The 54376-nt window shown below is 73.7% G+C and carries 49 protein-coding genes; 24 read left to right on the top strand and 25 right to left on the bottom strand.

Annotation, left to right across the window (positions count from 1 at the left end; all coding sequences use genetic code 11):
- Nucleotides 1-22: 22 nt before the first annotated feature.
- From AL2_RS29750 to AL2_RS29730, 5 genes are all read right to left on the bottom strand, one after another.
- Entirely contained in the window at nt 23-676 is a 654-nt protein-coding gene (locus AL2_RS29750) for a TetR family transcriptional regulator (protein ID WP_067639450.1), read from the bottom strand.
- A 74-nt stretch (nt 677-750) separates the two neighbouring features.
- A complete protein-coding gene (locus AL2_RS29745; protein ID WP_245667029.1) occupies nt 751-3645 on the bottom strand; it encodes a M36 family metallopeptidase in 2895 nt (964 codons plus the stop codon).
- Between the two features lie 287 nt (nt 3646-3932).
- Nucleotides 3933-5162 (bottom strand): acyl-CoA dehydrogenase family protein, encoded by a 1230-nt coding sequence (locus AL2_RS29740; protein ID WP_067639456.1) that lies wholly within the window; start codon nt 5160-5162, stop codon nt 3933-3935.
- Nucleotides 5163-5253: 91 nt separating this feature from the next.
- Nucleotides 5254-6237 (bottom strand): glucosyl-3-phosphoglycerate synthase, encoded by a 984-nt coding sequence (locus AL2_RS29735; protein WP_067639448.1) that lies wholly within the window; start codon nt 6235-6237, stop codon nt 5254-5256.
- A 139-nt stretch (nt 6238-6376) separates the two neighbouring features.
- Entirely contained in the window at nt 6377-7813 is a 1437-nt protein-coding gene (locus tag AL2_RS29730) for a helix-turn-helix domain-containing protein (protein WP_067639446.1), read from the bottom strand.
- Between the two features lie 149 nt (nt 7814-7962).
- On the opposite strand from AL2_RS29730, the gene aceA reads away from it, so the two are divergent.
- From aceA to AL2_RS29705, 5 genes are all read left to right on the top strand, one after another.
- Nucleotides 7963-9246 carry an isocitrate lyase gene (aceA, locus tag AL2_RS29725; protein WP_067639444.1) on the top strand — a complete coding sequence of 428 codons (1284 nt, stop codon included), beginning with the start codon at nt 7963-7965 and terminating at the stop codon, nt 9244-9246.
- A 221-nt stretch (nt 9247-9467) separates the two neighbouring features.
- The gene (locus AL2_RS29720) at nt 9468-10997 is read left to right on the top strand and encodes a M1 family metallopeptidase (RefSeq protein ID WP_067639442.1); all 1530 of its coding nucleotides are present in this window, start codon (nt 9468-9470) and stop codon (nt 10995-10997) included.
- 103 nt (nt 10998-11100) lie between these two features.
- Nucleotides 11101-11889, top strand: a complete 789-nt coding sequence (locus AL2_RS29715) for an ABC transporter permease (RefSeq protein WP_067639440.1) — start codon at nt 11101-11103, stop codon at nt 11887-11889.
- Nucleotides 11882-12724 (top strand): ABC transporter permease, encoded by an 843-nt coding sequence (locus tag AL2_RS29710; protein ID WP_067639438.1) that lies wholly within the window; start codon nt 11882-11884, stop codon nt 12722-12724. The genes AL2_RS29715 and AL2_RS29710 overlap by 8 nt, the downstream gene beginning before the upstream one ends.
- 10 nt (nt 12725-12734) lie before the next feature.
- Nucleotides 12735-13715 (top strand): ABC transporter ATP-binding protein, encoded by a 981-nt coding sequence (locus tag AL2_RS29705; protein ID WP_067639436.1) that lies wholly within the window; start codon nt 12735-12737, stop codon nt 13713-13715.
- Nucleotides 13716-13752: 37 nt separating this feature from the next.
- Here AL2_RS29705 and AL2_RS29700 read toward each other — a convergent pair whose 3' ends face one another.
- Nucleotides 13753-14250 carry a hypothetical protein gene (locus tag AL2_RS29700; protein WP_067639434.1) on the bottom strand — a complete coding sequence of 166 codons (498 nt, stop codon included), beginning with the start codon at nt 14248-14250 and terminating at the stop codon, nt 13753-13755.
- 239 nt (nt 14251-14489) lie between these two features.
- Here AL2_RS29700 and AL2_RS29695 point away from each other — a divergent pair, with 239 nt between their 5' ends.
- The 3 genes from AL2_RS29695 (at nt 14490) to AL2_RS29685 (ending at nt 17881) form a co-directional block, all read left to right on the top strand.
- Nucleotides 14490-16529, top strand: coding sequence for a DUF6077 domain-containing protein (locus AL2_RS29695; RefSeq protein WP_067639432.1), 2040 nt, complete (start codon nt 14490-14492; stop codon nt 16527-16529).
- A gap of 111 nt (nt 16530-16640) precedes the next feature.
- Nucleotides 16641-17360 (top strand): hypothetical protein, encoded by a 720-nt coding sequence (locus AL2_RS29690; protein WP_067639430.1) that lies wholly within the window; start codon nt 16641-16643, stop codon nt 17358-17360.
- 5 nt (nt 17361-17365) lie between these two features.
- Nucleotides 17366-17881 (top strand): hypothetical protein, encoded by a 516-nt coding sequence (locus AL2_RS29685; RefSeq protein WP_067639427.1) that lies wholly within the window; start codon nt 17366-17368, stop codon nt 17879-17881.
- 54 nt (nt 17882-17935) lie between these two features.
- Here AL2_RS29685 and AL2_RS29680 read toward each other — a convergent pair whose 3' ends face one another.
- A complete protein-coding gene (locus AL2_RS29680; protein ID WP_067639425.1) occupies nt 17936-19354 on the bottom strand; it encodes an alpha/beta fold hydrolase in 1419 nt (472 codons plus the stop codon).
- Nucleotides 19355-19532: 178 nt separating this feature from the next.
- Here AL2_RS29680 and AL2_RS29675 point away from each other — a divergent pair, with 178 nt between their 5' ends.
- The 3 genes from AL2_RS29675 (at nt 19533) to AL2_RS29665 (ending at nt 22770) form a co-directional block, all read left to right on the top strand.
- Complete coding sequence (locus tag AL2_RS29675; protein WP_245667028.1) at nt 19533-20942, top strand: aldehyde dehydrogenase family protein; 1410 nt, start codon at nt 19533-19535, stop codon at nt 20940-20942.
- A gap of 189 nt (nt 20943-21131) precedes the next feature.
- Nucleotides 21132-21881, top strand: coding sequence for a hypothetical protein (locus tag AL2_RS29670; RefSeq protein ID WP_067639423.1), 750 nt, complete (start codon nt 21132-21134; stop codon nt 21879-21881).
- Nucleotides 21882-21918: 37 nt separating this feature from the next.
- Nucleotides 21919-22770 carry a helix-turn-helix domain-containing protein gene (locus AL2_RS29665; RefSeq protein ID WP_067639421.1) on the top strand — a complete coding sequence of 284 codons (852 nt, stop codon included), beginning with the start codon at nt 21919-21921 and terminating at the stop codon, nt 22768-22770.
- Nucleotides 22771-22782: 12 nt separating this feature from the next.
- Here the strand turns inward: AL2_RS29665 and AL2_RS29660 are convergent, their stop codons facing one another.
- Genes AL2_RS29660 through AL2_RS29650 form a run of 3 tightly spaced genes read right to left on the bottom strand, consistent with a single transcriptional unit; the run spans nt 22783 to nt 25139 of the window.
- Complete coding sequence (locus tag AL2_RS29660; RefSeq protein ID WP_067639419.1) at nt 22783-23112, bottom strand: DMT family transporter; 330 nt, start codon at nt 23110-23112, stop codon at nt 22783-22785.
- Nucleotides 23112-23981 carry an LLM class flavin-dependent oxidoreductase gene (locus tag AL2_RS29655; protein WP_218003724.1) on the bottom strand — a complete coding sequence of 290 codons (870 nt, stop codon included), beginning with the start codon at nt 23979-23981 and terminating at the stop codon, nt 23112-23114. Before AL2_RS29655 ends, AL2_RS29660 begins: the two co-directional genes overlap by 1 nt.
- Before the next feature lie 24 nt (nt 23982-24005).
- The gene (locus AL2_RS29650; RefSeq protein ID WP_067639417.1) at nt 24006-25139 is read right to left on the bottom strand and encodes a helix-turn-helix domain-containing protein; all 1134 of its coding nucleotides are present in this window, start codon (nt 25137-25139) and stop codon (nt 24006-24008) included.
- A 128-nt stretch (nt 25140-25267) separates the two neighbouring features.
- On the opposite strand from AL2_RS29650, the gene AL2_RS29645 reads away from it, so the two are divergent.
- Nucleotides 25268-26062: a class II aldolase/adducin family protein gene (locus tag AL2_RS29645; protein WP_067639415.1), complete on the top strand. Its 795-nt coding sequence runs from the start codon at nt 25268-25270 to the stop codon at nt 26060-26062.
- Here AL2_RS29645 and AL2_RS29640 read toward each other — a convergent pair.
- Nucleotides 26031-26591 carry a MarR family winged helix-turn-helix transcriptional regulator gene (locus AL2_RS29640; RefSeq protein WP_067639414.1) on the bottom strand — a complete coding sequence of 187 codons (561 nt, stop codon included), beginning with the start codon at nt 26589-26591 and terminating at the stop codon, nt 26031-26033. The two genes, AL2_RS29645 and AL2_RS29640, sit on opposite strands and share 32 nt — an antisense overlap.
- A gap of 57 nt (nt 26592-26648) precedes the next feature.
- Here AL2_RS29640 and AL2_RS29635 point away from each other — a divergent pair, with 57 nt between their 5' ends.
- Nucleotides 26649-27050, top strand: coding sequence for a VOC family protein (locus tag AL2_RS29635; RefSeq protein WP_067639412.1), 402 nt, complete (start codon nt 26649-26651; stop codon nt 27048-27050).
- Here AL2_RS29635 and AL2_RS29630 read toward each other — a convergent pair.
- Nucleotides 27044-28462, bottom strand: a complete 1419-nt coding sequence (locus AL2_RS29630) for an ATP-binding protein (protein WP_067639410.1) — start codon at nt 28460-28462, stop codon at nt 27044-27046. The genes AL2_RS29635 and AL2_RS29630 overlap by 7 nt on opposite strands.
- Nucleotides 28459-30105 (bottom strand): NAD(P)/FAD-dependent oxidoreductase, encoded by a 1647-nt coding sequence (locus AL2_RS29625; protein ID WP_245667027.1) that lies wholly within the window; start codon nt 30103-30105, stop codon nt 28459-28461. The genes AL2_RS29630 and AL2_RS29625 overlap by 4 nt, the downstream gene beginning before the upstream one ends.
- 119 nt (nt 30106-30224) lie before the next feature.
- Here AL2_RS29625 and AL2_RS29620 point away from each other — a divergent pair, with 119 nt between their 5' ends.
- Entirely contained in the window at nt 30225-31280 is a 1056-nt protein-coding gene (locus tag AL2_RS29620) for a Gfo/Idh/MocA family oxidoreductase (protein WP_067639406.1), read from the top strand.
- A gap of 105 nt (nt 31281-31385) precedes the next feature.
- Here AL2_RS29620 and AL2_RS29615 read toward each other — a convergent pair whose 3' ends face one another.
- The 7 genes from AL2_RS29615 to AL2_RS29585 all read right to left on the bottom strand — a co-directional run bounded on the left by AL2_RS29615 (nt 31386) and on the right by AL2_RS29585 (nt 40517).
- Nucleotides 31386-32339 (bottom strand): coiled-coil domain-containing protein, encoded by a 954-nt coding sequence (locus AL2_RS29615; protein ID WP_157438440.1) that lies wholly within the window; start codon nt 32337-32339, stop codon nt 31386-31388.
- A 272-nt stretch (nt 32340-32611) separates the two neighbouring features.
- On the bottom strand, nt 32612-33052 hold the full coding sequence (locus AL2_RS29610; RefSeq protein ID WP_067639402.1) for an HNH endonuclease: 441 nt from the start codon (nt 33050-33052) through the stop codon (nt 32612-32614).
- 391 nt (nt 33053-33443) lie between these two features.
- Entirely contained in the window at nt 33444-34367 is a 924-nt protein-coding gene (locus tag AL2_RS29605; protein ID WP_067639400.1) for a hypothetical protein, read from the bottom strand.
- Between the two features lie 106 nt (nt 34368-34473).
- Nucleotides 34474-35448: a GNAT family N-acetyltransferase gene (locus tag AL2_RS29600; protein ID WP_067639398.1), complete on the bottom strand. Its 975-nt coding sequence runs from the start codon at nt 35446-35448 to the stop codon at nt 34474-34476.
- Nucleotides 35449-35503: 55 nt separating this feature from the next.
- Nucleotides 35504-36487 carry a methylmalonyl Co-A mutase-associated GTPase MeaB gene (gene meaB / locus AL2_RS29595; RefSeq protein WP_067639396.1) on the bottom strand — a complete coding sequence of 328 codons (984 nt, stop codon included), beginning with the start codon at nt 36485-36487 and terminating at the stop codon, nt 35504-35506.
- On the bottom strand, nt 36484-38697 hold the full coding sequence (gene scpA / locus AL2_RS29590) for a methylmalonyl-CoA mutase (RefSeq protein ID WP_067639394.1): 2214 nt from the start codon (nt 38695-38697) through the stop codon (nt 36484-36486). Before scpA ends, meaB begins: the two co-directional genes overlap by 4 nt.
- On the bottom strand, nt 38694-40517 hold the full coding sequence (locus AL2_RS29585; RefSeq protein WP_067639392.1) for a methylmalonyl-CoA mutase family protein: 1824 nt from the start codon (nt 40515-40517) through the stop codon (nt 38694-38696). The genes scpA and AL2_RS29585 overlap by 4 nt, the downstream gene beginning before the upstream one ends.
- A 113-nt stretch (nt 40518-40630) precedes the next feature.
- On the opposite strand from AL2_RS29585, the gene AL2_RS29580 reads away from it, so the two are divergent.
- From AL2_RS29580 to AL2_RS29570, 3 genes are all read left to right on the top strand, one after another.
- Entirely contained in the window at nt 40631-41809 is a 1179-nt protein-coding gene (locus AL2_RS29580; protein WP_067639390.1) for an acyl-CoA dehydrogenase family protein, read from the top strand.
- Nucleotides 41810-41925: 116 nt separating this feature from the next.
- The gene (locus AL2_RS29575) at nt 41926-42135 is read left to right on the top strand and encodes an HGxxPAAW family protein (RefSeq protein ID WP_067639388.1); all 210 of its coding nucleotides are present in this window, start codon (nt 41926-41928) and stop codon (nt 42133-42135) included.
- Nucleotides 42136-42144: 9 nt separating this feature from the next.
- A complete protein-coding gene (locus AL2_RS29570) occupies nt 42145-42333 on the top strand; it encodes a hypothetical protein (RefSeq protein ID WP_067639386.1) in 189 nt (62 codons plus the stop codon).
- A gap of 40 nt (nt 42334-42373) precedes the next feature.
- Here the strand turns inward: AL2_RS29570 and AL2_RS39890 are convergent, their stop codons facing one another.
- Entirely contained in the window at nt 42374-42502 is a 129-nt protein-coding gene (locus tag AL2_RS39890; RefSeq protein WP_281181628.1) for a hypothetical protein, read from the bottom strand.
- Between the two features lie 216 nt (nt 42503-42718).
- On the opposite strand from AL2_RS39890, the gene AL2_RS29565 reads away from it, so the two are divergent.
- The 7 genes from AL2_RS29565 (at nt 42719) to AL2_RS29535 (ending at nt 50115) form a co-directional block, all read left to right on the top strand.
- Nucleotides 42719-43801: a carboxylate-amine ligase gene (locus tag AL2_RS29565; protein WP_067639385.1), complete on the top strand. Its 1083-nt coding sequence runs from the start codon at nt 42719-42721 to the stop codon at nt 43799-43801.
- A gap of 206 nt (nt 43802-44007) precedes the next feature.
- On the top strand, nt 44008-44955 hold the full coding sequence (locus AL2_RS29560) for a sensor histidine kinase (protein WP_067639383.1): 948 nt from the start codon (nt 44008-44010) through the stop codon (nt 44953-44955).
- A 101-nt stretch (nt 44956-45056) separates the two neighbouring features.
- Nucleotides 45057-45506 (top strand): hypothetical protein, encoded by a 450-nt coding sequence (locus tag AL2_RS29555; RefSeq protein ID WP_067639381.1) that lies wholly within the window; start codon nt 45057-45059, stop codon nt 45504-45506.
- Between the two features lie 79 nt (nt 45507-45585).
- Complete coding sequence (locus AL2_RS29550; RefSeq protein WP_067639379.1) at nt 45586-46221, top strand: GNAT family N-acetyltransferase; 636 nt, start codon at nt 45586-45588, stop codon at nt 46219-46221.
- A 319-nt stretch (nt 46222-46540) separates the two neighbouring features.
- The gene (locus AL2_RS29545) at nt 46541-47317 is read left to right on the top strand and encodes an SAM-dependent methyltransferase (RefSeq protein WP_245667030.1); all 777 of its coding nucleotides are present in this window, start codon (nt 46541-46543) and stop codon (nt 47315-47317) included.
- 198 nt (nt 47318-47515) lie between these two features.
- Nucleotides 47516-48835, top strand: coding sequence for an acyltransferase family protein (locus tag AL2_RS29540; protein ID WP_067639375.1), 1320 nt, complete (start codon nt 47516-47518; stop codon nt 48833-48835).
- 101 nt (nt 48836-48936) lie between these two features.
- The gene (locus tag AL2_RS29535; protein ID WP_067639373.1) at nt 48937-50115 is read left to right on the top strand and encodes a PucR family transcriptional regulator; all 1179 of its coding nucleotides are present in this window, start codon (nt 48937-48939) and stop codon (nt 50113-50115) included.
- A 6-nt stretch (nt 50116-50121) separates the two neighbouring features.
- Here the strand turns inward: AL2_RS29535 and ligA are convergent, their stop codons facing one another.
- From ligA to AL2_RS37755, 4 genes are read right to left on the bottom strand one after another with little or no spacing between them, the layout of a single operon-like run.
- Nucleotides 50122-52194, bottom strand: a complete 2073-nt coding sequence (gene ligA, locus AL2_RS29530; RefSeq protein ID WP_067639371.1) for an NAD-dependent DNA ligase LigA — start codon at nt 52192-52194, stop codon at nt 50122-50124.
- A 39-nt stretch (nt 52195-52233) separates the two neighbouring features.
- Nucleotides 52234-53133, bottom strand: a complete 900-nt coding sequence (locus tag AL2_RS29525) for an alpha/beta hydrolase (protein ID WP_067639369.1) — start codon at nt 53131-53133, stop codon at nt 52234-52236.
- Nucleotides 53134-53143: 10 nt separating this feature from the next.
- A complete protein-coding gene (locus AL2_RS29520; protein ID WP_067639367.1) occupies nt 53144-54031 on the bottom strand; it encodes a DMT family transporter in 888 nt (295 codons plus the stop codon).
- On the bottom strand, nt 54031-54198 hold the full coding sequence (locus tag AL2_RS37755; protein WP_157438439.1) for a hypothetical protein: 168 nt from the start codon (nt 54196-54198) through the stop codon (nt 54031-54033). The genes AL2_RS29520 and AL2_RS37755 overlap by 1 nt, the downstream gene beginning before the upstream one ends.
- Between the last annotated feature and the right edge of the window lie 178 nt (nt 54199-54376).

The raw sequence follows: 54376 nt of genomic DNA, 5'->3' as shown, positions 1-54376 counted from the left end.
CGCCGGCGGCCCGGCCGCCTCCTCAGCGGGCGGCCGGGCCGCCGGGCGGCCGCGGGGCGCGCACGCCGGACGCGGCGGCCGGCAGCCCGCCGAGGACGAGGTCGGTGAGCCCGTCCACCACGGCCTCGCGCGGCACCTCCCCGGCGTGGTCGAGCCACCAGTCGCCGGCGGTCTGCACCATGCCGACGATCGCGTGGCCCCACACGTAGGCGCGGGTCCGGTCCGTCATCTCGCCCTCGGCGATCATCACCTCGGCCAGTTCCCGGCTCACGTCCCGGATCATCGTGCTCATCGCGCTGTGCGTGGCCGTGTCCTCGGCGCTCGCCCGGTGCATCAGGAACCGGTACAGGTTGAGGTTCTTGGAGATCGTCGACAGGTAGGTGTCGATGGTCGAGCGGGTGCGGTCGCGGACCGGCTCGTCGCGGGAGAACTCGTCCCGGATGCCCTCGATCAGCTTGCGCGTGTGCCGCTCGGCGAGCGCCTGGTAGAGGCCGCTCTTGTCGCCGAAGTGGCGGTAGAGGATCGGCTTGCTGATCTCGGCCTCCGCGGCGATGGCGGCCATGGACGCCTCCGGGCCCTCCCGCTGGATGACCCGGTCGGCGGCCTCCAGCAGGGCACGGCGGCGGCCGGGGTCGCGGCGCGATCCGGACCCGGGCCTGCCCGCCGTGTTCGTCATGACAGAACGGTATCGGGGGTGTTACCCCGCGACAACACCGCCCTGCCTCGGCGGTGCCGCCGCGGGGCTCGCGGCTACCGGGCGAACGCCTGGAGCTCGGCCGCCCGGACGACGCCCGCCAGCGGGCTCGCGGTGCCGCAGTCGGTGCTCGAACGCGGGTCGGCGTCCTGCTCGCCCGCGTACGCCGGCGCACCGGTGCACTGGCTGGAGACCACCTGCAGCCGCAGGTGCGTCGCCGTGGTGTCCCGCAGGTCGAACGACCGCAGGATGATGTCGGGCGCCGTCGGACGCGGCCGGTCGGCCGGGAACGCGTCGTCCGGGCTGGTGTAGACGGTCCGGTACGCGGCGTCCTGCGCGCAGTCGGCGCGGGTGGCGTCGCAGGCCAGCAGCCGGAAGGCGCGCAGCGCCGTGAACCGGTTCTGCGCCGAGCCGGCGCCCTCCGGGTCGCCGGCCGCCGACGGCCGCAGCATCGCGCTCACCTGCACCCGCCCGACCTTGACCGGGCGGTCGCCGGCGAGGTCGACGGTGACCTGGCGCCCCGCGACCGGGGCCTGCACCGACTGCCAGTCGGTCGCCTCGGTCTCGTCCAGCAGCGCCGGCTGGGACGCGCCGTCGCCCGCGGCGGTCGCGCCGTTGGCGGTCGCCGCCTCGTTGCGGGACATCGCGACCGGCAGCGTCCGCCGGTGCGAGCCGATCGTCGCGGTGAACCGCTTGTGGCCGAAGCCCTCGCCGACCGCGACGAAGGAGTAGCGGCCGGGGGTGATGTCGAAGGTCGCGCCGAGCGGGGTCGCCGGGTCGGTGTCGGCGACCGGGACGGCCCGCGCCTCGTAGTCGCCGACGTACAGCCGGACCTTGCCGTGACTCGCGTCGCCGGCCGGCTTCAGCGTCACGTGGGCGTCGCGCGACATCGGCGAGGCGAAGCTCGGCCGCGCGTCCGCGTCGCGGGGTCCGTCGCTGGCCGCGTCCTCCCCCAGGCCGTGCTGGGCGAAGGCCTTCCACATCATGGCGTGGTCCCTGCCGCCGAAGCGGAGGGTGTCGGCGGCGAGCAGGGCGTCGCGGTGGTCGACGTAGCTGACCGCCCCGGTCGCCATGAGCAGCAGCGCGTCGAACGACAGCTGCGCCCAGCGCCGGTTGCCCGGGCACCGGTCGACCGGCACCGTGCCCTCCGCGCACTTGCGCTGCAGGGAGGCGCTGCCGGACCCGTACCGCTGGACGAACGCCTGGCGCACGTCGAACTGGGTGGCGGTCCAGATCTCGCCGTCGGCGTGGACCTGCGTGCCGACCAGGTCGTAGCCGAGGTCGCTGTAGTTGAGCGGGCTCCGGCTCATGTCGTAGTTGCGGATCCCGGACCGCGGCTCACCGGTGACGTAGGCGCCGGTGACGTACGGCGTCCGGCCGGGCGTGCGGAACCCGTACTCGTTGAGGTACTCCATCGCGAACAGGTCGGAGGTGCTCTCGTTCATGGCCCCGGCCTGCGGCCCGCTCCACCCGGCGTCCGGCCCGGCGATCATGCGGCCGGAGATGGCGTGGGAGTACTCGTGCCCGATGACGCTCATGTCGAAGTCGCCGTCGACGCACGGCGGGTAGAACGCGCCCGCGATCGGCTGCCACAGGTACATGTTGCTGATGGCGGGCGTGCCGTCGGGCGGGGTGATCTGGTTCGCGTTGTCGCGGATGCTCGCGATCCTCGCCCCGGCCTGCGCGTTGCCCTGCTCGGGGTCGCCGCCGAGACCGCCGCGGCCGCCGTTGGCGACCTGCATGTTCCAGGCCGACTCGGTGAAGCCGAGCCGGTAGGACCAGTCGTGCATGCGGTTGTGCTGGACGAACAGGTTGGAGATGGCGGACTCGACGTCCGCCTCCTGCGGGCTGTCCATCGTCGCCGGGTCGCACTTGCTCTCGAACCACTGGTCGGCCCAGGGGTAGTCGTAGTTCCGGTCCGGCTTCGGCGCGCTGGTGCGGGTGCCGACGGAGAACGGGTCGCCGTTCACGCGGTTCTCGTAGGTGCGGGCCGAATTCCCCAGGCTGGTCATGGTCGAGGCGCCGGTCGCCGGGTCGGCGTCCCAGGGCCGTCCGCTGGACGGATCGCCTCCGGCGACGTACTGGCAGCCCCGCGCGGGGGCGAAGCACCAGGTCTGCCGGGTGTCGCGGGACGAGTGGTCGCCGGACGGCGTCGCGGGGAACACCGACCAGCGCGGGTTGTCGCTGTCGTGGTCGACGAGGTTCTCGCGTACCAGCACCGACCCGGTGCGGGCGTCGACGTAGGAGGTGACGGCCTTGGGCTCGGACCCGGAACCGTCGATGAGCGTGACCTGGTACGCGCTGCGGACGCCCTCGGCGGTGGGAACGGCCACGAGCCGCGCCTTGCGCGTCGCCTTGCCGGAGACGGTGATTCCCGCGTCCCGCCCGGCCGCGGCCACCGCCTCCTCCCCGGACAGCGTCGCGGGCGCCGGCGCGGCGTCGTCGCGTGCGAGGGTCGAGGTGACCGAGACGACCTCGCCGTCGCGGACGCCGACCGCGACGAGCCCGTCGTAGCCGGCGGGCAGGTCGCCGAAACGCTGGCGCAGCAGCACGGCCGCGCCCTTGCCGATGGGGTTGACCGCGACCTTCTCCAGGGCGCCGACGGCGGCGGCGTCCAGGCCGAACAGGCCGCGGTGCCCGGTGAGGTAGGCGCGCGCGGCCTTCTCCGGGTCGGCGGGCAGGCCGTCCGCCAGGGGCTTCGCGGCGGTCACCGAGGCGGGCGTGCCGAGCCTGTTCCACCGCACGTCCACCCCGCGCGCGGCGCCCCGCTGGCCCGTCGTGGGGGCGAGCAGGCCGGTGCGGGCGTCCTTGTCGGGCAGGTCGGGACGGTCGCCGGGGGGCTGGGATCGCGGTGGCGGGGGTGCGGCCCGCCCGGGAGCCGCGAGGCCGGCTGTGAGGAGCGTTCCGGTGGCCGCCAGCGCGGTCACGGTGATCCAGCGTGTCCTGGGCACCTTTGCCTCCTGGAGGCGGGCCGACGGCCCGCTCTCGGGTCGGCCGGATGATCAACCGGCCGATCTAGAGACAAGCAGCGCCCCAGAAGCGCAACTATGGCGAGATATTACATTTCGGACACCCGAATGCCGGGCGGTCTTCGCCCTTGACAGCACCCCCCGTCCATGGACCAGGTGTCCGGCGGCCCGGCGCCGGCCCCGCACCGGCGCACCGGGCCGCCGGAGCACGATGGCCATCGTCGGCCACGGCCCGCCCCGCGCGGGCGGCGGCCGTGGCGGGCGCGGCGTCAGCGGACGGGCAGTCCGGTGATCGTGCGGCCGATGACGAGGCGCTGGATCTCCGAGGTGCCCTCGAAGATCGTGAAGATCTTGGAGTCGCGGTGCATGCGCTCGACCGGGTACTCGCGGGTGTAGCCGTTGCCGCCGAGGATCTGGATGGCCTCCTCGGTGACGTACACCGACATCTCGCTGGCCATGAGCTTGGCCATCGACCCCTCGGCGTTCTGGAAGTCCTTGCCCGTGCGGGCCATCCAGGCGGCGCGCCACACCATGAGGCGCGCGGCGTCCAGGCGGGTCTTCATGTCGGCGAGCTTGAAGGCGATGGCCTGGAAGTCGCCGATCTTCTTGCCGAACTGCTCGCGCTCCTGCGCGTACTGCAGGGCGTAGTCGTAGGCGGCGCGGCCCACGCCGAGCGCCATCGCACCGACGGACGGGCGGGTCGTCTCGAACGTCTTCAGCGCGGCCTGGCCCTTGGACCTCTTGCCCTCGCGGGTGCGCGCGATGCGCTCGTCGAACTTCTCCTTGCCGCCGACGATCAGGTGGGACGGGATGCGCACGCCGTCGAGGACGACCTCGGCGGTGTGGGAGGCGCGGATCCCGTGCTTCTTGAACTTCTGGCCCTGCTTCAGGCCGGGCGTGTTCGGCGGGACGATGAAGCTGGCCTGGCCGCGGCTGCCGAGGTCGGGGTGCACCGACGCCACGATCACGTGGATGTCGGCGATGCCGCCGTTGGTCGCCCAGGTCTTGGTGCCGTTCAGCACCCACTCGTCCTTGGCCTCGTCGAAGACGGCGCGGGTGCGGATCGAGCCGACGTCGCTGCCGGCGTCGGGCTCGGACGCGCAGAACGCGCCCAGCTTGATGTCGTCGGGGGTGCCGAACATCTGCGGCACCCACTCGGTGGTCTGCTCGGGGGTGCCGACGGCGGCGATGGACGCGGCGGCGAGGCCGGTGCCCACGATGGACAGCGCGATGCCCGCGTCGCCCCAGAACAGCTCCTCGAACGCCACCGGGATGCCGAGGCCGGTCGGCTCCAGCCACTGGGTGGCGAAGAAGTCGAGCGAGTAGATGCCGACCTTGGACGCCTCCTGGATCAGCGGCCAGGGCGTCTCCTCACGCTCGTCCCACTCCTCCGCCGCGGGGCGGATCACATCCCTGGCGAACTCGTGCACCCAGTCCCTGACCTCACGGACGTCCTCGCTGGGTTCCAGGGAGAACGGCGTCTGCTCCGCGCTCGTCATGATCAATTGACCCTCTCGTCCAATGGCTGTTACCAACGGTAGCACCAATTGCCGTTACCGCGGGTAACACCGTGGCCCGGGTCACAGGCCCCTATCTGCACCCCGGGGAGAAGGTGCGGGCCGGCGCGTAGCCGGGCACCTCGATCATCGGCGGACGCTCCCCCACCGCGACATCGGTCGTGCGGGCGTCATGCCCGCCGGCGCGCCGTTGGAACTGGGTGAGCGCCGTGGCCGGGGCCTCGAGCGGGATCATCCGGCCCTGCCGCTCCAGCCGCGACCAGGCCGTCAGCATGATCTGCCCGGACATCGCGCCGAGCGCCTCGGTGGACTGGTGCGCGTGCACCCGGCGGCCGAGGTCGACCTGCGCGATCGCGTCCAGGCCCGAGTCCTGGTAGACGTCCAGCAGCAGGCCGAGCTCCACGCCGTAGCCGGTGACGAACGGCAGCCGCTCCAGCAGCGCGCGCCGCCCCGCGTACTCGCCGCCGAGCGGCTGCATGACGCCGGCGAGCAGCGGCCAGTGCATGTTGATCAGCGGGCGCGCGACCAGTTCGGTGACCCGGCCGCCGCCGCCCTCGACGCGGCGCTCGCCGTCCACGAGCGGGCGGTCGTAGCAGCCCTTGACGTAGCCGACGGACGGGTCGGTCAGCAGCGGGCCGAGCAACCCGGTGACGTAGGACGAGGTGAACTCGCGCAGGTCGGCGTCCACGAACACGAGCAGGTCGCCGGACGTCGCGTACAGCGACTTCCACAGCGCCTCGCCCTTGCCGGACATGCGGCCGTGCGCGGGCAGGACGGCGTCCTGCGCGACCACGTCGGCGCCCGCGGCGGCGGCGACGGCGGCGGTCCGGTCCGCGGAGCGGGAGTCGACCACGAGGATCTCGTCCACCAGCGGGATCCGCTCCATCAGGTCGGTCCGGATCGCGGCGACGATCGCGCCGACCGTGGCCTCCTCGTCCCGCGCCGGCAGCACGACGCTGACCGCGGTGTCGCCCTTGGCGGCGAGCAGGAGGCGCGGCGGCCAGTCCTCCGCCGTGCTCGTGCGGCGGTTCGACCAGGACGCGACCTCGGGCAGCACGCGCTCTCCCCTCCTCTGGGCCGTCTTGGACCGGACGCCCCCTCAGCTACAGGGAACGCCAGATCCTCCCAAATCATTCACCTCCGGGACGGGCGGGAACGGAACGACCCGAAGAGTTGACGCGCGCGCAACACACCGGTCATTCGGCGGCGTGCTTGTCCAGGAACTCGTACACGTCGGCGTCGTCCACGCCGGGGAACGCGCCGGGCGGCAGGACGGACAGGACGTGCGAGTGCGCGCGCGCCGACGGCCAGGCCATGCCCTCCCAGCGGTCCGACAGCTCCTTGGGGGGACGCTGGCAGCAGTCGCCGTCCGGGCAGGCCGACTTGACCCGCCGGGTCGTCTCCCGGCCGCGGAACCAGCGCGAGTCCTCGAACCGGACGCCCAGCGTGATCGCGAAATCGCGCTCGTGGCTGGGATCTATGTGCGACAGGCACCAGTACGTCCCGTTGGGGGTGTCGGTGTACTGGTAGTAGACGGAGAAGCGGTCCGCGGCGCCGAACACGTGCCGGCCGGCCCACTCCCGGCACATCCGCTGGCCCTCGATCGCGCCGTCCTCGTCCTGCGGGAAGGCCAGGCCGTCGTTGGCGTACGCCTTGTAGATGGTGCCGTTCTCGTCGTTCTTGGTGAAGTGCAGCTGCAGGCCGAGGTGGTGGGTCGCCATGTTGGTGAAGCGGTGCGCGGCCATCTCGTAGGAGACGGAGAAGACGTCCGCGAGGTCCTCCACCGACAGCTCGCGCGCCGCCTTGGCCTCCTGCAGGAACGGGACGACGCTGCGCTCGGGCATCAGGATCGCCGCGCCGAAGTAGTTCGCCTCGACGCGCTGGCGCAGGAAGTCGGCGAAGTCGCGCGGCTGGTCGTGGTCGAGCGCGATGTGCCCGAGGGTCTGCAGCAGGATCGTCCGCGGCGTGTGCATGCCGAGCTGCTCGCGCTCCAGGTAGATCCGCCGGTTGCGCAGGTCGGTGACGGACCGGACGGAGCGCGGCAGGTCCTGGACGTACTGGAGGCTGAAGCCGAAGTGGCCGACCAGCGTCATCAGCAGCCCCTGCGAGACCGCGCCGCGCCGGTACCCGACCGCGTCGAGGGTCTGGGACGCGACGTGCTCGATGTCGGCGAAGTGGTTGCCGCGCTCGTGCATCTGGCGGCGCAGCTCGGCGTTGGCCTTGCGCGCCTCCTCGGGGCTGGCGGTCGGCTTGGTGCGGCTGCGCTTCAGCTCCCCGTACAGCGCGAGGATATGCTCGATGACCTCGTTCGGCATCCGCTTGCCGACCTTGAGGTGCGACAGGCCGAGCGTCCGGTACAGCGGGTCGCGCTGCGCCTCCTCCAGCTGGATCTCCAGCTGCGCGCGGCGGCTCGGCGGCTGGCGGCGCAGCAGCTCCTCCACCGGGCACTCCAGCGCGGTGGCGAGGGCCTGCAGCAGCGACAGCTTGGGCTCGCGGCGCCCGTTCTCCAGCAGGGAGAGCTGGGACGGGGCGCGGCCGACGCGGCCGCCGAGCTCCGACAGCGTCAGCCCGCGGCCGCGCCGCAGGTGCCGGAGCCGCTGGCCGAAGGTGACGAGGTCTACGTCACTCGTCAAGTTGAGGGGTTCTTCTTGCCGCAAGGTCGTCACGGCTTGATGGTACAACAAATTTCGCACTTCTTTCGTTACTCGCGAGTTCATTGAGGGGTTGCAGTCGGGGCATAGTCGTTGCAAGCACCCAGGGGACGACACGGAAGGGCAAGACGATGAGCGATAGTCGCCTCAAGGGCGCAGCCCAGGAGCTGCAGCGACAGTGGGAGACCGACGCCCGGTGGAAGGGCATCGAGCGGACCTACACGGCCGAGGACGTCGTGCGGATCCGCGGCTCGGTCCAGGAGGAGCACACCCTCGCGCGCCTCGGCGCCGAGCGCCTCTGGAACCTCCTGCACGAGGAGGACTACGTCCACTCCCTCGGCGCGCTGACCGGGCTGCAGGCCGTCCAGCAGGTCAAGGCCGGCCTCAAGGCCATCTACCTGTCCGGCTGGCAGGTCGCGGCCGACGCCAACCTGGCGGGCCAGACCTACCCGGACCAGAGCATCTACCCGGCGAACTCGGTCCCGGCCGTCGTCCGCCGCATCAACAACGCGCTGCTGCGCGCCGACCAGGTGCAGTGGGCCGAGGGTGAGGGCGACACGCACTTCCTCGCCCCGATCGTGGCCGACGCCGAGGCCGGCTTCGGCGGCGTGCTGAACGCCTTCGAGCTGATGAAGGGCATGATCGCCGCGGGCGCCGCGGGCGTGCACTGGGAGGACCAGCTGGCCTCCGAGAAGAAGTGCGGCCACCTCGGCGGCAAGGTCCTCATCCCGACCTCGCAGCACGTCAAGACCCTCAACACCGCCCGCCTCGCCGCGGACATCTCCAACGTGCCGTCCCTGATCATCGCGCGGACCGACGCCGAGGCCGCGACCCTGATCACGACGGACACGGACGAGCGCGACCGCGAGTTCATCACCGGCGAGCGCACCGCCGAGGGCTTCTACCGGGTCCGCAACGGCATCGAGCCCTGCATCGCCCGCGCCAAGGCCTACGCGCCCTACTCCGACCTCATCTGGATGGAGACCGGCACCCCGGACCTGGAGCTGGCCCGCAAGTTCGCGGAGGCCGTCAAGGCCGAGTACCCGGACCAGATGCTGGCCTACAACTGCTCGCCGTCCTTCAACTGGAAGGCGCACCTGGACGACGCGACCATCGCCAAGTTCCAGCGCGAGCTCGGCCACATGGGCTTCAAGTTCCAGTTCATCACGCTGGCCGGCTTCCACGCGCTCAACTACGGCATGTTCGACCTGGCGCACGCCTACGCCCGCGAGGGCATGACGGCCTACGTCGACCTGCAGGAGCGCGAGTTCGCAGCGGCCGAGAAGGGCTTCACCGCGGTCAAGCACCAGCGCGAGGCCGGCACCGGCTACTTCGACATGGTGAGCACCGCGATCGCGCCCGACTCGTCCACCACGGCGCTGAAGGGCTCCACGGAAGAGGGCCAGTTCCACTGATCCTCATCGCTCTTCCGGCCTGATCCCCCTCGGACCCCGAAGGCCCCCGCGCTCCTACACCCGCGGGGGCCTTCCGGTGTCCGCCTCATCTCCGCCCCGCCCCTCCCGCGCCCCTTGCGGGCCCCTCCCCTCCCGGCCACATGCGGCTAGGGATCTCGACAGCGGCCGATAATCGGCGCATCGTGAGCGCGCTAGTTGATCACTCGCAGAGAGGATCCCTGATGGCGCGTCACCCCCGGTCCATCCGGTCCCGGGCGATCCCCGGCCGGATGCTCCCGATCGCCGTCGCCGCCGTGAGCGTCGTGGCGTTCGCGCCCGCCGCCACCGCGGACGGCCACGGCCACGGGCACGAGCACGGGCACCAAGGGCGCTTCACCCCCGGCGCCTCCGGAGTCGGCGACACCTACTTCCCGCTGGAGGGCAACGGCGGCTACGACGTCCGGCACTACTCGCTGGACCTCGGCTACGACCCCGACTACGACCAGCTCGACGGCACCGTGACCATCACCGCGCGGGCCACGCAGAACCTGTCGCGGTTCGACCTGGACCTGTCCGGCATGGACGTGGAGAAGGTCTGGGTGAACCGGCACCGGGCCCGCTACGAACGGCACGGCCAGGAACTGGTCATCACGCCGCCGCGCGGGCTGCGCAAGGGCTCGGTCTTCCAGGCGGTCGTCAGGTACGGCGGCGTGCCGCAGACCATCGTGGGCTCCCCGATCGTGTTCGGCTCCCCGTACGGGTTCCTGCACACCCCCGACGGCGCCTTCGTCGGCGGCGAGCCGAACGGCGCCCGCACCTGGTTCCCGGTCAACGACCACCCGAGCGACAAGGCGACCTACGACTACACCATCACGGTCCCGGAGGGCCTGACGGTCGTCGCCAACGGGCGCCTCACCGGGCACCGCTCCGCCGCCGCCTCGTTCAGCCGCCGCGCCGCGCGGACCCGCGCCGAGGTCTTCACGTGGCGCGAGGACAGCCCGATGGCGAGCTACCTCACCACCATCGACATCGGCAAGTGGGACGTGAAGCAGGGCCGCACGCCCGGCGGCGTCCCCAACTACACGGCCGTCGACCCGGTCCTGCTCGCCGCCCAGCCGGACGCGGTGAGCTTCTTCTACGACACCACCAGCGAGGTCACCGACCTCTGGTCGGAGACGTTCGGGAAGTACGCGTTCAGCAGCACCGGCGCGATCGCCGACGACGCCCGCTTCAACGGGCAGCCGCTCGGGTTCTCGCTGGAGACGCAGAGCAAGCCCGTGTACTCCGCCGTCCGCAGCACCGGCACGATCGCGCACGAGCTGGCGCACCAGTGGTTCGGCGACGCGGTGTCGCCGGAGCGCTGGAAGGACGTCTGGCTGAACGAGAGCTTCGCCACCTGGGCCGCCTGGTACTACACGGAGGTGAACGGCGGGCGGACCGTCCACGACGCGGCCCGCGCCACCTACGCCGCGCGCCCGTTCCCCGACCGTGAGGGACGCCCGTTCTGGTCGGTACTGACCGCCGACCCGCAGCGCGACACCATGTTCAACGACCGGGTCTACAACGGCGGCGGCATGATGCTCCAGTTCCTCCGGGAGAAGATCGGCGACGAAACCTTCTTCGCCCTGCTGCGGACCTGGTACGCCCGGCACAAGTACCGCAACGGCAACACCGCGCAGTTCACGTCGCTGGCGCAGCAGATCTCCGGCCAGGACCTGAGCGGGTTCTTCAAGGACTGGCTCTACTCCCCCATCAAGCCCCCGCTCCCCTAGCCCGCACCCACGGGGAACCGGGCCCCGGGGCGGATCCGCCGGGGCCCGGTTCTGTGTCGAAATACGTGGTGGGAGCACTGCCCGCTCTATAGGCTCCCGGCAAGTGGGCGTCCTTCCGTGGGTGTGGTGGTACGGCTTCCGGCGGCACACCGCGTATCCGCTCGGCTCGCTGACCGAGTCGCTGACCAACACCGCCTTCGGCTTCATGCGCGCCTACGTCCTGCTGGCGCTGTGGGACGTCCGGCCGTCCCTCGGCGGGTACGACGCCGCCGACGCCGTCACCTTCTGCTTCATCACGCAGGCGCTGATCGGGCCGGTGCAGATCTTCGGCGGGATGGACCTCACCGAGCGCATCCGCAACGGCGACGTCGCGATCGACCTCTACCGGCCGGTCGGGCTGCAGGGCTGGTGGCTGGCCGACGACCTCGGCCGCGCGGCCGGCTCGCTGCTGCTGCGCGCCGCCCCGCCGCTGCTCGCCGGTGCGCTGGTCTTCCCGTTCCGCGCGCCCGCCCCGGCGAACCTCGCCGCGTTCGCGGTCGCGACGGTCCTCGCCGTGACGGTGAGCTTCGGGATCCGGTACCTGGTGGCGCTCGGGATGTTCTGGCTGCACGACGAGCGCGGCCTGCAGGCCGTCACGCTCGTGATGTCGCTGTTCTTCTCCGGGATGATCCTGCCGCTGGTCGTCTTCCCCGGCCGGCTCGGCGACGCCGCGCGGGCGCTGCCGTGGGCCGCGCAGATCCAGGTCCCGGCGGACGTGTTCCTCGGCCGGCACACCGGCGCCGGGCTCCTCGGCGCGCTGGCCTTCCAGGCGGTGTGGGCGGCGGCCCTGCTCGGGGCCGGAGGGCTGCTGACCCGCGCCGCCAGGCGGAAGCTGGTGGTGCACGGTGGCTGAGCCCACACCGGCCGGAACCGCGGTCGCAACGGCGGCCGGCGGAGTCCGGGTGTACGGGCTGCTGGTGTGGACGTGGATCCGCGCGGCGGCGCAGTACCCGGTGTCGATGGTGCTGCTGGCGCTGACGACGGCGGTCGTCACCGGGCTGGACGCGGCCGCCATCCTGCTGCTGTTCGCGCACGCCCCGCGCATCGGCGGCTTCGCGGCGCCCGAGGTGCTGTTCCTGTACGGGACGTCGGCGCTGGCGTTCGGCATCTCCGACATCGTGCTCGGCACGACCGAGCGGCTCGGGTACCACGTGCGGCAGGGGACGCTGGACGCGATGCTGGTGCGGCCGGTGAGCCCGCTCGTGCAGATCGCGACGGAGGAGTTCTCGCCCCGGCGGTTCGGCAAGCTCGTCCCGGCCGTGCTCGTCCTGGCGTACGCGCTGGCGGAGGCGGACGTGGCCTGGACGCCGGGCCGGGTCGCGATCGTCCCGGTCATGGTGCTGTCCGGGACGGCGATCTTCGGCGGGCTGTGGGTGCTGACCGGCGCGGTGCAGTTCGTGCTGGTCGACAGCCACGGCGCGAGCAAGTCGGTCACCTACGGCGGCGCGTTCCTCACCCAGTACCCGATGACCGTGTTCGCCCGCGACTTCGTGCGCGGGGTGACGTTCGTCGTGCCGCTGGCGTTCGTCAACTGGCAGCCCGCGCTGTACGTCCTGGACCGCCCCGACCCGCTCGGGCTGCCGGCGGCCGCGCGGTTCGCCTCCCCGGCGGTCGCGGTGCTGGTGTGCGCGCTGGGCGCGGCCGCGTGGCGGGCGGGGCTGCGGCACTACCGATCGACAGGGAGCTGATGCCGTGCCCATGATCGAGGCCGCGGACGTCGTCAAGTCGTTCACCGTCCGGGTGCGCTCGGGCGGCCTGCGGCGGGGCCGCAACTCCGTGCGCGCGGTGGACGGCGTGTCGTTCACCGTCGAGCGGGGCGAGTTCGTCGGGTACCTCGGCCCGAACGGGGCCGGGAAGTCCACGACGATCAAGATGCTGACCGGGATCCTCACCGCGTCGTCCGGCAGGCTGCGGGTGTGCGGGCTGGACCCGTCGCGGCGGCGCACCACCCTCGCGCGCGGGCTCGGGGTGGTGTTCGGGCAGCGGACGACCCTGTGGTGGGACCTGCCGCTGCGCGACAGCCTGACCCTCGTCCGGCGGCTGTACCGGGTGGAGGCCGCGGCGCACCGGGCGCGGTTCGCCGAACTGACCGCGCTGCTGGAGCTGGAGCCGTTCCTGGACACCCCGGTCCGGCAGCTCAGCCTCGGCCAGCGGATGCGCGGCGACCTCGCCGCCGCGCTGCTGCACGACCCGGAGCTGCTCGTCCTGGACGAGCCGACGATCGGCCTGGACGTGGTGAGCAAGGCGACCGTCCGCGACTTCCTGGAGCGCATCAACGCCGAGCGCGGCACCACGATCCTGCTGACCACGCACGACCTCGGCGACATCGAGCGGCTCTGCCGCCGGGTCATGATCATCGACCACGGGCGGCTCGCCTACGACGGCGGGCTGGACGAGCTGCGCCGCACCGTGGCCGCCGACCGGCTGCTGGTCGTGGAGCTGGCCCGGCCGGGCCCGCCGATCGCCCTCGACGGGATCGAGGCCGAACGGGTGGAGGGGCCGCGGCAGTGGCTGCGGCTGCCGCGCTCGGCGAACGCCGCCGCGGTGATCGCGGCGCTGACGCGCGACCACGACATCCGCGACATCGCGCTGCGCGAGGCCGGGATCGAGGAGGTGCTCGCCGGGCTCTACCGGGGCGACCACGCGTACCGGCGCTCGGGACGCCCGGTCGCGCCGTAGCGGACCGTCACGCCGGGCCTCGTGCGGGCCCCGCCCGTCAGTGCATCCGCCGGTCGGCGTGCCGGTCGCGCTCCATGGCGGAGTAGAAGTCCAGGTCGGCGGCGTCGTCGTCGCGGTGGCCGCTCCAGCGGCGCGGCGCCCACGACGGCATCAGCAGCGCGAGCCCCATCATCCCGTACAGCCCGGAGCCGAGCAGCATGCGCAGCCCGAAGTCCATGTCGCCCGCCGGCGGCACCTTGCCGGGCAGGTCGAGGACGCGGCCGGGGTCGACGAGGAACCAGGCGGTGAAGCCGAGCAGCGCGAGGGCGGGCACCAGCGAGACCAGCGGCGACGCCCACCGCGCGAGGATGATCACGCCCATCACCAGGCCCACGGCGGCGAGCAGGGCGAACGCGCCGTAGATGCGGGTGCGGTCGGTGATCTCCTGCCCGGTGCCGTCGAAGGACTGGCCGGCCTGCACGTATCCCCAGGCCGCGCCGTAGACCAGCGCGGGCGTCAGCAGGACGCCGAGGACGAAGCCGAACGCGTGCCGCACCGCGCATCACATCCATTCGAGCGCACCCGCCACCGGGCGCGCGTGATTCAGACAGCGCCCCAATCACAACACGCGAATCGGGTACTGCGCAGTAATTCCGTCTCAATGTATGTGAACTCGGGCCTTGGGTACGGCGTCGCACATATACAAGATCGCTTAGGACTCGCGTCCGGCCGCTCCCGGTCCCCCCGCCGGCAGGCGTGACGGCGATGGGCGCGCGCGTGCGCAAGGGGGATCGGATGGTCCAGCTTCTGGACCGCGTCACCGCCACGGGCGGCGGGGGCCGGCCGGGCGAGACCCGGACGACACGGCTGGTGGACGGCGCCACCGACGGGCTCACGGTGCTGTTCGCGGTGTGGACGCTGGTGTACCACCTCGGCCTTTTACTCCGGCCGCCGACGTCCGCGCTGCTCGTGGTCTGGCTGCTCGCCGCCGGCGCGATCGGCGCGCTGTACGGCGCCCGGCGCGCCTGGTGGGACGCGCCCGTCCGGCCGCCGCACCGGGCGGGACCGGCGGCGAAGGCGCCGCCGCGCCCGCTCGCCGTCGTCGCGGTGGTGACGGGCCTCGCCGCGGGAACGGCGGCGGGCCTGCACTCCACCGGCGTCCCCTGGTGGTGCGCGTGGGCGCCGGGGATCGTGAGCGCCGCCGCGTCCGCCGTGTGGATCCTGCGCCGGGCCGGCGCGGAGACCCCCGGCGGCCGCACCGGGGGCGCGTTCCACGCCGGCCGGGGCGACACCCGCCTGGGGACGCCGCTGGCCCTCCTGACCGGCGCGGGATTCGCGACCGCGTCGCTGTTCATCGTGAACTCCGACGGCGACGACGCCTACTTCGTCTCCCGCTCGGTCGCGACGGCCGCGACCGGCGAGATCCCGTTGCGGGACGTCATCTTCACCCCCGGGACGGCAGGCCCGATCGCGGGCGAGCCGCCGGTGTCCTCGATCGAGGTCCTCGCCGGGGCCGTCGCCCGGCTGTTCGGGATCCCCGGGGCGTCCTTCGTGTGGTACCTCGTGCTGCCGCTGGTCAGCTTCCTGGCCGTCTGGGCGACCTGGCGGCTGGCCCGGGCCTGGGCGCCGCGCAACGCCGCCCTGTGCTTCGCGGTCGCGTCGGTCTACCTGCTGTGGACGGGAACGAGCGCGGCGTCGCTCGGCTCGTTCCACCTCCTGCGCATGTGGCAGGGCAAGGCGGTGCTGGTGTCGGTGCTGGTGCCGCTGCTGTTCGTGTACCTGACCCGGTGGGCCGAGCGGCGGTCCCGCACGGATTTCGCGCTGCTCGCCGCCGCCGGGATCGCCGCGGTCGGGCTCACCTCGTCCGCCGCGTTCGTCGTGCCGCTGGTCGCCGGGGCCGCGGCCGTCGCGCTGGCCGCCGCCGGGCGCGTCCGGACCGCGGTCGCCGCGTGCGTCGCGATGGCCTATCCGGTCGGCTCCGGCATCGTGGTCATGCTGTACCAAGAAGACACGGGCGTGGTCGGCACGGTCCACGACGCCGCAGGCAGTTGGCGGTGGGTCCTGCTTCAGTCGACGCTGGGAGTGCTCGCCGGCTGCGCGCTGTGGCTCGCGCCCTGGACGGCCCGGCGCGGCGTCCCCGCGGTGATCGTCACGGGCGTCGCGGCGACGCTGACCCTGCTCATCGTTCCGGGCGTCCTGGAGTCGGCCGCGCGCGTGTCGGGCGCCGGCCAGGTGCTCTGGCGGACGATGTGGCTCGTCCCCGCGCCGGTCCTGATCGGGCTGCTGGCGACGGTGCGGACGCCCGCGCCCGGACGGCGGGCCGCCGTGCGCGCGTCCCTCGCCGCCCTGCCCGCCGCGGCCCTGGTCATCGCGCTCGTCGCGGGCGGGACGCCGGTGTGGTCGAACGCGGCCAGGTCGGTCGTCGCGTCCCGCCCGTCGTGGAAGGTCTCCGCGTACGCGGTCGGCGTCACGCGGGACGTCGTCGGGCTCGTCGGGCCCGGGTCGACGGTCCTGATGCCGACCGGTTTCATGCGGGTCGTGCCGCTGCTGACCGTCCGGACGCAGGCGGTGAACCCGAACGGCCACTACCTGAAGCTGCTGCCCGTCCCGGCCCAGGCCATCGACGACCGCCAAGTCCTCACCGAGGCGGTCCGCACGCGGTACGGCGACAAGCCGGGGAGCGGCGCGGTGAAGGCGGCCCTGGAACGCGTCGGGGTGGACGTGGCGTGCGCATGGGGCAACGACCCGCGCGGGCTGGCCCTTCTCCGGGAGGCGGGCTACGGCGGTGATCATCGGGTCCGGCACCTGGTTTGCCTCTTCCCGCCGGCCCGTTGACCTTCCCTTCCTCGACCGGCCGGATGACGTGCGTTTTGTGGTGGTTCGTTTTGAACGCCATTGATCGGGCATCGCCGTCTCATTCGATCCGACGCACGTTGGAGGACCACCATGTCGACCGCGATCTGGGTCGTCATCGCCATTGTCGTCGTCGCCGCGCTCGCCGCCGCCGGATACCTGGCCTGGACCAGGTCCCGGACGGCGCGGCTGCGGCGGCGGTTCGGCCCCGAATACGACCGCGCCCTGGAGAACGAGGGCGGACGCGCCGCGGCGGAGCGCGAGCTGCGCTCCCGTGAGCAGCGCCATGAAGAGCTGGAGCTGCGGGACCTCGACCCGCGGCGGCGCGAGCAGTACCGCGAGCAGTGGGTCCGGGTGCAGGAGCGCTTCGTCGACACCCCGGAGGCCGCGGTCGAGCAGGCCGACGGCCTCGTCACCGTGGTGATGGGCGAGCGCGGCTACCCGACGCACGGGTTCGAGGAGAAGGTCGCGCACCTCTCCGTGGAGCACGGCCGCACGATGGACCACTACCGGAGCGCGCACACGATCAGCCGCAAGTCCGCGTCCAAGGAGGCCTCCACGGAGGACCTGCGGCAGGCCATGGTGCACTACCGCGCCCTGTTCGAGGAACTGCTGTCCACGCCCGGCCGGGAGCGGACCGGCCGGCACGCCCAGGACGAGCCCGCCCGCGAGCACACCGGTGAACACGCCGGTGAGCGCACCGGCGAGCATGCCCGCGAGCACGCCGGTGAGCGCACGGGTGAGGCGCCGCCCGCCGCGACGGCCGCCCGCCCGGCGGCCGGACGCCGCGACGACCAGACCCCGAGGAGCTGATCCCCATGGAGCACAGGCGACTCGACGACCGGGTGCCGGGTCCCGGCGCGGCCGGGGACACGCACGTCGCCGGTCCCTCGCCGAAACCCCGCGCGGCGGACGTGCCCGAGCCCGTCCCGGACACCACCCCGGACCCGATGCCGGCAGCGGAGCCGATGCCGGCCGCCGACCCGGTGCAGGCCGCGGACCCGGTGCCGGAGGCGGAGGCGGAGGCGGTCCCGGCCGCTCCTCCCCACACCGGGACCGGGACACCGCGGAAAATGCTCGACTCCGCCGAGGCGGAGCGCTTCCGGGAGCGCTGGCGCGAGGTCCAGTCCTCGTTCGTCGACGACCCCGGCGAGGCCGTGCGCCGGGCGGACGGCCTCGCGTCCGACGCCGTGGACGCGCTCGCCCGCGCGATCGCCGCGCACCGGCGGACGCTGTCCGACGCGCTGGAGGGCGGCGACCGTCCCGACACCGAGCGGCTCCGGCTGGCGCTGCGCGACTACCGGGAACTCCTGGACCGCATCTTCGCGACCTGACCGGCCCATGAGGAACGCCCCCGCGGATCCGCGGGGGCGTTCCCGTCTCGCGGGTCAGCCGTTCAGGAACCGGTACACCGCCTCGCGGCCCTGCGTGCCGCGTTCGCGGTTCTGGATGGAGTGCGAGGCGCCCTTCACCACGACCAGCTCGCCGCGCGGGGCGTAGCGGAGTTCCTCCCGCGCCCATTCCAGCGGTGTGGACAGGTCGCGGTCGCCGTTCAGCAGCAGCACGGGGACGGTGAGCGTCGTCCGGCGGGGCTCGGCGGTGTGCCGCGACCAGGGCCAGTGCAGGCATTCCTGGATGAACCCGTTGCCGGCGGCGGTGTCGGCGGTGAACGGCCAGGTGGCGCGGGCCGGCAGGTGCCTGCGCACCCGTTCCAGGGCGGCCGGGCGGCTGGCGGGCGGTGTCTCGGACGTCCCCCACGGGAAGTGTCCGTCGCCGCAGATCGTCGCGATGTGCAGGCCCGAGCTGTACCGGGTGACGTCGTCGCCGCCGGAGTCGAGGATCTGCAGCAGCCGGTCGAGCCGCGCCGGGTCTCCGTGGCGGGCCTCGTGGACGGCGGCCACCGCGTCACCCCAGCCGTTCGGCAGGGAGTCGGCGTCCCGGTAGGTCGGGTCGATGAACTCGTAGGTCACCAGCATGTCCCAGATCAGCACGGCGTCCGCGCGGTGCCGGGCGAGCCAGGCCAGGTCCTCCGCCGGGTCGAACCCGCAGGCGGGCGCCGTCTCGCAGGCGTCCCGCAGCACGCGCGCGGTGGCCCGCAGGCCCGTGAGGTAGAGCATGTCGTCGCGCTGCGGGTCGACGTGCGGCAGCACCGAGTCCAGGACCAGCTTGCTCACGTGCCGCGGGTACCGGACGGCGTAGCTCGCGCCTGTCATGGTGCCGTAGGACACGCCGTCCACGGTCCATTGCCGCACGTCGAGCGCGCGCCGCAGCATGTCGAGGTCGCCGACGGTCTGCTCGGTGGTGAAGTAGTGCCGCCGGTCCCCGAGCACGCCGGCGCACTCGGCGACGGCCCCGGGCGTGGGCGGCTCGATGTCGCCGCTGCCGACCTCCGCCTGCAGCTTCGGGCAGTCGATCGCACCGAACTCGCCCGTGCCGCGCTGGTCGATCATGACGAACCGGTAGTTCTTCGCGAGCTCCGGCATCCGCCCGGAGATGCCGGCGATGTACGGGACCCCGGGCTGGCCCGGCCCGCCGGTCAGGAACAGCAGGGTCCCCTTCGGCGCTCCGGTGTTTCCGGCGGTGGCCACCTGGAGCTTCAGGCTGCCCTTGCCGGGCCGCCGGTGGTCGAGCGGGACGGTCAGGAACGAGCAGGTGAACCCTGGTTCGCCCGCACAAGGACGGGGGTCGGCCAGCTTCGGTGCGGAGGGGTGGGGCGGAGGCGCTGTGGGTGCTGCGGCCGCCGTCGCCCCGCCGGATGCGGCGAGGGCGAGGGTGAGGGCGAACACCGCGGTGAGACGTGATCGCATGCGATTGATCATCACCCGGTTCGGCGGATCCGGCGGGGATCTCGCCGGATCCGGCCACCGCCCGGCGCCCGCCGGGCGGTGAGTCCTGGCACGGAGTCCGGGGCGGGACGCTCGTCAGACGGGCGGCGAGGGTGAATACTGAATCTCGTTCGGTAACCCCCTGAGCGGAGGATCAACGGTGTCCGAGAACTTCTCGATGACCATCGACGGCGCGGCCGTGGCCGCACCCGGCACCTTCGGGGTGATCAATCCGGCGACCGGCGAGGTGGCCGAGCAGGCGCCCGACGCCTCCAGGGAGCAGCTCGACGCGGCGATGGCGTCGGCGCAGGCCGCCTACGCGGACTGGCGCCGCGACGAGTCGGTGCGCCGCAAGGCGCTGCTCGCGGCGGCCGACGTGATGTTCGCCAGGTCGGAGGAGATCGGCCGCATCCTGACCCTGGAGCAGGGCAAGCCCCTCGCCGACGCGACCATGGAGGTCGTCGGCGCCGGCGTGTGGCTGAAGTACTTCGCCGACCTGGAGCTGCCCCGCGAGATCATCCAGGACGACGCCAACGCGCAGGTCGAGGTCGTCCGCCGCCCGATGGGAGTGGTCGCCGCGATCACCCCGTGGAACTACCCGCTGCTGCTCGGCGTGTGGAAGATCGCGCCGGCGCTGCTCGCGGGCAACACGCTCGTCCTCAAGCCGTCCCCGTACACCCCGCTGTCCAGCCTGAAGCTCGGCGAGGTGCTGCGGGACGTGCTGCCGCCCGGCGTGCTGAACGTCGTCACCGGCGGCGACGAGCTCGGCGCCTGGATGACCGGGCACGACGTCCCCCGCAAGATCAGCTTCACCGGCAGCGTCGCGACCGGCAAGCGCGTCGCCGCCGCGGCGGCCCCCGACCTGAAGCGCGTCACGCTGGAGCTCGGCGGCAACGACCCGGCGATCCTGCTGGACGACGCCGACCCGGCCGCGGTGGCCGACCGGCTGTTCGGCGCGGCGTTCCAGAACAACGGCCAGGTCTGCTCGGCGATCAAGCGCGTCTACGTGCCGGAGGCGCTGTACGGCGACGTGGTCGACGCCCTCGCCGAGCGGGCGAAGGCCGCCAAGGTCGGCGACGGCATGGAGGAGGGCGTCCAGTACGGGCCGATCAACAACAGGCCGCAGTACGAGCGGGTGTCGGAGCTGGTCGCCGACGCGCTCGCGGGCGGCGCCCGCGCGGCGGCGGGCGGGAAGCCCGTGGACGGGCCCGGCTACTTCTTCGAGCCCACGATCCTCGCCGACATCGAGGACGGCGCCCGGATCGTGGACGAGGAGCAGTTCGGCCCCGCGCTGCCGATCGTGAAGTACACCGACGTCGAGGACGCGCTCGCCCGCGCCAACGGCACCCACTTCGGGCTGTCCGGCTCGGTGTGGGGCGGCGACGCCGACCGGGCCGCCGAGATCGCCGGGCGGCTGGAGTGCGGCACCGCCTGGGTGAACACCCACCTCGCGCTCGCCCCGAACCAGCCGTTCGGCGGGTTCAAGTGGAGCGGCGTCGGCGTCGAGAACGGGCCGTGGGGCCTGTACGGGTTCACCGAGCTGCAGGTGATCCACCGGTCCAAGCTCTGAACGACCCATCGGCGGTGAGGGCCCGGCGGCGCCGGGCCCTTACCCGTCTCCGCCGCGTATTGCATGCGCGGAAAGTCACGACTTCGAGTCCGGAAAGTGACATGGCCACTACTGGCGGTCCAGTCCTGGAATGGGACACTTTCTGAGCGGGGGCCGTGGAGACCGCACCGCGACCTGTGAAGGAGCCGCATGCACACCTGGGACGTCATGCGCCGGGACGACCTCGGCAACACCTTCCACGTGGCCTCCCACGACTCGCGCATCTCGGCGTTGGCGCAGGTCCTGGTGATGGAGAGCGGCGTCCGGCACAAGCAGGCGTACTGGGTGGACGGGCCGCCGGGCCCCGCCGTCCGCACCAACCGCGATCTCTACCTGGTGTTCCTGCACCTCGGCCAGGAGGCCAGGGCGGCGTCCTGGTCGCTGTCGGCGTTCCTGCGCGCCCTGTGGAAGGTCAGCGCTCCGCTGAGTGACCAGGTCCGGCTGGAGCCCGACGACGTGGCGGCGATGTTCGCGGCGGCGTCCACCACCCCGCCCGCGGACTTCGACCCGGCGTGGAGCGGCAAGGACCTGGCGCTGCCCGGCGCCGAGCCGGACGGGTACGCCGACTGGGAGCGGGTCCTGCTGTCGCAGATCACCGACCTGGAGGACTTCCTCACCCATCCGCCGGGCCCGCAGGCGCGGTTCGGCGTGGACGCGCCCCGCCCGCCCGGCTCCGGCGCCCGCGCCACCCCCGCCCGCTGGTACAACTTCGACCCGGCGACGTACCTGGAGTGCGCGGTCGCCGGCAGCCTCGGCGGCTGGGACGCCGCCGACGGCGCCCGCGTGCCGCTGCCCTCTCGGCCCGGGGAGCCGCCGGCCCGCTCCTACGTCCGCACGATCACCACCATGAGCTGGGGCGATCTGGCCCGCATCGCGGTGTGCGGCCAGGTGTACGAGTAGCCCGGTCCCGTCCGGCCCGCGTGGTAGGACTGGGGACATGAGCGACAGGCCGGTCGAGATCACCGACCGGGGCGGCTGGTGGCTGGCGCGGGGACGCCCGCACCCGGCGCTGCGCCCGTTCCTGCGCTCCTACGACGGCTACTGGGAGACGCTCGCCGTCCCCACCCGGATGCGGACGCTGCCGACCCGCACCACCGTTGTGATCATCAACCTGGGCCCGCCGCTCTACCTGGAGGTCCCCGACCCGGGCGTGCGCGACCGCGAGTACACGTCGTTCGTGGCGGGGATGCACGACGGCCACGGCATGTATGTGAGCCCGGGCGGTCAGCGCGGGATCCAGCTCGACGTGACGCCGCTCGGCGCGTACACGCTGCTCGGTGTCCCGATGGCGCGGCTGACCAACGCCGCCGTCGACCTGGCCGACCTGCTCGGCCGGGAGGCGGGCACGCTGGTCGAACGGCTCGCCGCCGCCCCGTCCTGGGACGTGCGCTTCGACATCCTGGACGGCTTCCTGCTGCGCCGCCTCGACGCGGGGCCCGTCCCCGACCGGGAGGTGGCGCGGGCGTGGCGGCTGCTGAACGGCGACCCCGGCGTCACGGTCGCCGGCCTCGCCACCGACGTCGGATGGAGCCGCAAGCACCTGACCCGCCGGTTCCGCGAGCAGGCGGGGCTGCCGCCCAAGGTGATGGGGCGGGTGCTCCGCTTCCAGCGCGCGGTCGAGCTGCTGACCGGCGGCGCCGGGCTCGCCGACGCCGCGTCCGCCTGCGGCTACTACGACCAGGCGCACCTCAACCGCGAGTTCCGCGTCCTGTCGGGCTGCACGCCGACCGAGCTGATCGGCGGGCAACTCGAGCAGCAGCGCGTCAGCACCCTCTACGAGCCGGCCTGACGCCGGGGCGGGTCAGCCCTGGTGGACTCCGCCGCCGAAGTTCATCACGATGACCCCGATGACGATGATCACCGCGCCGGCGATCGTGAGGGGCTTGAGCTGCTCGCCGAACAGCAGCACGCCGCCGGCGAACGCCCCGATCGTCCCCAGCGCGGACCAGATCGCGTAGACGGGGCCGACGTTCAGCGACGTCAGCGCCCTGGCCATGAAGACGAACGAGATCAGGTACCCGGCCACCACGATCAGCGACGGCCACAGCCTGGTGAACCCCTCGGAGGCGCGCATCGCGAGCGTCGCCGTCACCTCGAAGGCGATCGCGAGCCCCAGCATCACGAACGGCATCAGCGCGCCTCGCCGTACTCGGCGGCGACCGCCTCGAAGACCTTCATCCCGGCCTCCCACTGCGTGCCGGGACGCGGCCAGTGCAGCGCGATCTCGGTGATGCCCAGTTCGGCGTAGCGTCCCGCCAGGTCGGTGAACGCACCGGGCGACTCCAGCCAAGGCTCGTCGGTGAACCCCGTCATCAGGATGAGGTCGTCGAGTTCGCGGCCCTCCGCGGCGCATGCGGCCTTGAGATTGGCGAGCCGGGACCGGACGACGTCGTGGGGCGCGGCGCCCCCGCCCTCGCCGCTCGTCACCCAGCCGGTGCCGTGCCGGGCGGCGACCCGCATACCGCGCGGCCCGTTGCCCGCGATGACGAACGGCACGCGGGGACGCTGGACGCAGCCGGGCTCCTCGACGACCTCCCGCGCGGTGTAGTACGTCCCCTCGAAGGAGGTCTCCGGGCCGGTCAGCAGGCGGTCGAGCAGGTCCACCCATTCGGCGAAGCGGGACGCGCGCTCGCCGGGCGTCCACTCGTCCCCGCCGAGGACGCCCGCGTCGCTGGTGCGGTGCGTGCCGCCCGACCCGATCGCGAGGGTCAGGCGCCCGCCGCTGACGTGGTCGATCGTCTTGACGGCGTGCGCGGTCGGGACGGGATGCCGGAAGTTCGGCGAGGTCACCAGCGTGCCGATCCGGACCCGCGAGGTGACCGCCGCCGCGGCGGCCAGCGTCGTGTACGCGTCGTACCAGGGCGTCGTCCCGCGCCAGGCGAGGTGGTCGTAGACCCACGCGTGCCGGAACCCGAGGTCCTCGGCGCGCCGCCACAGCTCCCCCGCCTCCGGCCACGACTGCATCGGCCACATCACGGTGCCGATCCTCAGTGCCGTCACTGTTCCTCCGTAGTCATCGCTCGATCATGGCGTGCTCTCCGCGAGCCACCGGTGCAGGGCCCACCACCAGTGCGCGGCGCGCGACACCGCCGCACCGCCCGCCGGGTCGTGCAGCGGGCGGCCGGTCAGCTCCTGCAGCCGCCGGATCCGGTACTTGACCGTGTTGCCGTGGACGTGCAGCGCCGCGGCCGTCGGCTCGATCCGGCCGCCGTGGTCGAGGTAGGCCAGCGCCGTCTCGGCCAGCTCCAGGTGGAACGGGTCGTCCCGGTCCAGCCCGGACAGCAGTGCGGCGGCGAGCAGGCCGCCCAGCTCCGGTTCGGCCTCGGTGACGGTGAGCAGCGCGAGGTCGGCCAGCTCCCGCATGCCGGTCAGCCCGGCGCCGGTGCCCGCCCGCAGCGCCCGCCGTCCGAGCGCGTACATCGGCGCCACCGCGGCGGGACGGGCGGGCGGCGCGGCCACCAGGAGCGGGCCTGACGGCGGCGGCTCCGGAAGGTGGGCGGCCAAGGCGGCGAACCGGCCGTCCACGAGCCCGCACAGGCCCGGCCCGGCCGCGGTCAGCTCGGTCTCCAGCCGCGCCGCCACCGCCGGGTCGCTGACGTCGGACACCACGCAGTGGTAGGCGGCGGCCGGGTCGAGCGGCGCGCGGACCGGGACCGCCTCGCCGTGCAGCAGCTGCCGGAGCATCTGGGCCCGCGCCTCCCGCGCGGTCCGGGCCATCTCCAGCTCGGTGACCCGGTGCGCGTGGACCATCCGGTGCACGAGCGCGGTGGTGATCTCGTCGATGCGGGTCACGCCGTCCAGCAGCGCGGCGTCCGGCACGCCCATGCGGCGGCCGCCGTCGACGAGCGTGCGGACGACGTGGGCGCGGCCCGCCTGGAACCCGTCCAGGAACGCCTCGACGGGCACGCCCTGCCGCGCCCGGTCCGAGCCGAGCCGCTCCGCCGCCGCGAGGACGTCCTCGCCGAGCCCGCCCTCCTCCAGCGCGGCGAGCACCCCCCGCATGAGGGCGCGGACGTGCCGCCTGGTCTCCTCCTCGGGCAGCGCCGCCACCGGCTCCGACCGGCCGCGTGCGGCGCGGACCGTCGCCTCCAGCACGGCCGGGTCGTCGCCGTGCTCGATCAGCAGCCGCAGGAACCGGTCCCCCGTCCCGACGTCCATGCCTGCATTCTGCCGCCCGGTTGTCCCGTCCGGACAACCGGGTGCGGGACGATTGGGCGGCGCCGGTCTAGCCGGATGCGGGGACGATGGTGTTCGGTGGGGGCAGACGAGCCTAAGGAGTCGCACCGATGTCCGATGAGGACGAGTTCCTGGAGAAGCTGCCGACCGACCTGATCTTCCGGCTGCCGCCCTCGTTCGACAGCGTCGAGGACGAGCGCCGGCACCGCAAGGAGCGGCTGACCGCCGCGCTGCGCATCTTCGGGAAGTTCGGCTTCGAGGAGGGCGTGGCGGGCCACATCACCGCCCGCGACCCCGGGCGCACCGACCACTTCTGGGTCAACCCGTTCGGCATGTCGTTCAAGCACGTCAAGGTCAGCGACCTGATCCTGGTGAACCACGAGGGCAAGGTCGTCGAGGGCCGGTACCCGGTCAACGAGGCCGCGTTCGCGATCCACTCCCAGGTGCACCAGGCGCGTCCCGACGTGGTGGCCGCCGCGCACAGCCACTCCACCCACGGGCGGGCGATCTCCGCGCTCGGCCAGAAGCTGGAGCCGATCACGCAGGACGTCTGCGCCTTCTACCAGGACCACGGCCTGTTCGACGACTACACCGGCGTCGTCACCGACCTGGAGGAGGGCAAGCGCATCGCCGCGGCCCTCGGCGGCCACAAGGCCGTCATCCTGCGCAACCACGGCCTGCTCACCGTCGGCGACACCGTGGACGCCGCCGCCTGGTGGTTCATCACGATGGAGCGCTCCTGCCAGGTGCAGCTCCTCGCCAAGGCCGCCGGCGAGGTCGTGCCCATCGAGCACGACAACGCCGTCCTGACCCACGAGCAGATCGGCAACGACCTGGTCGGCTGGATCAACTACCAGCCTCTCTACGACCAGATCACCCGCGAGCAGCCCGACCTGTTCGAGTAGTCCGCGTCCGAGCAGACAGCTCGGTGCCCGGCCCCGGCGGCCCCGCAGGTGCCGGGGCCTCCGCCTGCCCGGCGCCGGTCTCCGCACCGTGCCGGGCGAGCAGGACGCGGACGATGCGCTCGAAGGCCGCCCGGTCGCCCTCGGGCAGGGGCGCCAGGAATTCGGCGTCCACGGCGGCCGCCCCGCGGGTGACCTCGTCCAGTTCCGCGCGGCCCTCCGGCGTCAGCTCGACCACGTACCGGCGCCGGTCGGACGGGTCGCGCTCGCGGCGGACGAGCCCCGCGTCGGCCAGCCGCCCGGCGACCTCGACGAGGTCGCCGGGATCGATGCGCAGGCGGGCGCCGAGGTCGCGCTGCGAGGCGGGCCCGGCGTCGTCCAGCGCCGCCAGGACGGCGAAGTGCCAGAGGCCGAGGCCGTGCGCGGCCATCATCCGGCCCATGCGCGCGCGGCCGGCCCGCCCGACGCGGGCGAGCACGAACGTGGTGATCCCGAGCAGGCGGGGCGGCAGCGGTGCGGCGGTCTCCTCCATCCGGTTATTGTAGGGTCTTACCAATCATTGGTGAACACCCATGAATGAGGAGGCGTGATGGACGCGCTCTATCCGCGTCTGCTGGTGGACGACTTCGGCGCCTGCGCCGGCTTCTACGAGGCGGCCCTGCGCGAGCTGCTGGGGATCGAGCCGGTCAAGGTGCTGCCCGAGGCCGAGTACGCGGACTGGGATCTGAAGGACGAGGGCGTGCTGGTCCTGATGGGGCGCGCCCGGATGGCCGAGGCCGTGGGCACGAGCGGGCTGCCGGCCCCGTCCGGGCAGGACCGTTCGATGCTGGTGCTCCGGGTGGACGACGTCGACGCGGCGGCCGAGACCCTCGCCGGGCTCGGCGCCGTCCCGGCCGCACCGCCCCGGGACCGTCCCGAGTGGGGGCCGGGGCTGCGCACGGCCCACCTCCGCGACCCCGGCGGCAACCTCCTGGAACTCCAGTCCTACTGAGGGTCGGCGGCGGGTTCGGCGAGCGGGAGGAGGACCTGGAAGCGGGTGTCGCCCGGCAGGGACTCCACCCGGATGTCGCCGCCGTGGCGGCCGACGACGATGCGCCAGGAGATGTCGAGGCCGAGGCCCGTGCCCTGCCCGACCGGCTTGGTGGTGAAGAACGGCGTGAAGATGCGGTCGAGATGCTCCTCGGGGATGCCCGTCCCGGTGTCGCCGATCTCCACGAGCGCCTGGTCGTTCTCCCGCGCGGTCCGGACCGTGAGGGTGCCCGAGCCGTGCATCGCGTAGAGGGCGTTGACGATCAGGTTCGTCCAGACCTGGTTCAGCTCCGCGGCGTAGACCGGGACGAGCGGCAGCGATTCGTCGTAGTCGACCTTCACCGTCACGTCCGGCCCGAACTTGCGCTTCAGCATCGTGAGCGTGCTGTCGAGCAGTTCGCGCAGGTCGGCGTGCTGGTAGGCGGCGCGGTCGAGCTGGGAGTACTGGCGGGCCGAGTCCAGCAGCGCGGTGATGCGGCCCATCGCGTCGGAGATCTCCGCCTGGAGCTGCGCGACCTCCAGCACCTCGGCGAGCCACCGCATCGCCGCCGGCAGGTGCTCGCCCGCCGCGCCCGCGACGTCCTCGGCCTGCTCGATCGAGATCCCGGCGGCGACCAGTCCGGGCGCGAGGTCCCAGGCCTCCTCGACGCCGTGCTCCTCCAGCCAGTCGCCCAGCTCGTCCTCGGCGTCGCTGACCTCCAGGGGGCTGCGGCGGCCGGCCGGCGGCGCGGGCAGCGCCGGGCGCAGCGAGACGAGCGCGCTCAGATGGGTGCAGTCGACGCCCCGCGCGGCGAGGTCGGCCAGCGTCCGCTGCGAGGCCAGCAGCCGGTCGCCGAGCTCGGCGCTGGCCCGCGCGGCGGCCGCGGCCGGGTTGTTCAGCTCGTGGGTGAGCCCGGCGGTGATCGTGCCGAGCGCGGTGAGCCGCTCCCGCTGGTCCACGATCCGCCGCGCGTTGGACATCCCGAAGAAGATGCCCTCCAGCAGGTGCGTCGCCATCGGGAACCACTTGCGGACGGCCTTGGCGAACTTGCGGGCCGGCAGCACGAAGACCCGCCCCGGGCGGGTCGCCCGCAGCGTGTGCTGGTACTTCTGCTCGATCTTGTCGCCCAGGTACGCCTGCACGGCGCCGCCGTAGGTGCCGGGACGGTCCGTCCGGCTGACCTCGACCGCGTGGCCCCGCACGGTCTGGGTCATCACCATCTCGCCGTCCAGCAGCACGTACAGGAACTCGGCGGGGTCCCCCTGCGCGCAGATCACGCCGTCCGCGGGATACTCCTCGGCCGTCCCGTGCTGCGACAGCCAGCCGAGCTTCTCCTCGTCGAGGTCCTCGAAGAGGAACAGCCGCCGCAGCTCCTCCGGTGATGCTCCGCTCATGCCTGCTCCAGGTAGCGGTGGACGAGGGCGACGGCCATCGCACCGTCGCCGACCGCCGAGGCGACGCGCTTCATCGACTCGGCGCGGACGTCGCCCGCGGCGAACACGCCGGGGACGCTGGTCTCCAGGTGGTAGGGCTGGCGGGCGAGCGGCCAGCCCGCCGGGCGGCGGCCCCCGGCGACGAGGTCGGGCCCGGTCGTCAGGTAGCCGCGCGCGTCGCGCTCGACGAAGCCGTCCAGCCACGCGGTGCCGGGCTCGGCGCCGATGAACACGAACAGCCAGTGCGCGTCGATCGTCTTCTTGCCCGCCGGGGACGCGAACGTGAGCCGCTCCAGCCGGTCGGCGCCGTCCGCGCCGCACACGGTCTTGCCGGTGTGGACCTCGATGTTGGGCGTCGCGGCGATCTGCTCGATCAGGTAGTGCGACATCGACCGCTCCAGGCCGTCCGCCCGGACGATGATGTGCACCTTCTTCGCGTACCGGGCGAGGTACACGGCGGCCTGCCCGGCCGAGTTGGCGCCGCCGACGACGGCGACCTCCTCGTTCTCGCAGGCCGGAGCCTCGGTGAGCGCGGCGCCGTAGAACACTCCGCGGCCGACGAAGTCGTCCACGCCCTCGGCGTTGAGCCGCCGGTAGGAGACGCCGGTGGCGAGGATGACGGCGTGCGCGGCGATCTCCGTGCCGTCCGCCAGCCGCGCCACCCGGGCGGTGCCGCGCGCCTCCAGCGCGGTGACCTCCCCGGCCTGCAGCAGCTCGGCGCCGAACCGGCCGGCCTGCCGGCGGGCCCGGTCGGCGAGCTGCGCCCCGGTGACCCCGTCGGGGAAGCCGAGGTAGTTCTCGATGCGGGAGCTCTGCCCGGCCTGCCCGCCGAGGGCGTGCCGCTCGACGACGACCGTCTTCAGCCCCTCCGACGCGCCGTACACGGCCGCGCCCAGCCCGGACGGCCCGCCGCCCACGACGATCAGGTCGTAGAACCCGGTGGACGGGGTGCTGGACAGCCCGATCGCGGCGGCGAGCTCGGCGTCGGACGGGGCCGACAGCGTGCCGCCGTCCGCCTTCACCACCAGCGGAAGCTCCGGGTGCCCGGCGGCCGACACCAGCTCGGCGCCCTCCGGGTCGGTGTCCATCAGCCACGTGTAGGGCGTCTGGTGGCGGGCGAGGAAGTCGCGGACCTCGTAGGAGCGGGACGACCAGCGGTGCCCCACCACGCGCAGCTCGCCCCGCGGCCGGCGGTCCTCGCGCGCCCACGCGTCGAGCAGCGAGTCGATCACCGGGTAGAACTTCTCGTCCGGCGGATCCCACGGCTTCAGCAGGTAGTGGTCCAGGTCGACGTCGTTGATCGCGCGGATCGCCGCGTCGGTCTCGGCGTAGGCGGTGAGCAGGACGCGCCGCGCGAAGGGGAACAGGTCCATGGCGCGCTCGAGGAACTCCACGCCGTCCATGCCCGGCATCCGGTGGTCGGCGAGCAGCACGGCCGTGTCCTCGCCGCGCAGGCGCAGCTCGCTCAGCGCGTCCAGGGCCTGCCGCCCCGACTCGGCGCGCACGATCCGGTACGTCTCGGCGTAACGGCGGCGCAGGTCGCGCGCCACGGCGCGGGACACTCCCGGATCGTCGTCGACGGTCATCAGTACGGCTTTGGGCACCGCGTCCCCCTCTATCGCCAGAACCCCACACAAAAGCCTACGTGGCCCGGGCCACTCCGGCGCGCGCGGGCACACCCCCGCCTCCCGCCCGGGTCCGCACCATCGGTCATGATCGGAGGATGGACCTGCGTGTTGCGCTGATCGGATTCGGCACCGGCGGCTCGGTGTTCCACGCCCCGCTGATCACGTCCGTCCCCGGGCTGCGGCTGGCCGCCGTCGTCACCCGCGCGCCGGAACGGCGGCGGGCCGCCCGGGAGCGGTACCCGGACGCGGACGTCGTGGACCGCGCGGACCGGCTGTGGGGGGCGCCGGACGCCTACGACCTCGTCGTCGTCGCCGCGCCGAACCGGCAGCACGTCGCGCTGGCCCGGGCGGCGCTGACCGCGGGCGTCCCCGTCGTCGTCGACAAGCCGGTGGCGGCCTCCACCGCCGACGCCCGCTCCCTCGCCGCGCTCAGCGCCGTCCGGGGGGTGCCGGTGTTCCCGTACCACAACCGCCGCTGGGACGGCGACTACGTCACGGCGGCGCGACTGATCGCCTCCGGCGCCCTCGGCGGCGTCCAGCGGTTCGAGTCCCGGTTCGAACGCTGGCGGCCCGAGGTGAAGGAGAGCTGGAAGGAGAGCACCGACCCCCGCGACGCGGGCGGCATCCTGTTCGACCTCGGCTCCCACCTCGTCGACCAGGCGGTCGGCCTGTTCGGCCGTCCCGGCCGCGTCTACGCCGAGATCGACACCCGCCGCCGCGGCGCCACCGCCCCCGACGACGTGTTCCTCGCCCTCACCCACCGGAACGGCACCCGCTCGCACCTGTGGATGAGCGCGACCGCCGCCCAACTGGGCCCGCGCTTCCGCGTCCTCGGGGCCCGCGCGTCCTACACGGTCTCCGGCATGGACCCGCAGGAGGACCAGCTGCGCGCGGGCCTCACCCCGAAGGACCCCGGCTACGGCATCGCCGCGCCGGAGTCGCACGGCCTCCTCGGCGTGCCCGGCGAGGCGGCTCCCGAGCCCACCGCCCCCGGCGCCTACCAGGATTTCTACGCCGGTGTCGTCCGTGCCCTCCGCGACGGCGCCGCGCCGCCCACCACCCTCGCCGATGCGATCACCGGCCTGGAGGTCATCGAGGCCGCCGCCCGATCCGCCCGCGAGAACACCGCCGTCGACCTAGACGACCAGTAGCCCGGAGGCGCCGCCGCGGCGGCACGCGGTGCGTCACGGCCGCGAGGTGCGAGTCAGATGCGAGGTGCGCGTCAGAGCGAGGTGCGGGTCACAGCGAGGTGCGCGTCAGAGCACCGAGACGTGGACGTGGTCGAAGTGGTTCTGCGTGATGCTGCCGCGGTCCTCCATCTGGCGCCAGCCGCCGCTGCTGCGCATGTCGTAGATGCGCTGCTTCCAGATGACGTACTTGATGCCGAGGCGGGAGGCGTTGTCGATCACGTACTGGGCGACGCGGTCGCCGTGCGCCTGGGCGGAGGCGCTCGGCATCTTCCCGCCGGTGCTCTCCATGAAGTCGCAGGCGGTGCCGGAGCCGTGGTCCTGGGGGTCGCCGGGACGGGCGCAGCCGATGGTCGGGAACGGCCCGAACTTGCCGTCGATCTCCACGAGCACGGTGCGCATCCGGGCGGTCATCGAGTTGCCGACGATCGGGGACTTGGTGCCGCTGACGCCGTCGGGGCGCCCGCCGCCGCCGACGGGGGCCTTCGTCACCTCGGGCTTGTACTTGGCGAGCAGCTTCTTGACCCGGGCGCGCTGGCTCTCCAGGTCCTCGATCTCCTTCTTGACCTCCGCCAGCTTCTTCTTCGCCGTCTCGTCGGACTGCGCCGCCTTCGCGTTGAGGGCCTGGAGGTTCTGGATGCGGCGGCCGTTGTTGCGGCTGATGTGCTCGATGACCGCCGCGTCGTGGACGGCGGCGCCCGGCTCGGCCGAGGAGATCATCGGGATCATGTCGAGGCGGCCGGTCATGTAGGTGCTGGAGGCGAGCTGGGCGACGCCGACGCGGGCCGCGTCGTACTCGCGGCCGACCTTCGCCGCGTCCGCGCCCGCGCGCTCGGCGGCCTTCTTCGCCTCCTCCAGCGAGACGAGCTCGCCGCGGTACTCCTTCGACAGCTTCTCCGAGCGCACCTTCAGCTTGGCGTACTCCTTCTTGAGATCCTTCGGCTCCTGCGGGAGGCCCGCGGCGCTCCCGGTCACCGGCGGCAGCGCCGCCGACACCCCCACCGCGAGGACGAGCGCGGTCACGCGCCTCGCCATCGTGCGCCCGCGCGACGCACGGGCCGTCCTGCCGCTTGGATCGAGGGCCGCCACAGATCTCTCCTACATAACAAAGCTCAAGATTGGCGGCACGTTACCACAATCGCCCATTTAGCCTCATACGCTTCAGAAAACACACACACAGTCACCCGCCGGGCACGCGGCATGAGACCCGCGGGCCGGACCGCCCGACGGCGGTCCGGCCCCCGGCCCGCGGCCCCGGCCCGCGGCCCCCGCCCCCATCACGGGCCCCGCCCCCGTCACGGGCCCACGAGCTCCTCCCAGCGCGGCACCCGCGGCGCCGACAGCAGCCGCAGCCCGGCCTCGGAGACCGTCCGGTCCCCTTTGCGGCTGTTGCACTTGCCGCATGCCAGGACGGTGTTCTCCCAGGTGTCGCCGCCGCCGCGCGACTGCGGGTGGACGTGGTCGATCGTGTTCCCGCGCTTCCCGCAGTAGCAGCAGCGGCCCCGGTCGCGCAGGTACACGCCGCGCTTGGTCCACGGCGGGCGCCTGCCGTGCCGCCAGCGCATCGCGACGTAGCGGACGAGCCGCAGGACCCGCGGCACGGGGAAGCTGCCGAAGGTCCGGCCCTCCTCGGCCTCCTCGACGACCGCCACCTCGCGCACCAGCATGCGGATGGCGTGCCGCAGGTCCACCCGTTGTAAGGGCTCGTACGACGCGTTCAAGACGAGCACGTTCACCGGGCCACCTCCTTACCCATGCGCCGCTCCGGACCAGGACTCGCCCCGGCTCCGCACCGCCCCTTATCCACCCCCGGAAGGACGGAAAAGGGCCGCTGCGGCGTTCTCCCACTGAACGACGGGAAAATACTCCGGCATTTACCAGCCTCCGGGCATTTCCCGGAACACTCCCATAAGACTGCCGACCCTAACGACACTCAGCAACGCATTTTCAATCACCCCGCGCAACCACCCCCGAACCCACCGCGAACCCGGCTCGCCCCACCCGATCGCTCGTACCCGAACCGCCTCCGCAGCACGCCCCAACAAGCGCGAGCGGTCAACCCCGAGCCCCGCGTCCACGCACGATCCTCGGCCCCGCCTCCCCGCATACTTCGGCCGCCCCGGCCGCTTAGCGAGGGTGGCGCGGGCGTGGCTCGGCTGGGGACGGGGTGGGTCGGATCAGGTGCGGCATCGCGGTCGCGCACTCGGTCCACCACTTGTCCCGGTCCGGGTCTGCGGGCCTCGCCTCGATCGCCGCCGCGCAGGCCGGGCAGGCCGTGTCCGTCCAGGCGAGCCGTACTGCGGCGGTCTGCTTCGCCGGTCTTTCCGTAGCGCCCCAGAAGCGCATGACGTCGTCCCGGCGGACGGCTCTCTCGGCAGGGGTTTCGCGTGTTCCGGCGGTGCCGGCTCTTGCGAGGAAGGCTCTTTGCTCGGCGAACAGTTGCCAGGCGAGGGCCCGGACGAGGTTCGCGGCGGTGAGCATGCTCGCGTAGGGGACGTGCCGTGCCGTCACCTCCGGGAGGCCGAAGCGGTGCAGGCCGGCTGTTTCGGCTCTGGCGCGGGTCGCGTCCTCCGGTTCGAGGGTGATGTAGACCGGTGCCCAGTCGCCGCCCAGGAAGAACTCTTCCGGTTCGGCGGGCGGGCCGTCCTCGGGCGGGAGGATGCGGCCCGTGTCCAGGTCGGCGACCCTGCCTCGCAGGGCCGCGGCCAGGGTGCGGGCGGCGAGGCGGGTCGCCTGTGCGTGGCGGGGCAGCCCGGCGGGCGCCGTCACAGCGGTGACGGTCATGTGACGCGCCGCCCCGAACACGTCCCGGAGGCCGTCCGGGGCTCCGTCCAGCCGACGCACCTGTTCCTTCAACTCCGCGGTGATCTCGGTCACCGGGTTCACCGTCAGCCGGGACGACGCCAGCATCGCCGCCGCGACCCGGCCCAGCCCCCGGGCGCCGAGCGCGTCCCGTAGACGGTCCGGTCCCGGGACGGCCCGCGTGCCGGCCGCTACCAGGAACCGCGCGGTGACCGTCTCGGGCACTGTCAGGACGAATCGCTCCGCCATCCCCCGCCTCCCCGATCCAGACGCGCCCGGCCCGGGACGCGTCTGGGTCCCAGGCTGGCCGTGGCGGCGTCGGGCCCGCCGGGAAACGCGAGGTTGTGGACAACCCTCAGGGGAGGGCGGTCACCTGGGCCTGGTACTCCCGGGACTCGCGTTCGGTGCGGAAGCCCAGTTCCTCGTTGACGGCGATCATGTGGGCATTGTCGCCGGAATTATCCGTTTCTATCTCGCGGACGTCGGGGCGGCCCGCCGCCAGCCAGGCGAGCATCGCGGCCTTCACCCAGATGCCGATGCGCCTGCCGCGGTGCTCGGGGACGACCGCCGTGTCGTACTGGGCGGCGCGGCCGGCCGAGTCGTGCGGGACGACGATCTCGGTGAAGCCCGCGATGGCGCCCCCGTGCAGTGCGGCGACCGTGTAGAGGTCGTCGCCGCGCTTGGCGACCACCTCGGCCATCTCGCGGACGCGGTGCGCGTCCCAGGCGGCGCCCTCGTACTCGGCGAAGTCCGCCATGGCGTGCTTCGCGCGGGCCAGGGCGGCCGCGTGCTCGTCCGGGACCACGCCCTGCCAGCGGACGAGGTCGTATCCGGCGGGCGCCTCGGCCAGCAGGTGCTCGATGCGTTCCGCGGGGACGTCGTCCAGGCGCAGCAGCATGCCGCGCAGGGTGAGGACGCACTCGAACCCCTGCGACTCCAGGAACGGCACGGCCGGGGTCCCGGCGAGGACCTGCGCGATCACGCTGGTGCGTCCGTCGGCGCGCAGCCCGGCGGCGGCGGCGGTGAGGAGGCGGCGGCCGAGGCCGCGGCGCCGGTGGCCGGGATGGACCCGCACGTCGATCTCGCCGGGACGGCCGGTGCCGGGCTCTCCGGCGAGCCGCAGCACCGCCACCGCGACCAGCCGGCCGCCGTCCGCCGCGGCCCAGAGCCGCTGCCGCGACCCGGGCTCGGCGCCGAGCAGCCGCCGCGCCGTCTCCTCGGGGTCCGGGGCGGGGTCCCCGGCCGGGTCGGCGGCGTGGACGGCCGCGAGGACCTCGTGCCACGCGCGGATCTGCGCGTCCGTCGGAGCGTCGAGCGCGATGACGTCCATCCGACTTTTGTACCGGATCCCGGCCCGCCGCGACCGGCCATGCCGGGAACCGGGCTCAGGCGTCCCGGGTGAACGCGGCCAGGATGCGGTCGGCGGCGAGCGCCGGGGTGAGCGTCCCGTCCGCGACCTCCCGCTCCAGCCGCGGCGCCAGCTGCCGGACGTCCGGGTGCGCGTGCAGCTCGGTGAGCAGCCGCTCGCGGACCATGGCCCACGTCCAGCCGACCTGCTGGCGGCGGCGCCGGGCCTCCAGCTCGCCGGACGCGCGCAGCCGCTCCTGGTGCTCGACGATCTCGGCCCACACCTCGTCCAGCCCGGTGCCCTCGCGGGCGCTGCAGGTGAGGACGGGGGTGTCGCGCACGCGTTCGTCGCTGCGCAGCATCCGCAGCGCCCCCGACAGCTCGCGGGCGGCGCGCCTGGCCTCCATCTTGTGGTCGCCGTCGGCCTTGTTCACGGCGATGACGTCGGCCAGTTCCAGGACGCCCTTCTTGATGCCCTGCAGCTGGTCGCCGGTGCGGGCGAGCGTGAGGAACAGGAAGGAGTCGACCATCTCGGCGACGGTCGTCTCCGACTGGCCGACGCCGACCGTCTCGACGAGGACGATGCCGTACCCGGCGGCCTCCATGACGACCATCGCCTCGCGGGTGGCCTTGGCGACGCCGCCGAGCGTGCCCGCGGTGGGCGAGGGCCGGATGAACGCGGCCGGGTCGGCGGCGAGGCGCTGCATCCGGGTCTTGTCGCCGAGGATGCTGCCGCCCGTCCGGGTCGAGGACGGGTCCACGGCGAGGACCGCGACCCGGTGCCCCTCGCCCGTCAGGCGGGTGCCGAGCGCGTCGATGAACGTGGACTTGCCGACCCCGGGCACGCCGGTGATCCCGACCCGGCGGGCGTTCCCGGCGTGCGGGGTCAGCTCGACCAGCAGCCGCTGCGCCAGCTCCCGGTGGTCGGGGCGGGTCGACTCCACGAGCGTGACCGCGCGGGCGATCCACGCCCGCGACCCGTCCCGCACCCCGGTGACGTAGTCGTCGAGCCCCGGCCTCACGTGGCGACGTGCCCCAGCCGCGCGGTCAGCTCGCCGAGCAGGCCGAGCGCGGCGTCCGCGAGGACGGTGCCGGGCGGGAAGATCGCCGAGGCCCCGGCGGCGCGCAGCTCGTCGAAGTCCCCCGGCGGGACGACCCCGCCGACGACGATCATGATGTCGGCGCGGCCGAGCGCGGCCAGCTCCTCGCGCAGCGCGGGCACCAGCGTGAGGTGGCCGGCGGCGAGCGAGTTGACGCCGACGATGTGCACGTCGGCCTCGACGGCCTGCCGGGCGACCTCCGCCGGGGTCTGGAACAGCGGGCCCACGTCGACGTCGAAGCCGAGGTCGGCGAACCCGGTCGCGATCACCTTCTGGCCGCGGTCGTGGCCGTCCTGGCCCATCTTGGCGACGAGGATGCGGGGGCGGCGGCCCTCGGCGTCCTCGAACGCGGCGGTCGCGGCGCGCGCCTTCTCGATGCCCGTCACCTGCCCGGCCTCTTCCCGATACACACCGGAGATCGTACGGATCTGCGCCGCGTGCCGCCCGTACGTCTTCTCCAGGGCGTCGGAGATCTCGCCGACGGTGGCCTTGGCGCGGGCGGCGCCGATGGCGAGCTCGAGGAGGTTCTGCTCCAGGCCGGACGCGCGGGTGCCGTTCTCGGCGGCCTCGGCGGCGCGGGTCAGCGCGTCCAGCGCGGACCGCGTCGCGGCCTCGTCGCGCTCCTCCCGCAGCCGGCGCAGCTTGTCGATCTGCTGCGCCCGGACGGACGCGTTGTCGACCTTCAGGACCTCGATCTCCTGCTCGGTGTCCGGGCGGTACTTGTTGACGCCGATGACGGGCTGCCGCCCCGAGTCGATGCGGGCCTGGGTGCGGGCCGCGGCCTCCTCGATGCGCAGCTTGGGCAGCCCTTCGTCGATCGCCTTCGCCATGCCGCCGGCCTGCTCGACCTCGGTGATGTGGCCCCAGGCGCGGCGGGCGAGGTCGTAGGTGAGCCGCTCGACGTAGGCGCTGCCGCCCCACGGGTCGATGGTGCGGGTCGTCCCGGACTCCTGCTGCAGGAGCAGCTGGGTGTTGCGGGCGATGCGGGCCGAGAAGTCGGTCGGCAGCGCGAGGGCCTCGTCCAGCGCGTTGGTGTGCAGCGACTGGGTGTGGCCCTGCGTGGCGGCCATGGCCTCGATGCAGGTGCGGGCGACGTTGTTGAAGGCGTCCTGGGCGGTGAGGGACCAGCCGGACGTCTGCGAGTGCGTCCGCAGCGACAGCGACTTGGCGTTCCGCGGGCCGAACGTCTTCACCAGCCGCGCCCACAGCAGCCGGGCGGCGCGGAGCTTGGCGACCTCCATGAAGAAGTTCATGCCGATCGCCCAGAAGAACGACAGGCGGGGCGCGAACGCGTCGATGTCCAGGCCGGCGTCGCGCCCGGCGCGGATGTACTCGACGCCGTCGGCGAGGGTGTAGGCCAGCTCCAGGTCGGCGGTGGCCCCGGCCTCCTGGATGTGGTAGCCGGAGATCGAGATGGAGTTGTACTTCGGCATCCGCTGCGAGGTGAACGCGAAGATGTCGGAGATGATCCGCATCGACGGCTGCGGCGGGTAGATGTAGGTGTTGCGGACCATGAACTCCTTGAGGATGTCGTTCTGGATGGTCCCGGCGAGGGCCTCCGGCCGCACCCCCTGCTCCTCGGCGGCGGCGATGTAGAGCGCCAGGACGGGCAGGACGGCGCCGTTCATGGTCATCGACACGCTCATCCTGTCCAGCGGGATGCCGTCGAACAGCCGGCGCATGTCGTAGATGGAGTCGATCGCCACGCCGGCCATGCCGACGTCTCCGGAGACGCGCGGGTGGTCGGAGTCGTAGCCGCGGTGGGTGGCGAGGTCGAACGCGACCGACAGGCCCTTCTGCCCGGCGGCGAGGTTGCGCCGGTAGAAGGCGTTGGACTCCTCGGCGGTGGAGAACCCGGCGTACTGCCGGATCGTCCACGGCTGGGTCGCGTACATCGCCGGGTAGGGGCCGCGCAGGTAGGGCGCGATGCCCGGCAGGGTGTCGAGGAAGTCGAGCCCGGCCAGGTCGTCGCCGGTGTAGAGCGGCTTGACGCCGATGCCCTCGGGCGTGTCCCAGGTCTGGGCCTCCGGGTCCTTGCCGGTGGCGTCGGCGACGGCGGCGCGCCACCGCTTCGCGGCCTCGTCGGCGGGGGGCGCCGTCCCGAGCTCGATCTCGGTGAAGTCGGGGATCATTCGTTCACTCCCAGATCGTGGAGGGTGGTCTCCAGGACCCCGATCGCGTCGCATCCGGCGTACACGTTGGCGTCGACCCCCTCGTAGGTTCCCTTACCCGCGAGCCAGACCTTCACCGCGCCCGCCTCGCGCAGGATCCGCGCGGCCTCGGCGGCCTGTTCCTCGTACAGCCGGTCGCTGGAGCAGACGCAGGCGACGGCGGTGCCGGACGTCCCGAACTCCTCGGGCGCCCCGGTGACCGTCTCGATGCCGCCGGCCTGGAAGAGGTTGGCGGCGAACGAGGCGCGCGCGGTGTGGACGGCGATGGGCCCGAGCGTCGCCAGGAACACCTTGGGGCGTCCACCGGTCGCGTCCAGGTGCGCGTCGGAGCGGTCCCGCAGGGCCTCGAAGTCCTGCGCGTACGTCACCACCGGCAGGCCGCCGCCGGGCTCGGCGGGCGCCGGGTCGCGTCCGGGCAGCGTCTCGGCGAGGTTGGGGAACTCGCTGACGCCGGTGAGCGGGGCCGTGCGCCGGGCGATGTCCTTCCGCCGCCGGGCCCAGGTCGCGGCGAGCCGGCCGGCGACGAGGCCCGACTCCAGGGCGGCGCCGAGGCCGCCGGCCCTCTCGATCTCGGTGAACCACGCCCACGCGGACTGGGCGATCCCCTCGGTGAGGCTCTCGGCGTACCAGGACCCGCCGGCCGGGTCGACGACGCGGGCGAGGCTCGACTCCTCCAGCAGGAGGGTCTGGGTGTTGCGGGCGATGCGGCGGGCGAAATCGTCCGGCAGCCCGAGGCGGGCGTCGAACGGCTGGACGGTGACCGCGTCCGCGCCGCCGACCCCGGCCGCGAACGCCGCGATGGTGGTGCGGAGCATGTTCACCCACGGGTCGCGGCGCGTCATCATCGCCGCGGACGTGACCGCGTGGATCCGCGCGGCCGTCCCGTCGGCGGCGCCGCTGACCTCGGCGACCCGCGCCCACAGCCGGCGCAGGGCGCGCAGCTTGGCGATCGAGGAGAACTGGTCGGCGTTGACGGCGACGCGGAAGCCGATCTGCCCGAACGCCTCGTCCACGCTCAGCCCCGCGCCGGTCAGGGCGCGCAGGTAGGCGACCCCGGCGGCGACGACCGCGCCGAGCTCCTCGGCGTCGCTCCCGCCGGCGTCGTGGTACGGGGTGCCGTCGGCGGTGACGGCGCGCAGCCCCGGGAACTCCCGGACGCACCGGACGGCCAGCGCGGCGGCCTCGTCGAGCGACCCGGCGGCGCCGGTCCGGGCCTGGAGCCCGAGCGGGTCCGCGCCGAGGCTCCCGGACGCGTCCGCCGCGTTCCCGCGCTCGGTGACCAGGGCGAGGAAGGCGTCCGCCGCCTCGGCCGACGCCGCGCCCGCGTCCAGCACGACGGGCGCGAGATCGAGCAGCACGCCGTGCAGCGCGACCGCGAGACCGGCGACCGGGAGGCCGCCCTCGCCGAGCCGCAGCCAGACCGAGGTGGCGCCGTTCTCCAGGTCGGCGAGGATCGCCTCGCGGGTGACGGCGGGGTCGGGGTGCGCGTGCCGCTGCCGGACGTCCCATCCGGCGATGCCCTCACCGTCCGGCCGCACCTCGCGGACGTAGGGGGCGAGGCCGGGCCGCCCCGGCGACGCGTCGCCGCGGGTGTAGAGCGCCCCGATCGGGACCCCGTCGTACGACTCGCGGGTCAGCAGACCCTCGATCTCCTCAAGGGGGGTGTCGTCGGTCGCCGCGCCGGACTTGCGCAGCACCCCCTTCACCATCTCCCGCCACCGGTCGCGCTCGGCCGGGGGGAAGGCGGCGGCCAGTTCGAGTTCCTCAGGCGGCACCGTCATGCCCTGGATCGTAGGCGAGCGACCGAACGCCGCTCTGAATCGGGTCCCACTGATCAGAACCGGGGACGGCCCGCCCGCCGGTTAGCGGGGCGGCGTCCGGGAAGAGCAGGCCCATGACCTTGGATTCGCTCCCCGGTGACCTCTACCACATGCAGGAACTGCTCGACGAGCGCGAGAAGGAGATCGTCGGGCGGGTGCGCGGCTTCCTGGAGTCGAAGGTCGCGCCGATCGCGGACGACTGCTGGGCGCGGGCCGAGTTCCCCTTCGACCTGATCCCGCAGTACGGGGAGCTCGGCATCGCCGGCCTGGCGTACGACGAGTGCCCCGGCGAGAGGCCGAGCAGCCTGCTGACGGGGTTCCTCGCGATGGACATGGCGCGCGCGGACCCGTCCATGGCGACGTTCTTCGGCGTCCACACCGGCCTCGCGATGGGCAGCATCGGCCGGTGCGGCTCCCCGGAGCAGCGCGAGCGGTGGCTGCCCGCGATGGGGCGGATGGAGAAGATCGGCGCGTTCGCGCTCACCGAGCCGGAGGGCGGGTCGGACGTGGCGCTGGGCCTGCGCACCACGGCGCGCCGCGACGGCGACCACTGGGTGCTGAACGGCGCGAAGCGCTGGATCGGCAACGCCACGTTCGCCGACTGCAACGTCGTCTGGGCGCGGGACGAGGCGGACGACCAGGTCAAGGGATTCGTCGTCACCAAGGGCACGCCGGGCTTCACCGCCACGCCGATCAAGAACAAGATCGCGCTGCGGACCGTGCAGAACGCCGACATCACACTGGAGGACTGCCGGGTCCCCGAGTCCGACCGGCTCACGGGGGCGAACGGCTTCAGGGACACCGCCGCGATCCTGCGCCGCACCCGCAGCGGCGTCGCCTGGCAGGCCGTCGGCGTGATGCTCGCCGCCTACGAGATCGCCCGCGACTACGCGGTGGAGCGCGAGCAGTTCGGGCGGCCGATCGCCAAGTTCCAGCTCGTCCAGGACCTGCTGGTCAAGATGCTCGGCAACGCGACCGCCTGCCTCGGCATGGTGGTGCGGCTCGCCCAGCTCCAGGACGACGGCCTGTACCGGGACGAGCACTCGGCGCTCGCCAAGGCGTACTGCACCACCCGGATGCGGGAGGTCGTCGGCTGGGCGCGCGAGCTGATGGCGGGCAACGGCATCGTCCTCGACTACGGCATCGGCCGCTTCGTCGCCGACTCGGAGGCGCTGTACTCCTACGAGGGCACCCGCGAGATCAACACGCTGATCGTCGGCCGCGCCGCGACCGGAATGGGGGCGTTCGTCTGACCCGCCCCATTCCGGGGACGATCTGCGGGGCACCCCGGAAGGCCCTCTGTCTAGGGACGTTGCTAGAGTTCGGCGTCGTACAGCCCCTCCGGAACCCTGCAGAGGTAGACCAACACATGTCGACTGGCAGCCACGCCGGGCGCCCGAAGTCCTGGGTCGCCGTGGCCATCATCTTCGTCGGTTTCGTCGTCGGCGGCGTCGGCATCACCGTCGGCCCGAACTGGGTCGTCGTCGGGGTGGGCGCAGCGCTGATCGCGATCGGCGGCATCGTCGCACTGGCCGTCGACATCATGACCGACGTCATCGTCGACGACCCCCGAGCCTAGCGGGCGGCTGTGTTCGGTCGTCCTCCCATCGAGGAGCGGATCGCCGCGCGGCAGCGCGAGCGGGGCGAACTGACACCGGGAAAGGTCTTCCCGCACGCCCCCGCCAAGATCCTGTTCTTCGTCAGCATGGGCGTGGTCGTGGTCACGCACATCATCGCGCTGTGCATGTACTTCGTGGACGCCGGCCCCAGCCGCTAGACGGCCCGGGCGCCGGCGCGGAACGTGCCGGGGGCCCGCCTCAACGGCCTCTGTCCGAGCCGTTGGGCGGGCCCTTCCGCTTGTCTCCCAGGTAGAACAGCCCCACCAGGAGGAAGACGGCGACGGCGAGCACGAGGACGAGCACGCCCACCGCGGTCGATCCGGTCACGGGGGCCACCTCCCTTCTCCACGGCCGCGTCCCTCCGGACCCTGCCCGCTGAGCGGCGGATCAAAAGAGGGTCAAGAAGATCCCTTACCGCCGTTTACGGGCCGACCGGCAGGTGCGCTCGCCGCGGCGGCCACGTACGGTCGAGAGGAGCGTCGAGGCGGACCCGCCCCGCCGTGTCGCCCCGAAGTCGCCCCGGACCCGAGGTGGTGGACGACCCTGCGATTCGGAGTCGAGGAAGAGTACTTCGTCGTCGATCCCGTCTCCCGGGAGGTCGTCCCCCGTGCCGCCGCCGTCGTGCGGCGGGCCGGCGCGGCGCTGGGCGAGCGCGCCTCCACCGAGCTGGTCGCGTTCCTCGCCGAGGCCAAGACCTCGCCGTGCGACGACCTCGGCAAGCTCCGCGAGCAGATCCGCGCGATGCGGGCGGCGATGGCGGCCGCCGCCGCGGCGGAGGGAGTCCGGCTCGCCGCCACCGGGACGCCCGTGCTGGGCGAGGTGGTCCCCGCGCCGATCGGCGCCGGCGCCCGCTACGCCGAGAGCCTCGCCATCTACCGCGGGCTGGACGACGAGCAGAGCATCTGCTCCTGCCACGTCCACGTCGAGATGCCCGACCGGGAGCACGCCGTCCAGGTCGGCAACCACCTGCGGCCGTGGCTGCCGACGCTGCTCGCGCTCGCCGCGAACAGCCCGTACTGGGCGGGACGCGACACCGGCCACGCCTGCTGGCGCGCGATGGCGTGGGCGCGGTGGCCGGTGGCGGGTCCGCCGCCGTTCTTCGCGTCGGCCGCCCACTACGACGACCTCGTCGGGACGCTGCTCGGCTGCGGCGCGCTGATGGACACCGGGACGATCTTCTGGGACGTCCGGCCGTCGGCGCGGCTGCCCACGATTGAGGTCCGGCTGGCGGACGTCGCGCCGACCGCCGCGGACGCGGCCGTGCTCGCCGCCCTGATCCGGGCGCTGGTGCGGGTATCGTCCCGCGCGGTGGACGCCGGCGAGCCGGCGCCCGACCCGCCGCAGGAGATGCTGCGGGCCGCGTACTGGCTGGCCGCGCGGGACGGCCTCGCGGGGCGCGGCGTCGAGGTGTGCACGGGACGCCCGGCCGGCTTCCGGGAACTGGCCGGCGACCTGCTGGCGCACGTGCTGCCCGCGCTCGGCGACGCCGGGGACACCGCCTTCGTCACCCACGGTGTCCGGCGCCTGCTCGCGGGCGGAACGGGGGCGGAGCGGCAGCGGGCCGCCTACCGCAGGCGCGGCCGGCTGGCCGACGTCGTCGACGCCGCGCTGCTGCCGGACCGGTAGCCGCCCGGCCGCCCGCAGGTCAGGAAAGGCAACTTTGCACATTTCGCCTGTTTCCCCCGGTCAGCCGCGGGTACCTCTGCTCTGGACCGCCCACCGGCGGCGTCGGGGATGTGCGGACAAGGGCCGTTGCGCAGGGCGGCCCGCGGGACGCGTACCCTCGGCCTGATGCAGGTGAGCACAGCGATCTCGGACGGAGCGACCCCGCGATGAGTCTCGGGCCCGGCACACCGGGCGTGACGGCACGGGGCCCGTTCCTCCACCCCGCGCTGTTCTACCGGGACGACGAGGAGTACCTCGCCGGCACCGTCCCGTTCGTCCGCGCGGGACGCGCGGCGGGCGAACCGGTCGCGGTGGCGGTCCCCGGCCGCCGCCTGAGCCTGCTGCGGGACGCGCTGGGCGAGACGTCCGGCGAGGTCACCTGGCTGGACATGGCCGAGGCGGGACGCAACCCCGGCCGCATCATCCCGGGGGTCCTGCGCGACTTCGCCGACCGGCACACCGGCGGGCGGGTGCGGATCATCGGCGAGCCCGTCTGGCCCGGCCGCACCGCCGCCGAGTACCCCGCCTGCGCCCAGCACGAAGCACTGATCAACCTGGCGTTCGCGAGCCGCAGCGTGACGATCCTGTGCCCCTACGACGAGACCGGGCTGGACCCGGTCGCGCTCGCCGACGCCCGCGCCACCCACCCGGTCGTGGTCGACCGGGACGGCGAGGAGGCGAGCGCCGAGTACGCGCCCCACCGCGTGATCAGCGCCTACAACCGGCCGCTGCCCGAACCGGACGGCGCGGTCACGATGAGCTTCGACCTGGACGCGCTCCCCCGCGTCCGCGCGTTCGCGTCCCGCTGGTCGGCGCACTTCGGCCTCGGCGATGACGCCGTGGGCGACATGGAGCTCGCCGTGAGCGAGCTCGCGGCCAACTCCTGCCTGCACGGCGGCGGAGCCGGCACCGCCCGGTTCTGGTCCGAGGACGGCCAGGTCGTGTGCGAGGTCCGCGACGCCGGGACGATCACCGATCCGCTCACCGGCCGCCTCCCCGCGGACCTGAGCCCGCACGGCGGCCGCGGCATCCTGCTCGTCCACCACCTCGCCGACCTCGTCCGCGTCCACACCGGCCCGGACGGCACCGCGACCCGCGTCTACCTGCGCGCGTAGGCCGGTCCCGGCAGAACGAGACTTGACCCGGGCTTCAGGTGCGGCGGGTGAACGGCGGGAATGATGCCTGCGCCCGAACATCCCGATCGCTATGGGGAACAATGCGACTTCTCGCTCGAGCTCACCAGATCCCGGTCCGGACGGCGGTGGGGGCCTTCGTCCTGAACTCGGGCCTGTCGAAACTCCAGGCCCTGGACCAGATGGCCGAACCGACCCACGGGATGGCGAAGACCGCCTACCCGTTCCTCGGATCGCTGGACGCGCGGACCTTCACCCAGTACCTCGGGAGGACCGAGGTCTCGATCGGCGCCGCGCTGCTGGTGCCGTTCGTCCCGTCGCTGCTCGCGGGCGCGGCGCTCACGGCGTTCTCCGCCGGGCTGACCGGCCTCTATCTGCGGCTGCCGGGCATGCGCCAGGAGGGCGGCATCCGCCCGACCCAGGAGGGCATCGCCCTCGCCAAGGACACCTGGCTCGTGGGGGCGGGCGCGTCCCTCGTCCTGGACGAGCTGACCCGGATGCGAGCGGAGGACCGCCTCCGCGGCTGCACGTGATCCCGGCCCTGTGACCCGCCTCCTTGACGCGGGGCCGCGCACCCGGTGAGGATGGCGCGTCCCATCAGGAGGCCGTGTCATGACATCCCCTTCCCAGCCGTCCCCGCTGGTCCGCACGGCGGCGGACGCCGACGCCGCGGCGATCGCGGCGGTCCTCGGGCGCGCCTTCGACGACGACCCGGTCTGGCGCTGGCTGCTGCCGGACGACGCGTCCCGGGTGCGCCGGCTGACCGGGCTGTTCGACGTCCTGCTGCGGCGGGTGCACCTGCGGCACGGCGCCACGGAGGCGACCGGGCGGGACGGCGCGACCGAGGCGGCCGCGCTGTGGGACCCGCCCGGCCACTGGCGGGTGCCCGTCCGGCTGCAGGCGGCGCAGGCGCTGCCGCTGCTGCGGATCCTCGGCACGCGGGTGCCGATCACGCTTCGCACGCTGGGCGAGATCGAGCGGCACCACCCCCGGGAGCCGCACTGGTACCTGGCGGTGCTCGGCACCGATCCCCCGGCGCAGGGCGGCGGCCTCGGCGGGGCGCTGCTGCGGTCCCGGCTGGACCGCTGCGACGCCGAGGGGATCCCCGCCTACCTCGAGAGCAGCAAGGAGCGGAACGTTCCGTACTACGAGAGGTTCGGGTTCCGGGTGACCCGGGAGCTGGCGCTGCCGGGCCGGGGATGCCCGCCGGTCTGGCTCATGTGGCGCGACCCCGGGCAGAACGGCTGAGCGGGTTCTCCACAGGCCCTCGACTGCATCGGTTAAGTCCGTGTCATGACCGGAAGCGGACACTCGGCCGCGGGCGTCCGCACGGCCGGGTGAGCGCACGGCGACCGTCCGTTCGCTCGCCGCGTTCCTGATGCCCGCCACCGGGGGCTCCGCGGCCGGCGGGGCGCCGCCGAAACGCGCTTGGCCCGATGCGGCCACCGGACGCGCGCCTCTCCCGTCCGCTCACCGGACCCGGTCACGCCTTCCCCGGCCGGGCCGCCTACCGTCGGAATGGAGCCGCTGCACTCCGCCCCGCACGGGAAGGCGATAGGTGAACGAGATGACCGTGGCCGGCACACGGACGGCGGAGACCCCGCTCGCCCTGCACAGGCCGGGTCCGGCGCGGGTCCAGGACTACCTCCTCGGCGGCAAGGACAACTACTCCTGCGACCGCCTGCTCGCGCACCGGATGCTGGCCGTCCTCCCGCAGGCGGCGGACGCCGCCCTGGCCGCCCGCGCGTTCCTCGCCGGGTCGGTCCGGCGGCTGGCCGAGCGCGGGCTCCGGCAGTTCGTCGACCTCGGCTGCGGACTGCCCAGATCCGACAACCTGCACCAGATGGCCGCCCGCCACATCGGCGGCACCCGCGTCGTCTACGTCGACCACGACCCGCTCGTCATCGCCCACGCCCGCGCGCTGCTGATGGACGGCGGCAACATCGCGGCGCTCCGCGCCGACCTCCGCGAGCCGGCCTCGGTCCTGGACAGTCCCGAGGTGGGCCGGCTGATCGACCCGGCCGAACCGGTGGCGCTGGTGCTCTCCTCCGTCCTGCACTTCCTGCCCGGCGCCCGCGACGTCGTCGCCGCCCTGGCCGCGGCGGCGGCGCCGGGCAGCGCCCTGGTCGTCTCGCATCTCACCGCCGACTTCGCCCCGGCCGCGATCGCCGAGGCCGCGCGGTGCTACCGGGAGGCGAGCGGCGTCCCGGTGCACCCGCGCGGCGGCGCCGAGGTGGCGCGCCTGCTCGGGCCGTTCCGCCCGCTCGCGCCGGGGGTGGTGCCGCTGACCGGCGGGACGGCCCCCGGTGTCCCGCTCATGTACGGGGCGGTCGGCGTCCGCTGAGCCGTCCGCCGCGGTGTGTCATTGGTCACACGGGCACCGCCGTTGCGGCCTTCCGCTCCGCTTGCGAGACCCCTGCTCCAGGCGGTCGTGCGGTTGTCCTCGTCCCGTCACACTGAGTCAGCCGGCAAGCCGCTATCTCACGAAAATCTCATTCGCCCGTTAGAGACGGTAACGGTTCGGCCCCTATGGTGGCCTCCGATGCCGACGAACACCCCGCCCCCAGCTCTGACGAAGAACGGCGCTCCCGCGGATCGGGCCTCCCGGATGGGATGGCTGGACGCCCTGCGCGGCCTGGCCGCCCTCGTGGTGGTGTTCGAGCATTCCCTCGACGTGCTGCTGCCCGAGGTGCGGCGGACGGCCGGCCCCTGGTTCGACTTCGGCCGGTACGGGGTCTTCGTGTTCTTCCTCGTCAGCGGCTACGTCGTGCCGTTCTCGCTGCAGCGGCGCGGCAGCGTCCGGCATTTCTGGGCCGGCCGGTTCTTCCGCCTGTACCCGGCCTGGGGCGTGTCGCTGGGCCTGGCGCTGGTGCTCGGGGCGGCCGGCGTGACCTACGGGCTGCCCGCCGCGCTGGGCGACCGGCCGTGGGCGTCCGCTCTCGCCCACCTGACGATGCTGCAGGACCTGCTGGGCGTGCCGAACGCCGTCAACGTGCTCTGGACGCTGTCCTACGAGATGGTGTTCTACCTGCTCATCACGGCGATGTTCGTCGCCGGCGTGCACCGCTCCAGCGCCCGCGTCGCACTGGGGTTCGGCGTGGGCGCGGCGATCCTCGGCGTCGCGCTGCCGTCCGGGCTGCTGGCCTCCCGGTGGCCGGGCGGGACGATCCTCGCCGCCGTGCTGCTGCTGGCCGGCGGGCTCGCCGCGATGCTCTTCGGCCGGCGCGCGGTGCGGCGGGCCGGGGTCGTGGTCGTGGCGGCGCTCGCCCTGACGCTGCTCGTGCTCAACAGCCGCATCGGCGCCATCGAGAGCCTCTGCATCATCGCCACGATGTTCGCCGGGACGGCGGTCCGCGCGATCCAGGAAGGGCGGCTCCCCCTCCGGCCGGCCATGGCGATGGTCGCCGTCGTCCCGGTGCTCTCGGTCGTGGCGGGCATGCGGACCCCGACGTCCTGGGCCCTGTACGCCAACCCGAACCCGCTCGGGCGGGACTGGTCCATCGCCGTGGCCGCCGCGTGGCTGACCTTCCTCGCCGGCCTCGCGCTCCGCAACCGCCGCATGCCCCGGTTCCTCGTGTGGTCGGGGCTGGTCAGCTACTCCGTCTACCTGCTGCACCCGCTGGTCGTCCAGGTGGTCTGGTACGCGGCCGGACGGGACACCTGGGGGCTGCCCGTCCCCGTCCGGGCGGCCTGGGGCGCGGTGCTGGTCGCGGGCGTCCTGGTGTCCGCGGCGCTCACGCACCGGTACGTCGAACGCCCCGCGCAGCGCCTCGGGCGCCGCCTGACGACGCCTCGCGGCACCGCCTCGGACACCGCCTCGAACACCGCCCCGGCCGCCTCCCCGCACCCCGCGCGGACCTGACCGCCGGGCCGCTACGGCGGGGGGCGAGTGATGACAGCGTTGCCTTTCTTGCCTAGGGTGAGGCCGATTCGTCCCGCCCGACCTCGCCGAACGGACACCGGATGACACCAGGGCCCATGCCCGCCGAGCTGCCCGGACTGCTGCGGCAGCACCTTCAGGCCGCCGTCGACGAGATGGAACGCGAGATCCGCGACCAGGTCCCGGAGTACGCGGGGGACGACGGCGGCGAGTACGCCAAGCGGGTGGAGCGCACGGTCGCCGACACCGTCGCGTTCTTCGTCGACTCCGTCGACCACCCGAACGCCGACGCGCGGCAGCTGACCGAGCTGTACATGCGGCTCGGCGAGGAGGAGGCCCGGCAGGGCCGCAGCCTCGGCGCCCTGCAGAACGCGATGCGGGTGAGCAGCCAGGTCGCCTGCCGGCGGTTCATCAAGGACGCCTACCGGCTCGGCTGGTCGCGGGAGACGCTGAGCCGGCTCACCGACTCGCTGTTCATGCTGCTGGCGCGGGTCGCCGACGCCGCCGCGCAGGGCTACGCCCGCCAGCAGGGGCAGCTGGCGACCGAGCGGGAGCGGCGCCGCGACCGGCTGCGGGACCTGCTGGTCGCCGAGCCGGCGCCCGCGGCGGAGACGATCTCCGAGCTGGCGGTCGCGGCCCGCTGGGAGCTGCCGAAGAGCATCGCCCTGGTCGCGCTGCCGGCCGGGGCGCCCGCCGGCGCGCGGATCCTGCCGCCCGCCGTGCTGGCCGACTGGGACGCGCCGATCCCGTTCCTCGTGGTGCCCGACCCGGAGGGCCCCGGGCAGGAGCGGCTGTGGCCGGTGCTGCGCAGGCTCGGCACGGCCGCGATCGGGCCGACCGTGCCGCTCGGGCAGGGCGCCGTCTCGCTGCGCTGGGCACGGCACGCGTTGACGCTGGCCGAGCGCGGCCTGCTGCCGTGCGACGGCCCCGTCCGGTGCGTGGACCACATCGCGGCGCTCGCCACCATCGCCGCGGACGAACTGATCGGCGCGACCGCCGAGGCCGTCCTCGGGCCGCTGCTGGAGCTGGCCCCGGCGCGCCGGCAGCCGCTCGCCGAGACGCTGCTCACCTACCTGGAGTGCGGCGACAACGCGGTGATCGCGGCGGAGCGGCTGCACATCCACGAGCAGACCGTCCGGTACCGGCTGCGCCGCATCGCCGAGCTGACCGGCGGGCGGTTCTCCGACCTGGACGGCCGGCTCGACGTCATGCTGATGCTGAGCTGGCTGGTCCGCACCGGCCGCGCCGCCGGCACCGCCTGACCCGCGTCAGAGGAAGGCGGCGACGCGGGCGGCGAACTCCTCCGGGGTGAGGATCTCGACGCCGAGCTTCTCGGCCTTCGCCTTCTTCGAGCCCGCCTTCGCGCCGGCGACGAGCAGGGAGGTGCGGGCCGAGACCGCGGAGGACGCCCTGCCGCCGGCGCGTTCGATCAGCTCGTTCACCTGGTTGCGGGACAGGCCCTCCAGCGGCCCGGCCATCGATCCGGTGGCGACGACCGACAGCCCGGCGAGCGGAAGGTCCGGGGTCTCGGGCTCGGAACCGGGCGCGGCGGCCGGGCCGGTGGCGCCGGGCTCGGTCATGGTGACGCCCGCCGCGACGAGCTTGGCGATCAGCGGCGCCAGCTCGGCGATCTCGGCGACCAGGATCGCGGCGCGCTCGGGCCCGACGCCCTCGACCTCCTGGAACGCCTCGGCGTCGGCGGCGCGGATCGCGTCCATCGTGGCGAAGTGGCGGGCGATGCGGCGCGACATCGACCGGCCGGTGCCGCGCACGCCGAGCGCGCAGAACACCTTGTTCAGCGGCTTGGCCTTGGCGCCCTCGATGGCCGCCAGCAGCGCGGTGGTGCTGGTCTCCCCCATCCGGTCCAGGGCGATGACCTGGTCATGGGCGAGGAAGAACAGGTCGGCGAAGTCGGTGATCAGCCCCGCGTCGACGAGCTGGTCGATGCGGTTCTCGCCGAGCCCCTCGATGTCGAGCTGGTCGCGGCCTACCGCGTACCGGACGGACGCGACGGCGTGGCAGGACCGCCCCCGCACGCACCGCCACCGCTGCTGCGAGGCGTCGATCCCGTCGCCGCAGCGCGGGCATGCCGCGGGCGCCTCGATCGGCCGCTCGCCGCCGGTCCGCAGGTGCACGACCGGCGCCTCGACGCGCGGGATCACGTCGCCCGCCTTGTAGACGGTGACGTGATCGCCGATCATCAGGCCGCGCCGCTCGATGTCGGCGGCGTTGTGCAGGGTCGCGTAGGTGACGGTCGAGCCGTCCACCTCGACGGGCTCCAGCACGGCGCGCGGCGCGATCACGCCGGTGCGGCCGACGTTCCACTCCACGTCCAGGAGCCGGGTGATCTTCTCGACGGCGGGCAGCTTGTAGGCGATCGCCCAGCGGGGCGCGCGGGAGGAGATCCCGGCGGCGGCCTGGTCGGCGGCCGCGTCCGCCTTGATCACGATGCCGTCGATGCCGAAGTCGAGCTCGGCGCGGAGCGCGGCGATCTCCTCGACGCGCCCGCGCACCCGCTCGATCGTGGCCGCGGTGATCGCGGGGACGGGCGTCGCGGCGGTGGTGTGCGCGCCGAGCCCGGCGGCCAGCTCCATGATCCCGCTGTGCGGCAGGTCGCGCAGCCGGGCGGCCGTCTCGCCGTCGGTGCCGTCCATCGGGAGGGCGCCGTAGGCGAAGAAGGTCATCTCCACCTGGTAGGGGCGGTCCTTGGCGCGCAGCGACCCGGCGGCGGCGCTGCGCGGGTTGGCGAACGCCGCCCCTCCCGCGCCCGTCCGGGCGGTGTTGGCGGCCTCGAACTGGGCGCGCGTCATCAGCACCTCGCCGCGCAGCTCGACGGTCACCGGCTCGGCCAGCCGCCCCGGCAGCCCGGCGATCATGCCGATGCCGTGCGAGACGTCCTCCCCGGCGGCGCCGTCGCCGCGCGTCACCAGCTGGACGAGCCGCCCGTCCCGGTAGCGGGCCGAGATCGCCAGGCCGTCCAGCTTCGGTTCCACGCTCCACACCGCGACCTCCCGGCCCAGCCGGCGGACCAGGCCCGCCGCCCACGCCTCCAGTCCCTCGGCCGAGAACACGTTGTCGAGGCTCAGCATCGGGACGGTGTGCGGGACGTCCCCGGCCACCGCTCCCCCGGCGACCTTGCCCGTCGGCGAGTCCGGCAGCGCCTCGCCGGGATGGCCGGCCTCGTAGGCGGCGATGCCGCGCACCAGCCGGTCGAAGGCGTCGTCGTCGAGCGGCGAGTCGCCCTCGCCGTAGTAGGCGGCGGAGGCGGCGACGGCGGTCTGGACGGCGGCGGCGTAGGCGGCCTGGTCGCCGATCTCGGTGCGGGCCGGTGTCTCGGTCATGAGGGCATCATCCCTGGTGCCACCGACATTCCGGGGTCGTCAGCCGCCGCCCAGATGATGTCCGAGGAAGGCGAGCTGGGGACGGAGATGAGGACGCCAGAAGGCGCCGTCGTGGCAGCCGCCGTCCATCGCGCCCGCCGGGTGGACGCGGCCCCGGAACTCGCGCGCCATCGCGGCGAAGGGGTCGCTCGTCCCGCAGTCGACGCGGAGCGGGACGCCCTTCAGCTCGTCCAGGGCGGCGAAGACGTCGTTGCGGGCGAAGTCGTCCGCGCCGTCGAAGGCGCGGGGGTTGGCGGACCGCGCGTCCGCGTACGACCGGAAGAGGGCCGGGGACGACGCGACGGCGGCGGCCATCCGCCGGGCGCCGAGCCGCCGGGTCAGGACGAGCGCGCCGTAGCCGCCCATCGACCAGCCGATGGCGCCGATGCGATCGGTCCGGGCGCCGCGCTCGCGCAGCCGCGGCAGCAGCTCGTCCACGATCATCCCGATGGGGTCGTCGCCGTTCGCGCGCGGATGCCAGTAGGTGTCGGGGCCGCCGTCCACGGAGACCAAGGCGAACGGCGGGACGCCGCCGTTCGCGACGGCGTCCGGCAGGTAGTGGTCCAGCCCGAGGTGCGCCACGGCGCTCGCCCCGGTGCCGCCGCTGCCGTGCAGCGCGACCACGACCGGCAGGCCGCGCAGCGGGCGGTCCCGCGCGGGCGGGACGACGGTGGCGGTGACGGTGGCGCGCCGGTGCGCGGACCGCCACGTCATCCGCTGCACGGCGACGGACGCGGCGGGCGGCGCCGGCTCGTCCCCGCACCTGCCGAGGGCTCGGTCGAGGCGGACCTTGCCGGGCAGCGCCTCGTTCTCGACCAGCGCGTAGCCGGTGCCGGCGGCGGCCGCGAAGGCGCCGAGGCCGCCGAGGCCGCCGAGCAGGAGCGCGCGGCGTGTGATCAAACCGAGTTCCTCATGCGGGGAGTGTATGGGGGTCGTCGCGTCCCCGGGCGGCGTGCGCGGACCGGGAGAGCAGCGCCACCCCCGCGGTGAGCAGCACGACGCTGAACGAGACGGCGGTGAACGCCGCGGCGGTCCGGGGCGGCAGCGTCTCGAAGGCGAACGCGGCCACCAGGTAGGAGGCGATGGGGTTGGTCATCGTCATCGCGGTCATCGCGGCGGGCAGCGACCCGGCGGCGAACGCCCGCTGCTCAAGGACGAGCCCGAGCAGCGTGCTGCCCGCGAGCGCGTAGCCCGGCCAGTCGGCCGCGGTGGCCGCGACGCCGCGGTCGACGAGGTCGGCGGTGGTGAGTTTGATCAGCACGGCGGTGGCCGCGAAGAACAGCCCGGCGCAGACGCCGAGCAGCGCGGCCCGCACCGGCCCGGCGCGCAGCCACGCGGCCCGGGACAGCACGATGACCAGCGGCGCGGCGATCAGTCCCGCGACGAAGATCCGCGGCCGGGACGGCTCGCCCTCCGGCGGGATCGCGCCCGGCACCGTGAACAGCACGGCGAGGCCCGCCGACACGGCCGCCCCGCCGAGCAGGTCCATCCGCGCCGGGCGGCGGCCCGTGCCGACCGTGCCGAGCGCGATGGTGAAGACCAGCTGGGTCACCAGCAGCGGCTGGACGATCGCGGTCGAGCCGAAGTGCAGCCCGACGGCCTGGGCGCCGAAGCCGGCCAGGTTCACGCCCCACCCGGTCAGCCACACCGGGTCCCGGACCAGCCGCCGGATCAGGCCGTGCGCCGCGCCGGCGTCCGAGCCGCCGTGAACCGCGCGCCTGGCGGCCCGGTACTGCAGCGCGGCGGCGGCGGCGAACAGGAACGCCGCGAGGACGGCGAAGCCCACGGACCACGCCATCAGGCCGTCCCGCTCCGCGCACCGCCGCCCGCACCGCCGCCCGCCGCGACGACGAGGGCGGCGGCGGGCCGCTCGAACGCCCGCCGGAGGCCGTCCGGGAGCGCCGCGCGTGCGTGCGGCACCGGCGGCAGCGCGCGCCCGCTCGCGTCGCCTTGCGCCTCGCACATCGCACCACCCCCTATCGATCATCCTCCCCACGATCGGACGAGACGACCTTGACATCCTCCCCCGCCTGAAGGCGGGGGATTCCAACCCGTCCCGTCCCCTATACGGAGAGGAGAGCGGGTTGAGGTTCGCGGTTCACCGGCCCGCCCGACGGCGTGCCTCCCCGCGCGGCCACCGTGC

This window comes from Actinomadura latina NBRC 106108, from assembly GCF_001552195.1.
GTDB lineage: Bacteria > Actinomycetota > Actinomycetes > Streptosporangiales > Streptosporangiaceae > Spirillospora > Spirillospora latina.
This window is presented reverse-complemented; position numbering and strand designations above follow the sequence as displayed.

Bases quoted from the DNA above. Each gene is read 5' to 3' on its own strand.
- AL2_RS29750 (WP_067639450.1), bottom strand. From the start codon at position 676: ATGACGAACACGGCGGGCAGGCCCGGGTCCGGATCGCGCCGCGACCCC.
- AL2_RS29740 (WP_067639456.1), bottom strand. From the start codon at position 5,162: ATGACGAGCGCGGAGCAGACGCCGTTCTCCCTGGAACCCAGCGAGGAC.
- aceA (WP_067639444.1), top strand. From the start codon at position 7,963: ATGAGCGATAGTCGCCTCAAGGGCGCAGCCCAGGAGCTGCAGCGACAG.
- AL2_RS29720 (WP_067639442.1), top strand. From the start codon at position 9,468: ATGGCGCGTCACCCCCGGTCCATCCGGTCCCGGGCGATCCCCGGCCGG.
- AL2_RS29705 (WP_067639436.1), top strand. From the start codon at position 12,735: ATGATCGAGGCCGCGGACGTCGTCAAGTCGTTCACCGTCCGGGTGCGC.
- AL2_RS29695 (WP_067639432.1), top strand. From the start codon at position 14,490: ATGGTCCAGCTTCTGGACCGCGTCACCGCCACGGGCGGCGGGGGCCGG.
- AL2_RS29690 (WP_067639430.1), top strand. From the start codon at position 16,641: ATGTCGACCGCGATCTGGGTCGTCATCGCCATTGTCGTCGTCGCCGCG.
- AL2_RS29685 (WP_067639427.1), top strand. From the start codon at position 17,366: ATGGAGCACAGGCGACTCGACGACCGGGTGCCGGGTCCCGGCGCGGCC.
- AL2_RS29680 (WP_067639425.1), bottom strand. From the start codon at position 19,354: ATGCGATCACGTCTCACCGCGGTGTTCGCCCTCACCCTCGCCCTCGCC.
- AL2_RS29670 (WP_067639423.1), top strand. From the start codon at position 21,132: ATGCACACCTGGGACGTCATGCGCCGGGACGACCTCGGCAACACCTTC.
- AL2_RS29665 (WP_067639421.1), top strand. From the start codon at position 21,919: ATGAGCGACAGGCCGGTCGAGATCACCGACCGGGGCGGCTGGTGGCTG.
- AL2_RS29660 (WP_067639419.1), bottom strand. From the start codon at position 23,112: ATGCCGTTCGTGATGCTGGGGCTCGCGATCGCCTTCGAGGTGACGGCG.
- AL2_RS29650 (WP_067639417.1), bottom strand. From the start codon at position 25,139: ATGGACGTCGGGACGGGGGACCGGTTCCTGCGGCTGCTGATCGAGCAC.
- AL2_RS29645 (WP_067639415.1), top strand. From the start codon at position 25,268: ATGTCCGATGAGGACGAGTTCCTGGAGAAGCTGCCGACCGACCTGATC.
- AL2_RS29640 (WP_067639414.1), bottom strand. From the start codon at position 26,591: ATGGAGGAGACCGCCGCACCGCTGCCGCCCCGCCTGCTCGGGATCACC.
- AL2_RS29635 (WP_067639412.1), top strand. From the start codon at position 26,649: ATGGACGCGCTCTATCCGCGTCTGCTGGTGGACGACTTCGGCGCCTGC.
- AL2_RS29630 (WP_067639410.1), bottom strand. From the start codon at position 28,462: ATGAGCGGAGCATCACCGGAGGAGCTGCGGCGGCTGTTCCTCTTCGAG.
- AL2_RS29620 (WP_067639406.1), top strand. From the start codon at position 30,225: ATGGACCTGCGTGTTGCGCTGATCGGATTCGGCACCGGCGGCTCGGTG.
- AL2_RS29605 (WP_067639400.1), bottom strand. From the start codon at position 34,367: ATGGCGGAGCGATTCGTCCTGACAGTGCCCGAGACGGTCACCGCGCGG.
- AL2_RS29600 (WP_067639398.1), bottom strand. From the start codon at position 35,448: ATGGACGTCATCGCGCTCGACGCTCCGACGGACGCGCAGATCCGCGCG.
- scpA (WP_067639394.1), bottom strand. From the start codon at position 38,697: ATGATCCCCGACTTCACCGAGATCGAGCTCGGGACGGCGCCCCCCGCC.
- AL2_RS29585 (WP_067639392.1), bottom strand. From the start codon at position 40,517: ATGACGGTGCCGCCTGAGGAACTCGAACTGGCCGCCGCCTTCCCCCCG.
- AL2_RS29580 (WP_067639390.1), top strand. From the start codon at position 40,631: ATGACCTTGGATTCGCTCCCCGGTGACCTCTACCACATGCAGGAACTG.
- AL2_RS29575 (WP_067639388.1), top strand. From the start codon at position 41,926: ATGTCGACTGGCAGCCACGCCGGGCGCCCGAAGTCCTGGGTCGCCGTG.
- AL2_RS29560 (WP_067639383.1), top strand. From the start codon at position 44,008: ATGAGTCTCGGGCCCGGCACACCGGGCGTGACGGCACGGGGCCCGTTC.
- AL2_RS29555 (WP_067639381.1), top strand. From the start codon at position 45,057: ATGCGACTTCTCGCTCGAGCTCACCAGATCCCGGTCCGGACGGCGGTG.
- AL2_RS29550 (WP_067639379.1), top strand. From the start codon at position 45,586: ATGACATCCCCTTCCCAGCCGTCCCCGCTGGTCCGCACGGCGGCGGAC.
- AL2_RS29545 (WP_245667030.1), top strand. From the start codon at position 46,541: ATGACCGTGGCCGGCACACGGACGGCGGAGACCCCGCTCGCCCTGCAC.
- AL2_RS29540 (WP_067639375.1), top strand. From the start codon at position 47,516: ATGCCGACGAACACCCCGCCCCCAGCTCTGACGAAGAACGGCGCTCCC.
- AL2_RS29535 (WP_067639373.1), top strand. From the start codon at position 48,937: ATGACACCAGGGCCCATGCCCGCCGAGCTGCCCGGACTGCTGCGGCAG.
- ligA (WP_067639371.1), bottom strand. From the start codon at position 52,194: ATGACCGAGACACCGGCCCGCACCGAGATCGGCGACCAGGCCGCCTAC.
- AL2_RS29520 (WP_067639367.1), bottom strand. From the start codon at position 54,031: ATGGCGTGGTCCGTGGGCTTCGCCGTCCTCGCGGCGTTCCTGTTCGCC.
- AL2_RS37755 (WP_157438439.1), bottom strand. From the start codon at position 54,198: ATGTGCGAGGCGCAAGGCGACGCGAGCGGGCGCGCGCTGCCGCCGGTG.